The organism is Thermococcus sp., assembly GCF_027063845.1.
In the GTDB taxonomy this organism is placed as follows: Archaea; Methanobacteriota_B; Thermococci; order Thermococcales; family Thermococcaceae; genus Thermococcus.
The window spans coordinates 1-55,131 of record NZ_JAMOQU010000129.1; the positions used below are offsets into that span (position 1 = coordinate 1).

At 53.8% G+C, this 55,131-nt stretch carries 57 protein-coding genes and 3 tRNA genes; 30 read left to right on the top strand and 30 right to left on the bottom strand.

Annotated features, from left to right (window positions below):
* A partial coding sequence (locus tag MVO87_RS10760; RefSeq protein ID WP_297553127.1) for a metallophosphoesterase family protein occupies positions 1–1,250 on the top strand: 1,250 nt, incomplete at its 5' end.
* Here MVO87_RS10760 and MVO87_RS10765 read toward each other — a convergent pair.
* Positions 1,222–2,082 carry a 2-phosphoglycerate kinase gene (locus MVO87_RS10765; protein WP_297513417.1) on the bottom strand — a complete coding sequence of 287 codons (861 nt, stop codon included), beginning with the start codon at positions 2,080–2,082 and terminating at the stop codon, positions 1,222–1,224. The two genes, MVO87_RS10760 and MVO87_RS10765, sit on opposite strands and share 29 nt — an antisense overlap.
* Entirely contained in the window at positions 2,079–3,380 is a 1,302-nt protein-coding gene (locus MVO87_RS10770; protein WP_297553129.1) for a 2,3-diphosphoglycerate synthetase, read from the bottom strand. The genes MVO87_RS10765 and MVO87_RS10770 overlap by 4 nt, the downstream gene beginning before the upstream one ends.
* Positions 3,381–3,516: 136 nt before the next feature.
* Between MVO87_RS10770 and MVO87_RS10775 the strand changes: the two genes are divergently transcribed.
* Positions 3,517–3,696 (top strand): hypothetical protein, encoded by a 180-nt coding sequence (locus MVO87_RS10775; protein WP_050003726.1) that lies wholly within the window; start codon positions 3,517–3,519, stop codon positions 3,694–3,696.
* Between the two features lie 281 nt (positions 3,697–3,977).
* Here MVO87_RS10775 and cas4 read toward each other — a convergent pair whose 3' ends face one another.
* Both cas4 and MVO87_RS10790 read right to left on the bottom strand, forming a co-directional pair.
* Entirely contained in the window at positions 3,978–4,643 is a 666-nt protein-coding gene (gene cas4 / locus MVO87_RS10785; protein ID WP_297515866.1) for a CRISPR-associated protein Cas4, read from the bottom strand.
* 119 nt (positions 4,644–4,762) lie between these two features.
* On the bottom strand, positions 4,763–5,098 hold the full coding sequence (locus MVO87_RS10790) for a hypothetical protein (RefSeq protein ID WP_297515875.1): 336 nt from the start codon (positions 5,096–5,098) through the stop codon (positions 4,763–4,765).
* Between the two features lie 89 nt (positions 5,099–5,187).
* Here MVO87_RS10790 and taw2 point away from each other — a divergent pair, with 89 nt between their 5' ends.
* A complete protein-coding gene (gene taw2, locus MVO87_RS10795) occupies positions 5,188–6,033 on the top strand; it encodes a tRNA(Phe) (4-demethylwyosine(37)-C(7)) aminocarboxypropyltransferase Taw2 (protein ID WP_297515863.1) in 846 nt (281 codons plus the stop codon).
* A 30-nt stretch (positions 6,034–6,063) separates the two neighbouring features.
* On the opposite strand, the gene MVO87_RS10800 is transcribed toward taw2, so the two are convergent.
* From MVO87_RS10800 to MVO87_RS10825, 6 genes are all read right to left on the bottom strand, one after another.
* Positions 6,064–6,246 (bottom strand): hypothetical protein, encoded by a 183-nt coding sequence (locus MVO87_RS10800; protein WP_297515878.1) that lies wholly within the window; start codon positions 6,244–6,246, stop codon positions 6,064–6,066.
* A gap of 39 nt (positions 6,247–6,285) precedes the next feature.
* A complete protein-coding gene (locus MVO87_RS10805; RefSeq protein WP_297515860.1) occupies positions 6,286–6,948 on the bottom strand; it encodes a M48 family metallopeptidase in 663 nt (220 codons plus the stop codon).
* Positions 6,939–9,890: a type I restriction endonuclease subunit R gene (locus MVO87_RS10810; RefSeq protein ID WP_297553131.1), complete on the bottom strand. Its 2,952-nt coding sequence runs from the start codon at positions 9,888–9,890 to the stop codon at positions 6,939–6,941. Before MVO87_RS10810 ends, MVO87_RS10805 begins: the two co-directional genes overlap by 10 nt.
* A 79-nt stretch (positions 9,891–9,969) precedes the next feature.
* Complete coding sequence (locus tag MVO87_RS10815) at positions 9,970–11,181, bottom strand: hypothetical protein (protein ID WP_297513314.1); 1,212 nt, start codon at positions 11,179–11,181, stop codon at positions 9,970–9,972.
* A 305-nt stretch (positions 11,182–11,486) separates the two neighbouring features.
* Complete coding sequence (locus tag MVO87_RS10820) at positions 11,487–12,752, bottom strand: restriction endonuclease subunit S (protein ID WP_297513316.1); 1,266 nt, start codon at positions 12,750–12,752, stop codon at positions 11,487–11,489.
* Positions 12,753–13,457, bottom strand: coding sequence for a hypothetical protein (locus tag MVO87_RS10825; RefSeq protein WP_297513318.1), 705 nt, complete (start codon positions 13,455–13,457; stop codon positions 12,753–12,755). It lies immediately after the preceding gene.
* 43 nt (positions 13,458–13,500) lie between these two features.
* Between MVO87_RS10825 and MVO87_RS10830 the strand changes: the two genes are divergently transcribed.
* Positions 13,501–13,812 carry a hypothetical protein gene (locus MVO87_RS10830; protein WP_297513320.1) on the top strand — a complete coding sequence of 104 codons (312 nt, stop codon included), beginning with the start codon at positions 13,501–13,503 and terminating at the stop codon, positions 13,810–13,812.
* Between the two features lie 8 nt (positions 13,813–13,820).
* Here the strand turns inward: MVO87_RS10830 and MVO87_RS10835 are convergent, their stop codons facing one another.
* The 3 genes from MVO87_RS10835 to MVO87_RS10845 all read right to left on the bottom strand — a co-directional run bounded on the left by MVO87_RS10835 (position 13,821) and on the right by MVO87_RS10845 (position 18,651).
* Complete coding sequence (locus MVO87_RS10835) at positions 13,821–15,371, bottom strand: type I restriction-modification system subunit M (RefSeq protein ID WP_297553133.1); 1,551 nt, start codon at positions 15,369–15,371, stop codon at positions 13,821–13,823.
* A gap of 86 nt (positions 15,372–15,457) precedes the next feature.
* Positions 15,458–17,359 carry an aldehyde ferredoxin oxidoreductase family protein gene (locus MVO87_RS10840; RefSeq protein WP_297513323.1) on the bottom strand — a complete coding sequence of 634 codons (1,902 nt, stop codon included), beginning with the start codon at positions 17,357–17,359 and terminating at the stop codon, positions 15,458–15,460.
* A 449-nt stretch (positions 17,360–17,808) separates the two neighbouring features.
* Positions 17,809–18,651 carry a M55 family metallopeptidase gene (locus MVO87_RS10845; RefSeq protein ID WP_297513331.1) on the bottom strand — a complete coding sequence of 281 codons (843 nt, stop codon included), beginning with the start codon at positions 18,649–18,651 and terminating at the stop codon, positions 17,809–17,811.
* A gap of 142 nt (positions 18,652–18,793) precedes the next feature.
* Here MVO87_RS10845 and MVO87_RS10850 point away from each other — a divergent pair, with 142 nt between their 5' ends.
* Entirely contained in the window at positions 18,794–19,033 is a 240-nt protein-coding gene (locus MVO87_RS10850; RefSeq protein ID WP_342765124.1) for a hypothetical protein, read from the top strand.
* Here the strand turns inward: MVO87_RS10850 and MVO87_RS10855 are convergent.
* Genes MVO87_RS10855 through MVO87_RS10865 form a run of 3 tightly spaced genes read right to left on the bottom strand, consistent with a single transcriptional unit; the run spans position 19,030 to position 20,485 of the window.
* Entirely contained in the window at positions 19,030–19,803 is a 774-nt protein-coding gene (locus MVO87_RS10855) for a phosphoglycerol geranylgeranyltransferase (protein ID WP_297513325.1), read from the bottom strand. The two genes, MVO87_RS10850 and MVO87_RS10855, sit on opposite strands and share 4 nt — an antisense overlap.
* 48 nt (positions 19,804–19,851) lie before the next feature.
* The gene (locus tag MVO87_RS10860) at positions 19,852–20,046 is read right to left on the bottom strand and encodes an antitoxin family protein (RefSeq protein ID WP_297515229.1); all 195 of its coding nucleotides are present in this window, start codon (positions 20,044–20,046) and stop codon (positions 19,852–19,854) included.
* A gap of 4 nt (positions 20,047–20,050) precedes the next feature.
* Entirely contained in the window at positions 20,051–20,485 is a 435-nt protein-coding gene (locus tag MVO87_RS10865; RefSeq protein WP_297515233.1) for a GIY-YIG nuclease family protein, read from the bottom strand.
* 60 nt (positions 20,486–20,545) lie between these two features.
* Between MVO87_RS10865 and MVO87_RS10870 the strand changes: the two genes are divergently transcribed.
* Both MVO87_RS10870 and trmY read left to right on the top strand, forming a co-directional pair.
* Complete coding sequence (locus MVO87_RS10870; RefSeq protein ID WP_297515236.1) at positions 20,546–20,926, top strand: DUF2095 family protein; 381 nt, start codon at positions 20,546–20,548, stop codon at positions 20,924–20,926.
* A 1-nt stretch (position 20,927) separates the two neighbouring features.
* Positions 20,928–21,536, top strand: a complete 609-nt coding sequence (trmY, locus tag MVO87_RS10875) for a tRNA (pseudouridine(54)-N(1))-methyltransferase TrmY (protein WP_297515239.1) — start codon at positions 20,928–20,930, stop codon at positions 21,534–21,536.
* On the opposite strand, the gene MVO87_RS10880 is transcribed toward trmY, so the two are convergent.
* Positions 21,520–21,972: a single- stranded DNA-binding family protein gene (locus MVO87_RS10880; protein ID WP_297515257.1), complete on the bottom strand. Its 453-nt coding sequence runs from the start codon at positions 21,970–21,972 to the stop codon at positions 21,520–21,522. The genes trmY and MVO87_RS10880 overlap by 17 nt on opposite strands.
* Before the next feature lie 51 nt (positions 21,973–22,023).
* Between MVO87_RS10880 and MVO87_RS10885 the strand changes: the two genes are divergently transcribed.
* Complete coding sequence (locus tag MVO87_RS10885) at positions 22,024–22,695, top strand: adenylate kinase (protein ID WP_297515241.1); 672 nt, start codon at positions 22,024–22,026, stop codon at positions 22,693–22,695.
* Here the strand turns inward: MVO87_RS10885 and MVO87_RS10890 are convergent.
* Positions 22,661–23,404 (bottom strand): hypothetical protein, encoded by a 744-nt coding sequence (locus MVO87_RS10890; RefSeq protein WP_297515244.1) that lies wholly within the window; start codon positions 23,402–23,404, stop codon positions 22,661–22,663. The two genes, MVO87_RS10885 and MVO87_RS10890, sit on opposite strands and share 35 nt — an antisense overlap.
* A gap of 72 nt (positions 23,405–23,476) precedes the next feature.
* Between MVO87_RS10890 and MVO87_RS10895 the strand changes: the two genes are divergently transcribed.
* Genes MVO87_RS10895 through MVO87_RS10905 form a run of 3 tightly spaced genes read left to right on the top strand, consistent with a single transcriptional unit; the run spans position 23,477 to position 24,728 of the window.
* Positions 23,477–23,758: a ubiquitin-like small modifier protein 1 gene (locus tag MVO87_RS10895; RefSeq protein WP_297515246.1), complete on the top strand. Its 282-nt coding sequence runs from the start codon at positions 23,477–23,479 to the stop codon at positions 23,756–23,758.
* Positions 23,758–24,039: an MTH1187 family thiamine-binding protein gene (locus tag MVO87_RS10900; RefSeq protein ID WP_297515249.1), complete on the top strand. Its 282-nt coding sequence runs from the start codon at positions 23,758–23,760 to the stop codon at positions 24,037–24,039. Before MVO87_RS10895 ends, MVO87_RS10900 begins: the two co-directional genes overlap by 1 nt.
* Positions 24,039–24,728 carry a class I SAM-dependent methyltransferase gene (locus tag MVO87_RS10905; RefSeq protein WP_297515254.1) on the top strand — a complete coding sequence of 230 codons (690 nt, stop codon included), beginning with the start codon at positions 24,039–24,041 and terminating at the stop codon, positions 24,726–24,728. The genes MVO87_RS10900 and MVO87_RS10905 overlap by 1 nt, the downstream gene beginning before the upstream one ends.
* Here the strand turns inward: MVO87_RS10905 and MVO87_RS10910 are convergent.
* Both MVO87_RS10910 and glmS read right to left on the bottom strand, forming a co-directional pair.
* Positions 24,704–27,691, bottom strand: coding sequence for a peptide transporter (locus MVO87_RS10910; protein WP_297553149.1), 2,988 nt, complete (start codon positions 27,689–27,691; stop codon positions 24,704–24,706). The two genes, MVO87_RS10905 and MVO87_RS10910, sit on opposite strands and share 25 nt — an antisense overlap.
* A 10-nt stretch (positions 27,692–27,701) precedes the next feature.
* Entirely contained in the window at positions 27,702–29,510 is a 1,809-nt protein-coding gene (gene glmS, locus MVO87_RS10915; protein WP_297553136.1) for a glutamine--fructose-6-phosphate transaminase (isomerizing), read from the bottom strand.
* A 116-nt stretch (positions 29,511–29,626) separates the two neighbouring features.
* Between glmS and MVO87_RS10920 the strand changes: the two genes are divergently transcribed.
* Entirely contained in the window at positions 29,627–29,821 is a 195-nt protein-coding gene (locus MVO87_RS10920) for a PCNA-inhibitor (RefSeq protein WP_297515494.1), read from the top strand.
* On the opposite strand, the gene MVO87_RS10925 is transcribed toward MVO87_RS10920, so the two are convergent.
* The gene (locus MVO87_RS10925; protein ID WP_297515491.1) at positions 29,816–30,967 is read right to left on the bottom strand and encodes a methyltransferase domain-containing protein; all 1,152 of its coding nucleotides are present in this window, start codon (positions 30,965–30,967) and stop codon (positions 29,816–29,818) included. The two genes, MVO87_RS10920 and MVO87_RS10925, sit on opposite strands and share 6 nt — an antisense overlap.
* Positions 30,968–31,027: 60 nt before the next feature.
* Here MVO87_RS10925 and MVO87_RS10930 point away from each other — a divergent pair, with 60 nt between their 5' ends.
* Positions 31,028–32,443, top strand: coding sequence for a dolichyl-phosphate-mannose--protein mannosyltransferase (locus tag MVO87_RS10930; protein WP_297553138.1), 1,416 nt, complete (start codon positions 31,028–31,030; stop codon positions 32,441–32,443).
* On the opposite strand, the gene rnhB is transcribed toward MVO87_RS10930, so the two are convergent.
* From rnhB to MVO87_RS10945, 3 genes are read right to left on the bottom strand one after another with little or no spacing between them, the layout of a single operon-like run.
* On the bottom strand, positions 32,415–33,113 hold the full coding sequence (gene rnhB / locus MVO87_RS10935; protein ID WP_297515482.1) for a ribonuclease HII: 699 nt from the start codon (positions 33,111–33,113) through the stop codon (positions 32,415–32,417). The two genes, MVO87_RS10930 and rnhB, sit on opposite strands and share 29 nt — an antisense overlap.
* Positions 33,114–33,117: 4 nt before the next feature.
* Positions 33,118–33,939 carry a metal ABC transporter permease gene (locus MVO87_RS10940; RefSeq protein ID WP_297515478.1) on the bottom strand — a complete coding sequence of 274 codons (822 nt, stop codon included), beginning with the start codon at positions 33,937–33,939 and terminating at the stop codon, positions 33,118–33,120.
* Positions 33,936–34,730: a metal ABC transporter ATP-binding protein gene (locus tag MVO87_RS10945; protein WP_297553140.1), complete on the bottom strand. Its 795-nt coding sequence runs from the start codon at positions 34,728–34,730 to the stop codon at positions 33,936–33,938. Before MVO87_RS10945 ends, MVO87_RS10940 begins: the two co-directional genes overlap by 4 nt.
* 175 nt (positions 34,731–34,905) lie before the next feature.
* Between MVO87_RS10945 and eif1A the strand changes: the two genes are divergently transcribed.
* From eif1A to MVO87_RS11010, 13 genes are all read left to right on the top strand, one after another.
* The gene (eif1A, locus tag MVO87_RS10950; protein WP_297515497.1) at positions 34,906–35,268 is read left to right on the top strand and encodes a translation initiation factor eIF-1A; all 363 of its coding nucleotides are present in this window, start codon (positions 34,906–34,908) and stop codon (positions 35,266–35,268) included.
* 16 nt (positions 35,269–35,284) lie between these two features.
* Positions 35,285–36,061, top strand: coding sequence for a serine protein kinase RIO (locus MVO87_RS10955; protein ID WP_297512311.1), 777 nt, complete (start codon positions 35,285–35,287; stop codon positions 36,059–36,061).
* A 4-nt stretch (positions 36,062–36,065) separates the two neighbouring features.
* Complete coding sequence (locus tag MVO87_RS10960; RefSeq protein WP_297512308.1) at positions 36,066–36,767, top strand: 16S rRNA 3'-interacting factor aDim2p; 702 nt, start codon at positions 36,066–36,068, stop codon at positions 36,765–36,767.
* 2 nt (positions 36,768–36,769) lie between these two features.
* Positions 36,770–38,455: a DNA topoisomerase VI subunit B gene (top6B, locus tag MVO87_RS10965; protein WP_297553151.1), complete on the top strand. Its 1,686-nt coding sequence runs from the start codon at positions 36,770–36,772 to the stop codon at positions 38,453–38,455.
* Entirely contained in the window at positions 38,448–39,608 is a 1,161-nt protein-coding gene (locus MVO87_RS10970) for a DNA topoisomerase IV subunit A (RefSeq protein WP_297513532.1), read from the top strand. Before top6B ends, MVO87_RS10970 begins: the two co-directional genes overlap by 8 nt.
* A complete protein-coding gene (locus MVO87_RS10975; protein ID WP_297553142.1) occupies positions 39,605–40,858 on the top strand; it encodes a DUF530 family protein in 1,254 nt (417 codons plus the stop codon). Before MVO87_RS10970 ends, MVO87_RS10975 begins: the two co-directional genes overlap by 4 nt.
* 4 nt (positions 40,859–40,862) lie before the next feature.
* A complete protein-coding gene (locus tag MVO87_RS10980; protein ID WP_297513622.1) occupies positions 40,863–41,255 on the top strand; it encodes a DUF1699 family protein in 393 nt (130 codons plus the stop codon).
* 41 nt (positions 41,256–41,296) lie between these two features.
* Entirely contained in the window at positions 41,297–42,097 is an 801-nt protein-coding gene (locus tag MVO87_RS10985; RefSeq protein ID WP_297553143.1) for a GTP cyclohydrolase IV, read from the top strand.
* Between the two features lie 11 nt (positions 42,098–42,108).
* The gene (locus MVO87_RS10990) at positions 42,109–43,185 is read left to right on the top strand and encodes an HD domain-containing protein (protein ID WP_297513103.1); all 1,077 of its coding nucleotides are present in this window, start codon (positions 42,109–42,111) and stop codon (positions 43,183–43,185) included.
* A 98-nt stretch (positions 43,186–43,283) separates the two neighbouring features.
* Entirely contained in the window at positions 43,284–45,482 is a 2,199-nt protein-coding gene (locus tag MVO87_RS10995; protein ID WP_297553145.1) for an elongation factor EF-2, read from the top strand.
* Between the two features lie 293 nt (positions 45,483–45,775).
* Positions 45,776–47,062, top strand: a complete 1,287-nt coding sequence (gene tuf / locus MVO87_RS11000) for a translation elongation factor EF-1 subunit alpha (protein WP_297553147.1) — start codon at positions 45,776–45,778, stop codon at positions 47,060–47,062.
* A gap of 50 nt (positions 47,063–47,112) precedes the next feature.
* On the top strand, positions 47,113–47,421 hold the full coding sequence (rpsJ, locus tag MVO87_RS11005) for a 30S ribosomal protein S10 (RefSeq protein ID WP_012571711.1): 309 nt from the start codon (positions 47,113–47,115) through the stop codon (positions 47,419–47,421).
* Positions 47,422–47,433: 12 nt separating this feature from the next.
* A tRNA-Ser gene (locus MVO87_RS11010) sits at positions 47,434–47,520 on the top strand.
* A 163-nt stretch (positions 47,521–47,683) separates the two neighbouring features.
* On the opposite strand, the gene MVO87_RS11015 is transcribed toward MVO87_RS11010, so the two are convergent.
* Together MVO87_RS11015 and MVO87_RS11020 are read right to left on the bottom strand one after the other, a co-directional pair.
* Positions 47,684–48,892: a DEAD/DEAH box helicase gene (locus MVO87_RS11015; RefSeq protein ID WP_297514482.1), complete on the bottom strand. Its 1,209-nt coding sequence runs from the start codon at positions 48,890–48,892 to the stop codon at positions 47,684–47,686.
* 71 nt (positions 48,893–48,963) lie between these two features.
* Positions 48,964–49,041: transfer RNA gene (locus MVO87_RS11020), tRNA-Lys, on the bottom strand.
* 90 nt (positions 49,042–49,131) lie between these two features.
* Here MVO87_RS11020 and MVO87_RS11025 point away from each other — a divergent pair.
* The 3 genes from MVO87_RS11025 (at position 49,132) to MVO87_RS11035 (ending at position 50,658) form a co-directional block, all read left to right on the top strand.
* On the top strand, positions 49,132–49,902 hold the full coding sequence (locus MVO87_RS11025) for a DUF835 domain-containing protein (RefSeq protein WP_297514485.1): 771 nt from the start codon (positions 49,132–49,134) through the stop codon (positions 49,900–49,902).
* Positions 49,903–49,939: 37 nt separating this feature from the next.
* Positions 49,940–50,027 (top strand) — tRNA-Leu (locus tag MVO87_RS11030).
* A gap of 484 nt (positions 50,028–50,511) precedes the next feature.
* Positions 50,512–50,658: a hypothetical protein gene (locus MVO87_RS11035; RefSeq protein ID WP_297514488.1), complete on the top strand. Its 147-nt coding sequence runs from the start codon at positions 50,512–50,514 to the stop codon at positions 50,656–50,658.
* Here the strand turns inward: MVO87_RS11035 and MVO87_RS11040 are convergent.
* Complete coding sequence (locus MVO87_RS11040; protein ID WP_297514491.1) at positions 50,637–53,024, bottom strand: DEAD/DEAH box helicase; 2,388 nt, start codon at positions 53,022–53,024, stop codon at positions 50,637–50,639. The genes MVO87_RS11035 and MVO87_RS11040 overlap by 22 nt on opposite strands.
* Before the next feature lie 58 nt (positions 53,025–53,082).
* On the opposite strand from MVO87_RS11040, the gene MVO87_RS11045 reads away from it, so the two are divergent.
* A complete protein-coding gene (locus tag MVO87_RS11045) occupies positions 53,083–53,520 on the top strand; it encodes a hypothetical protein (RefSeq protein ID WP_297514494.1) in 438 nt (145 codons plus the stop codon).
* Here the strand turns inward: MVO87_RS11045 and MVO87_RS11050 are convergent.
* Genes MVO87_RS11050 through MVO87_RS11060 form a run of 3 tightly spaced genes read right to left on the bottom strand, consistent with a single transcriptional unit; the run spans position 53,517 to position 55,007 of the window.
* Positions 53,517–54,182: a segregation and condensation protein A gene (locus tag MVO87_RS11050; protein WP_297514496.1), complete on the bottom strand. Its 666-nt coding sequence runs from the start codon at positions 54,180–54,182 to the stop codon at positions 53,517–53,519. The genes MVO87_RS11045 and MVO87_RS11050 overlap by 4 nt on opposite strands.
* A 2-nt stretch (positions 54,183–54,184) precedes the next feature.
* Positions 54,185–54,616, bottom strand: coding sequence for a nucleotidyltransferase domain-containing protein (locus MVO87_RS11055; RefSeq protein WP_297514499.1), 432 nt, complete (start codon positions 54,614–54,616; stop codon positions 54,185–54,187).
* The gene (locus MVO87_RS11060) at positions 54,594–55,007 is read right to left on the bottom strand and encodes a HEPN domain-containing protein (protein ID WP_297514502.1); all 414 of its coding nucleotides are present in this window, start codon (positions 55,005–55,007) and stop codon (positions 54,594–54,596) included. The genes MVO87_RS11055 and MVO87_RS11060 overlap by 23 nt, the downstream gene beginning before the upstream one ends.
* Between the last annotated feature and the right edge of the window lie 124 nt (positions 55,008–55,131).

The window sequence follows — 55,131 nt, forward strand, 5'->3', positions numbered from 1 at the left end:
GCCCGCTCAACGGCGTCTACGAGTTCAAGGACGGAGTCCTAATCTGGGTGGACTCGACGATTCCAGATTTAAGCGACGGCAGAATCGGGAAGCACAAGTTCCGCTGGCTGAAAAAGAAGCTTGAGGAGTACTCCGACAGGAGAATCAAGATAGTCGCCGCGCATCACCACCTCGTCCCACTCCCGAACACTGGCAGGGAGAGAAACGTCCTTTTCAACGCTGGAGACGTCCTCGATTTGCTTCTCAGGAACGATGTCACGCTCTACCTCTGCGGTCACAAGCACGTCCCCAACGTCTACCGCGTCGAAGACCTCGTCGTGGACAACGCCGGATGTACCTCCTGCCGGAAGACGAGGCGCGGTGACGTCAACAGCTACAACATCGTTACGATACGCGACGATGGTAGAGTCGAAGTCACGATACGGCGCGTCACCGGCGAGGAAGTTAAAGCGGAGCACAGGCCCGTTAGGCCAAAGCTCTTCGTCCCCAGGGGAAGAAGGCTCCTCAGGATAGTCCAGCTCAGCGAGAGCAAGGTCTCAGACAGGGTTTACTTCAGGAGGAAGGTGCTCGAGAACGTGGTGAACCTGATAAACGAGAAGCTGAAGCCCGACATCGTCGTCCACAACGGGGACATCGTTGACATGGGTATCGAACGGAACTTTGAGAGGGCCAGGGAGTTCTGGGATAGGATTGAGAGGCCAAAGCTCGTCGTCCCCGGCCACAGCGACATGACCTACCTCGGCTACGAGCTCTTCCCCGAGTACTTCGGCGAACCGGAGACGTTTTCCTTCGACGGGTTCACTTTCATCCCCGTCTCAACGCCGCAGTACGAGACAGAGATAGGCGTCGTGGGAAGGTTCGGCCAGAGAAAGCTGGCGGAGGAACTGGAGGGCGCCGAGAACTTCAGGGTTGTCTTCATGCACCACAACGTCGTTCCAATACCAAGGAGCAGGGAGCGCGGGTTCCTTGAGGACGCGGGCGACGTGCTGAAGCTCCTGACCGGAAAGGGAGTTGAACTCGTCCTGACCGGGCACGGAGGCAACGCCTTCGCCGTCAGGGTCGAGAACACAATCGTCATAAACGCCGGCTCGGTCAGCTGGGAGCTCCACAGGAACCCATTTGGAAACAGCTTCAACGTTATAGACGTCTACCCGTGCATGGTGATAGCCTTCGAGGTCCAGGCGACGTGGGGGAGCAGGAGGCTCCTCGGGGTGTGGAAGCTCAAAGGCTCTCGCGGAGGCGCTCCATGAGGTCCTCCATTATTTCGTTCACGGTTTTTTCGAGCTCGACGTTCTCTATGACCCTTACCCCGTGCTCCCTGGCCTTTCTGACTATGTACTCCTGAAGCCAGAGAATCTCGTCGAGGTGCTCGATGTAGTACTCGGCCGGCCTCTTGCTGTAGCGCGAGCGCTCGTAGAAGTGGGCCTCCAAAGCCTTCCTGTCGCTCACCGTAAGGATATACATGAAGGTGTTCTCGTTGGTCTCGATGAAGCCCGGGACGAGGTGAATGCCCTCGATTATAGCGTTGAAGCCTTCGCGCTGAACCCTGTCGAGGACGGCCTTAACGCCCACAGAAACGTGTCTAACCTGGCTCTCGAAGCCCTCAATCAGACTGCTCGCCCCCTTGAGCTCGCGCCATGCTAAAAACGATGAAGCGTGCAAATCTGGGAGCAGTTCCCGCGCGATTATCTTCCTCATGACCTCTCGAACGGTGTCGGTGCCGATTATCGTCCTTATCGAGAGCCTGAAAGCCAATTCCGTCGCTATCGTGGACTTTCCGACGCCGGTAACGCCCCCGAGGAGGACGACGAGCGGAACCTTTTTCCTTCTGAACTCGCGCCAGAAGAGGTAGCGCTCAGCCTCCTTTTTGAGCCCGTGCTCGATGAGCTTCCGGTAGGTGAGCTCCCTTATCTCGTCCGTGCTCACGACGCGCTTCCTCTTCTCCACGAGCTCCCTCTGAACCTCGCTCGCAATTATGTAAGCTATGCCAACATCAACTCCAGCCAGGGTTATAGAGCGTGTGAGGATTCCGCGCGAAAACGGCAGTTGAACCCTCCTCTCGGGGTCCGTGACGATTATCATCTCCCCACCACCCTCTTCGCGAGCTCCAGAACGGCCTTCTTTAAGTCCTTACCGTCCACGTTAACAGGTTCGTTGGCGAGGTAGATTACCTCGATGCCCCTCTCAAGGGCCCACCTCGTCACGACGTCAACGGCGGCCGCCTTCAGTTCAACGAGGACTGTCTCAACCCCCGCTTTTCTCCCGAGTTCCGCGAGGTCCCTCCCGAGTGCGGGCCTCTTTGAGAGGTTTCCACTGGCGAAGACAATCTCGGCACCGAGGCTCTCGATGTCCCCAACGGCCCTTTCAATTGCCTTCCACGATGTTGTGAAGAGCGCAACCCTCTTTCCTGAAACCTCTCCGAGCGGTTTTGGCACGAACCGAACTAAGTGGACATCAGCGTTAGGGTTAACCCCCCTCACGAAATCCCTGAACTCCTTGGCCTTCCGGGGCTCAACGTCCGCCATTGTGATTACCGCTATATCCGCCAGACCAATCCTGAAGGGCCCGAAGAAGCCCTCAACGGTTTCCCTCGGCTGGAGGGCGCTGAGGACGGTGATGTAGCCGTCCGCCAAAACAGGTGGAATTGTTGCCCCGCTTCCTTCGGCCACTATGAGGTCGTGAGGGAGTTTCTCCGCGAGCTTTATTCCCTCGTGGACGACGTGAAAGAACGGAAAGCCTGCCATTCCGCCCCCACAGCGCCGGCATCCGATGGTCGTCACTCCTGCGACGAGAGCATCCTCGTAGTGGTCCGATGCGGCGTGCTTGCCCATCTCCGCGAGTTTTAGGAGGTTCTCTGGGGTCAGCTCTTCCCTCTCGCCGTCTATCAGCTCGGGCCTTTCCGGCCCGCCCCTGCCCATCGTAACAACGACGGGACGGTACCTCTCCTTCAGAACCCTCGCGACGAAACCGCCTACTGTCGTCTTTCCGACGCGCTTTCCGAGGCCGAGGACGCTTAGGGTCGGCTTCTTCGGCCTTGTGAGTTCCCCGGGCCTGAACTCGAAGTCGGCCCCTCTGTATGCAACTCCATTGCGCAGGCAGATGGACGCTATCCGAAACCTTGCGCTGTAATCAACGACTGGCTCGTCGCTCAGGTCAACGACCTCGTCAACATCGTTCTCCAAAAGCGCCAGTTCAAGGGCTTTCATCGGGTCATCGTCAACGTAAAGCCTTACCCCAAGCTCTTCCGCGAGCTTCTCGGGCGAGCCTATCTTCTCACTACCCCCGAGGAAGACCCCACAGCACACATTTCCAAGTCTCTCCAGTGCCCACCGCGTTACGGGTGGATAGTGCTCGCCGTCGATTAGGGCGAGCCTTCTCATCTCTTCACCTCATACTCGATTACCTCGGGTTAATTTAACCTTTTCCGTTTTTCCAAGCACTCTCGGAGGAGAAAAGTTATAAATGGGAACGATGAACTAAGGACGGCCTCAAAGGCCAAGTAAGGAGGTGTGTAAAATGGCTGAGATGCTTGTTAAGTCCAAGGTTAAGGAGCTCGTTAAGAACCTCGACCCCGAGATGAGGGTCAGCCCAGAGTTCTACGACGCCCTTGAGGAGGAGCTCAAGGTTCTCGTCGAGAAGGCCGTCAAGAGGGCCAAGGCCGAGGGCAGGAAGACCCTCTACGCCAGGCACGTTTGATGCCCTTTTCTTTCCTTCCAAAGCCTTTTATTGATTGGTTCTTGGTTTCTGGTATCATAGCATTGAAGGAACCTGGAGATTCCGTTCATCCTTGCCTCAAAAGCCTCAAAAGCTTGCCCTGAACCTCGTGCCCCGTCGGGTCCTCATAGCTGAACTCTACAACCGCGGGCTCGTTGAGGCGGTGGTCGATAACGGGCTCAGGTGGGTTGTGATGGGGGTGTAGCTTTGCGGTCACAAACCTCAAAGATTGGCCAGAAATTTGTGATTACCACCCACAAAATTCACTCTTCTCCGGGATAGCACAGGTAGCGGTAGGGGCAGAACTTACAGGCGTAGCTTCTCCAGCCCTCTGGCGGTTTCCCCTTCTCATAGGCCTTTTTGACCGAATAGAAGTGCCTTAGGGTTTCTTTGAAGAGCTTACCGTCGTAGGGAACCTCAAAGGCCCTGAAGTTCGGGCCCTTTATCACCGGAAAGTTCGACATGTCGAGCTTGCCGATTATCTTCGTCGGCTCGTCGTGGAGTTTGATATAGTATAGGTATCCGTATTCCGCCTCGGCCCACCGCAGGTAGACGTTGAGCTGGGCCAGGTGGTAGTCGTAGGGCACCTTCGGCAGGCTCGTCTTCCCCTTAATCTCGATTGGAAACTCGCGAAACGCATCTATCCTGCCATGAATCTCGAAACCGAGCTTCCTTGAGCGCAGGACGAGGTGCCTCTCCAGCTCGAAGCCGAAACGTTTGCTAAGAATCTGCCCGAGGACCTCGTGGGTTTTAACGCCCTGATTGAGCCTAACCTTGACGTTCTCGGGCCACCTTGGGGGGTAGCCCTTCAGGCGGAAGTATATCCTCCTCGGACAGGTCAGGGCTTCGCTCGCGTAGAACTCTATCAGCCCGTCGTTTTCAGCACTTCCGTTGTTCCCCACTTCTCTTCCCTCCGGTGGGCGGTTCATCGGCCCGCGAACCTCCCCGCCCCTGCGTCAGCTAATACCGACGTCATCACAGTTCAGACTGGGCAAGGGTCGTCATCCGCGAAGGAAGGTAGAAGGGAAGAATTTAAAGCTTCCGTTGGTTAGAGAACCATGCGCCTCTTCCTCTTAATCGAGTAGCTGAGCCCGTAGGCCGGCCAGATGCTCGGGGGTTGCTCGTAGTGGTGAAGGTTCCTCAAAATCTTCTCGGCCGACCTCTTGTCCCGGGCCTTAACCCTCAGGACGCCCTTGTCGAGCTCAACAACCCCGTCCGCGAGGCGAACCGTCAGCTTCGAGCCGTCCACCTCGGGCCTGGCGCGCATGAGAAGCCTGCGGTAGTCCTCATACGCCTCTTCGCTCAGCCTCTGCTCAAGAAGTGCCTCCTCTTTACGGCCAAACAGCCTTGAAAACAGCCCACTATTCGGGGGCTCGTCCTCCATATCGTTCATCGACCTCCGATGGTTCTCACCTTAAATCCGTCCTTTAAGTTTTTAAGGCTTTCCTATCGCTTTTTGACGAAGGGACGAAAATGCGCGCAAGGAGAACCCAGGTCATAAAACCCCGCATACGGGAGATACTCTCGAAGGAGCTTCCGGCAGGACTGGTTAATTTGCTCCCCAAGCACTGGGTCCAGATTGGCGACGTCCTGATTCTGCCCCTCCGGCCGGAGCTTGAGCCCTACAAACACAGGATAGCCGAGGTTTACGCGGAAGTTTTAGGCGTTAAAACCGTCCTCAGGAAGGGCCACATACACGGCGAAACCAGGAAGCCGGACTACGAGGTTCTCTACGGCGGGGACACCGTTACCGTTCACGTTGAGAACGGCGTCAAATACAAGCTCGACGTGGCGAAGGTCATGTTCTCGCCGGCCAACGTCAAGGAGCGCGTCAGAATGGCGGAGGTGGCGAGACCGGGCGAGCTGGTCGTTGACATGTTCGCGGGAATAGGCCATCTAAGCCTTCCTATGGCCGTCCACAAGGGGGCGAGGGTCATAGCGATTGAGAAGGACCCCTACACCTTCCGCTTCCTGGTCGAGAGCATCTGGCTGAACAACGTCCAGGACCTGATGACGCCCTACAACATCGACAACCGCAACTTTCCCGCTGAAAACATAGCCGACAGGGTTTTGATGGGCTACGTCGTGAAGACTGCCGAGTTCATACCGAAGGCCTTAAGCATAGCGAAGGACGAGGCGATTATCCATTACCACAACACCGTTCCCGAGAGGTTGATGCCCGATGAGCCCTTTGCGACCTTCAGGAGGATAGCGAGAGACTATGGCTACGAAGCCGAGAAGCTTAACGAGCTGATTATCAAGCGCTACGCCCCCGGCGTCTGGCACGTGGTCGTTGACGTTAGGGTGTTTAAGCGGTGAATAATTCCCATTAGTATAACCACGGTTATACTACTCTTTTCCTCCCTGTTCTTCCTGCGTCCCCCATAACGGCTCCCAGTCGTCGCAGACGAAGTTCATGTGGACGGTCTTCATGTGCTTCCTGCACATCCCGTAGGTCAGGAAGTAGGAGTCAATCGGCCCGAACCAGCGACAGTTCTTGCAGGCTTTGAGCTTTTCGTCCATTTTGCTCACCAGGGAGAATAAGAAGGGAGGGGATAAAAGGTTAATGCATCAGACTTCTCTCAATCGTTTCCAGATTTGGTTGTATTGTAGCGCGAGCCAGTATCTTCTGAGGTCCCTATGAGCGCGTTCATAATCAGGATAATACTCCCTCACGAGTTCCCAGAACGCGCGGGAATGCCTCTGAGACTTGAGGTGGGCCACCTCATGGACTATAACGTAGTCCCTGAGTTCCTCGGGGAGTGCCATGAGCATCAGATTAAAGCTCAGGTTTCCTTTCTCCGAACAGCTTGCCCACTTGGTCTTCTGGAAGCGAATGTAGATCTTTCTGTACTTTACCCCGAAGACCGATGAGAAGAGTCTAACCTTGAATTCCAGCTCCTCTCTCAGCTGTTCTTTTAGCCAGCCTTTTAGGAGTCTCAAGCCGCCGTTTGGTAAAAGCACGACCCGAAACTTTGGATTGACCGAGAACTCCTCCGAGTCTACGATTTCGTAGAACTCACCGTTGAGCAAAAGCCTGTTTGAACAGGGTAGGAACTTCCGCTTGGCTTCTTCGATTTCCTTGAGCTTTTTCTCTATCCATTCACGCTTTTTGTTCATCAACTTTTTAACGTCCATCCCCGGGGGAGCTACAACCCTTACCCCTCCACTCGGATTAATCTCGATGCGTGGGTACTTGACGTTTCGCCGAACTACCGTGTATTCTATCCCCACCTTTTGAGCACCTCTAAGAGCTCGTTGCGCGTCTTGATGATGTCGTCACACCTTCCCTTATACTTCCTCACGAGGAATAGCATAACCTTCTTTGAGACTTCGCTTACAACTTCTGCCTTTTCTGTCCAACGCGGGAATCTAAGGCCTTCGGTTTCGCGGAGTAGCCTTGTGATGCCTTCGATTAGCTCATGTGTATCTGCTTTAACGTGCTTTTTAAGAATCATCAGGAGTGCGTATTCAAGCTCGCTCAGGCCGAGTTTTCTCTGCTCCTTGGAGCGCTTTTCTATCTCCTCTGCTATTTCCAAAAGTTCCCCGTAGAGCTTTTCGATTTCCTCCCTCTTTTGCCTCCAGGCTTTGATTATCCTTTCAATCTGCTCAACCAAATCTTCCGTTAATGGCCCTTTGTGGGTGTTTACGTAGTGTCTGACCGAGAACAGAAGGTTAGTGAAGGCTTTTCTCCTGTCTTTCTCTCTCATTACCTTTCTGAGAAACTCCTCATCGAGCTCAATTATTGGAAAGTCCCTTCTTATCCCTTCTATGTCCACGGTCTCATGTATGAACCTCAGGGCCTCGTTGAGGAATTCGTCCGCTTTGAGCTCCATTTCAGGAGGTATGCCCTCAACCTTTGATAAATACGCGTAGTAGACCTCGGTGAGCCATTTGAAGGTTTCCCTGAACTCCTCCCTGCCTTCGCGAAGGAGCTTGTAATGGTGCCTTATTTCTCGATACAACCTCTGGAACTCCTCGCCCTTTTTGTTCCTGAACAGTGTCTCGACGGCTTTCATTACCGTGCTCCTGTCTCTCTTCGGCTCGATGCCCTCGAAGTAGCCCATGGCCTTTGAAACCTTCTCCCTGAGCTCCTGGCGTATTTCCTGGATGTTGTAGGTGGCACCCTTAATGTCAACCTCATCGTAGATTTCCAACGCTCTCTTCAACTCCTTGAATATACCTACGTAATCAATAACAAGGCCGAAAGGCTTGATGTTCTCACCGTTCCTGAAGAACGGTCTGTTAGTCCTCGCTATCGCCTGAAGAAGCCTGTGCTCCTTGAGGGGCTTGTCCAGATACATGGTCTGGAGGACTGGCGCGTCAAAGCCCGTGAGGAGCATATCAGTAACTATCAGTATCTTTGGGATTTCCTTGTTCCTGAAATCCTCACGAATCCTTTCGCGGATTTCGGCCATGTCCTTCCCGGGAAAGCGCTCTTCGAGTTCTCTCCGATACTCCTTGATGATGTCACTATCATCCCTGCTGAACGTCATCACGACCTCGGTGTAGTCCTTCGGTAGATACTTGTCGAGGGCGCGTTTGTATAATACGCAGGCCTCCCTGTCAACGGCCACAACCATGGCCTTAAACGGCTCCACGCTCTCCTTGTAGTGCTTTGCTATGTCCTCGGCTATCATCTCGATTCTCCGCGGGTTCTTAAGGAACACCTTTATCGCGTTGAGCCTCCTCTTCAGCTTCTCCTCGATCTTTCCGCGGTACTCTTCGGGAATCTCTTCCAGCTTCGATGAGAGAAACGCCTCAAGGAGCTCCCTCTTTAAGTGAACGTCCTCCTCAAGCCTCGGCTGGTAGGCTATCTTCACGGTAAAGCCGTCCTCTATGGACTGCGTTATGAAGTACCTGTCGAGGTACGGCCTGTCCTTATAGCCGAAGGTTGCGTAGGTGTCGCGCCCCTTCTTAGCTATCGGTGTTCCAGTAAAGGCGAAAAACGACGCATTCCTCAGTATCGAGCGCATAGTCGAAGCGAGCTCGCCGTACTGGGTTCTGTGCCCCTCGTCTATGAGGACAACGACGTCTCTGCGGTTCATTATCGTTCTCTGCCTGCGGCTCTTCCTTTTGAGTTCCCTGAGAACGTCCTCGAGCTCCTCCGGGCGGAACTTGTGGATGAGCGTGATGAACGTTCCTCTCTTCCCGTCGGCGTGGGTTAGGACGTTCTTGAGCTTCTCGATTGAGTCTATCACCTCGAAACTCAGCCCAACAGCCTTGAGCTCGTCGCTCAGCTGTCTCTCAAGTTCCCTCCTGTCAACGACGAAGAAAATCGTGGGGTTGCCGAGCAGGCGTTTGATTTTGTAGGCGGAGAATATCATCGTCAGCGTCTTCCCGCTCCCCTGCCAGTGCCAGATTAAGCCCCTGTTCCTCTCGGTTTCTCCCTTAGCGTAGCCGACGGCGATGTTTACTATCTCCCTGACTGCTCTGTACTGCATATACCTCGGCAGAACCTTCGCGAAGGCCCCACCACTCTCGCGGTAGAAGGTGAAGTACCTGAGGACGTCGAGGAGGGTCTCGGGCTTTAGAAGTTCGACGAGGTCATCCAGGGGGTCGAAGTTGCCCCATTTCCATTCGTATACCTGGACACTGCTCTGCCACGGCACTGTGGGGAAATAAACGGCTTTATTCCCGACCGCGACGCCAACCTGTACGTACTTGAAGAGCTCGGGCATTTCCTTTTCATATTCCTTAATCTGCCCGTAGGCCTTTTTCCAGCTCACGTCGAGCTTTTTGCACTCGATTATAACGAGGGGAATGCCGTTGACGTAGAGGATTATGTCAGGTATCTTGGTCTTAAACGGATAGCCGACCTGATTGGCGACGAGGAACTCGTTGTTTTCGAGATTTTCGTAATCGATGAGCATCAACCTCTTCGGTTGAGAGGTTTCTTCGTCCTTTACGGGGACGCCGTTCTTTAGGTAGTCGAGAACCCTTCTCGACCCTTCAACGCCGAAGGGAGCGGCCTTAAGGAGGTTGATTGCTTCCTCCGCTTCGTTCTCGCCAACCCCGTTTATCCTCACTATCGCGCACTTTAGCCTTGAGAGCAGGAGGGGCTCTTTTTCGTCTTCGAGAACTTCGATTCCCCGCCTGTAAGTCCAGCCTTTGGCCCTGAGCCTCTCGATGAGGGGCTTCTCGCACTGGAGGTATTCGGGGGTTTTAGCGGTCATGGGGAGACACCTGTTTATTTGTAAACAAAGCGAGCACTAGAGAGCTTGAATGTTTATGGATAAACATGTTTTTAAATATTCATGCAAGTAATTCTTTTAGATCGTGTATTAACCCCTGTAAGCGATCTAAGTGGGATTGATATTTAACGATCTCATTGTATACGCCTGAAGGAACACACTGTTTTAAAGATGTCATTAAATCGTTGTATGGATCCGCTCTGGCTAGGAGATCTTTGAGAAATAATCTAGATGTTCCACTTATTTTTTGTTTGATACAATTGTCTTTTTTCTCGATTTCTTTTAATAGCTGTGGGAGAGTCTCAAATCCAGATGCTTCGAATAAGTAGGATATCCTAACTGGGGATACTTCTAATTTTTGATGAAGAAGGTCTCTTATTTCTCCTTCAAACCTCTCTCTTTCATCTTCTGGGAAAATTTGGGGAAAATTCATCAGATCACTCTGGTATGGGACGGAGATTATTATTTTCGGATGATAAGGAGGATTGAATGAATTTATCCATTGCTCGATGTATTGTTTCTCATTGACTTCTAATTGCTTGTACTCCCTGCTATTTTGGAATTCGTTAATTTGCTCTTTCACAAAATCCTTGTATTCATGTATTATCTTCTCTCCGAAGGTTATGATGTCCATATTCTTATCCACTAATACAACAAAAGATGACACTCCCTTAATATCAACCCGATACACCTTTTGGAGTTGAGAGCGAATTTTCAAGTCAACGAATACCTTGAAGAATGATGTTGGAACGTCATCAAGATTATGTCTAGTTTTTATGTAGTTTGCTAATATTTGACTGACATTCTTTTTATATGTCTCAGCATGTTGTCTTGATAATATGCCCTCACCAGATTCCATGACTATTACCGCTCTGGTAATTTGGGAAAGTATCTCTGTCTCAATTTCCTTTAAGGTTTTAACACCATGTCGTTCTAGAACCTCAAAGAATCTCCGGATCCTATCCGAGAATTTAGTTTTGACAAATTCAGCCACCTGCTTTTCAATTTTAAGTTCTTCGTTTTTCAGTTCATATCTCTCCCGTGACATTGTTTTCTCTATCCAAAACACATATGCAGAGTATCCTATAATTAATAACACAAACAAGAGCATGGTTCTAATAGACGCTAATCCAAACCATGCAAAACTACTACCCACGATTAAAGCAAGTATATCTAATGTTATTAAAAGAGAGCGGACATTTCCTTTTGATATCCGGGCCAAATATTCTAGGACTTTAACAATCCAGTCGTTCCAATCTACCATAATCTCCACCAATGTAATAACCATGTGGGCGGAGGCGGGGGAGCGAACCCCCTTAGTCCTCTGGGACTGCGGATTTACGCGAGAGGCCCTCCTACGCTATGGCGACTTCCCCGATTGCCCCCGAGCCCAGAGGGGAAGTCGCTCCCCCTTGATGGCAAATGAAATCACCATTTCTACCACCATAACTGCAAGTCCTGGTAGCACTGCATAAGGGGCTACTGCTGTTGCTGTGATAAGTAGGAGAGCCGCCACCACCGCATATGATAGCAAATAAATATAATTTCTGCGAGTTTATATAATTTACTTCTCGATGCCTAAACCTTTACCCTCCTTCTTCCTGTCAGCAAATCCTTCATCAGCCCGCGCTTAACGCGTTCGAGCTTCTCCCTTCTCTGCCTTAGGAGTTCGAGCTTTTTGTCAACGGTTGAGAGGATTTCGGCGATTTGTTTTTGTTCCTCAAGGGGTGGGAGGGGGAGTTTTATGTTTAGAAGGTCAAATTTCCTTATTCCTGCCTGACCCACATGTCTTATGGCGATTTGCTTGAAATACTGCATCTGCCAAAGCCTGATGAAGTTGTAGACAAGCCATTCAGGTATCGTGACGTCATTTTTAACACGGAGACGAGTTATGTGATTGCTGTATGTACAAAACTCACACTCTCCTCTAAAGACAGCACTCTTACCCAGTAAATCGACACTGTTAGTGTTGTTAAACAGCACATCCCCAGGTCTTAGAAGATAATCGTTAATGTTCTTGGGTATCGGAACTTTCAGATACTGGTCAAGTACAACTCGTCCATCTGTGGTTATGTTGTTCATTCTAAGCTGGATTATGCCATTTTCATCACGTTTTCCACTCGCAAAACCTGGCTTTGCTTCTGTGATAATGTCCTCAACTTTAACAACCTCCCACTCCTCAGGAATCTCGCCCAGCTCGGTCTTCTTGAACCGCTCGTGCTCGATGCCCTTTGTTAAAAGCCTCTGCATGAGGCCCTTCTTCAGGCGCTCCGTCCGCTCGATGGCCTCATCGGTCTTCTCGATTGCGTCATCAACCGTCCTCAGTATCTCGGCGATTTTCTTCTGCTCGGGGAGGGGCGGGAGGGGAAGCGTTGTCATCTTCCATAATTTTGTATTCATGTTTCCTTGGGTTCCTTTTTGGGCTTTTGCATGTAATTCTTCCTTCTTTGCCTCAAAAAAGTAATATAGGAAAATTTTATCAGCTTTGCTAACTGGATTTACTAATATGAAACCGTCATGAATACAGCCACCTTTTCCAGTTCGTATAATTGCAGGCTCTCCGATAGTGCCACTGTTTGAAACGATTAATGTGCCATCAGGGCAGTATACACTTTTCTTTTTACCCTCTTCAGTAACGGTATCGTCTGTTTTTAGCAAATATAATCCCTTCTTGTACTTTGAGATATCAGAGATTTTAATCCAAGGTATATCCCCGCCGAAATATCTTGGATCTCCTTTAGGGCGAGGAGAAGCACCTCTCCTTATTTCGGCAACTTCTCCAAGCCTCACAACCTCCCAATCCTTGGGAATATCGCCGATTGGAGTCTTCCTGAGCTTGTACATTTATTCCACCCCACCTGTAACTTTCTTAGTGAAATATAGCAAAATCTCTCCAACAGAATTAAGCATGTAATCTTTGAATGTAGCAGGATTCTCTTTGGTTGGAGGAATTTCGTATTTGATCTTTGTCATCATCATCCAGATATCATCAACCAGGAATGGATTTAATATGAATACTTCCCGAATGTCACTAACATCCATCTCATTGATTTTTTTCTTTATTTGTTCTATCTTCTGTGTAAAAAACTCTTCATATACCTTCCTTAATTCTTGCTTTTCGTTTTCATCCAATATATTCTCAATGCCCCATATAACAGTGTACTCTTGGGGCAGATATGGAACAATGACATTCCTAACGATTTTTCCTGATTCTCTGTATGTCCTAATCCATTGAGGTAGAAGTCCAAATAGTTCAGCTGACATCTTCTGTCTTATTTTATTGTACAAGTGAGGTTTTTTATTTTCAAGAAACTCTAAAAATGCTTTAGGGGATATTTCATCCACAAATTGCTTAAGATAGTCCCCCACGGCGTCTGAAATTTTCTCAAGAACCTCCTCTCGGTAATATCTAAAATAAAACTGAAACAGACCCGATAGTATTCCAATTGTGGACAGGACCCCAAATAATATGCTGAGATTATTGGAATCCCAATGGACTAGTCCCACCAAAGTAGCTATCCAAAAATAGCCTACCCAAACTATAAGCACCAGAAACATGTAGTTTAGGGTTGTGAAAAACCATGTTCTGGGTATGATTAGAATAGCAATTTTTGGACCATTCCACCTGAGAGAGAATAACGATTTAAGGATGCTATGGTTAGAAACTTTACTTTGGCTTTCTGAGTTTTTAGAGAATGCTAAAAACCAATTTGGTCTAATAAAAACAACTGCAAGAATAAATCCAACAAGTAGAAATGCTGTTTTTTGGAATAAACCTTTATACCTCAAACTGGAAAACTCCAGCAATACCCAAAAAATGACTAAATTTGCCGTTAAAAACGAAATAGATGATAGAATTTTAACAAAATTTGTGAACAAGGTTTCTTTAAACTGTGTCATGTAGTTGTCACCTCAATACCCCAGCTCCCTTAAATACTCCTCAATCTTCTCATCAACCTTCGCGAGCTCCTCGTTAATCTTCCTCAGCTCCTCCCACTCGGCCCTAACGTCAATCTCTTCCTCTTCCTCCATCGGGAAGACGTAGAGGGTGACGTTGAGGTTGTAGTCGTTCTCCTTTATCTCGTCCAGCTCAACGACGCGCGCAAAGCCATCAATATCTTCAAACTTCTCAAATGCATCAACGATTTTCCTGATGTGCTCCTTTCCGAGGCGGTTGAGCTTCCTAATCTCGGGGTGCTTCTCGTATTCTTGGGACGCGTTGATGAAGAGGACTTTTCCCTTTCTCTCGGCGGGCTTGCTCCTGTTGAATATCATTATGGCTCCGGGCGCGCCCGTGTTGTAGAACAGCTTTTCGGGAAGCAAAATGACAGCCTCAAGCAGGTCGTCCTTGAGTATCTTCGCCCTTATCTTCTTTTCAGCCCCGCCCCTGAAGAGCGCGCCGTTGTCTATTACAATCCCGACCCTTCCATCGTCCTTGGCGCTCGCGAGCATGTGCTGTATCCACGCCCAGTCGGCTGAATTGTTGGGCGGATAGCCGTACTTAAAGCGCTCGACAAACTCGGCCTTCTTTAGAGTCTCCTCGCCGTAGCCGTCCTGGTTCCACGGCGGGTTGGCTATGACCACATCGAAGCGCTTGAGTTTGTTTCCCTCCTTGAAGGCGGGCCTGAGGAGTGTATCGCCGACTGCCAGCTTCGGCGACTTAATGCCGTGGAGTATCATGTTCATCTCGGCCAAAGCGTAGGTGGTCGGGTTCACCTCCTGGCCGTAGAGGAAGAGCTTTTTGGCCTCGCTCTCGCCTTTTTTCTCTTTGACGTAGAGGTAAGCGCCTATCAGCATTCCCCCGGAGCCCATAGCAGGGTCATAAACCTCCTCGCCCGGCTCGGGCTTGAGGATTTCAACGAGGAGTCTGATGACCTCCCTCGGAGTGTAAACCTCCCCCTCCTTTGCCTTCTGCGGGGCAAAATACCTTAGAATCCACTCGTAGGCATCGCCGAGAACGTCTGGCGAGGCGTTCTTTAAGTCGAGCCCGCTGAAGAGCTCGAAGAGCTGTCTGAGTATCTCGGCGTTGTCCCTGTGGAGCATGAACTCCATGAAGTCAAAGCGGTCAACCACTCCCCTGAGGTTGGGGTTCAGCTCGGCGAGCTTCTTGAGGGCCTGAGAGAGGTTTTGAGGCAGGTTCTCTATGTCCTTCTCACGGAGCTTCCTCCAGAGGTATTCGGGTGGGTAGTTAATGGTGTACGCTTCTCTGTCCTGGAGGGCGAGTTCCTCGGCGGTTTTTCTGTCCAGTCCCTCCTTCATGAGCTTCTTAACGTACTCCTCGAACTCCTTCTCCCACTCGTCGCTTAGCCTCTTCAGGAAAAGCAGGAGGAGGATGTATTTGTAATCGACCCTCGTCCTGATTAAATCCGCGGCCTTCTTGAGAACCCTCTCAAGCTCCTCGCGGGTTAGAGTCTTACTCTCTTTGGGCGATGAATCGATGAACTCCGTTAGCTTTTTCTCCATGACTCACACCAAGGGCAAAGTACTCGGTCGGATTCTTATATTTAACTCCTTGTGGAAAAAAGAGGTACAAAATAAAGGACGGGAAATCAGATTCCCGCTCCAATGTCGTCCGCGATGTCTGGCAGGTCGAGGGCCATGAGCTTGGCCTTGGTCGGGATTCCGTCCCTGCTCCATCCGCGAGCCTGGTAGTACTCGTCAAGCATCCTGTCGAGCTCCCACGGCGGGACGTGGAGGCCCTTGCTCGGCCCCTCGGGAATCGGCTCCCACATAATCCTGTAAGGTAGGGTGTCATCCTTCCTGCCGAAGCCCTCGCGGACGTTGAATGCCCTTGCGATGTTCATTATCCTCTCGCCGATGACCATCAGCTCGGCCTCGCCGATGTTCATGCCTGTGACAGCCTCGACGAGCTCGGGGAAGCCCTCGAGGAAGTACATGTGCCTTGAGAACTTGCACGTTCCCGTTGCATCGTAGATAGCCATGAGGTTCTCGTGGAAGGCAATCTCGAATCCCTTGTTCTCGCCCTTGGTCCTGTCAACGCCCTCGAACTTCCACCACTTGCCAACGAGCTCGGTTCCGTAGGCACCGCTCGTGAGGTGGTCGGCACCGCGGACGTTGACCGCGAAGGCGAGCGCCATTCCCTTGATTCCCCTGACGTCGTACGCTGGGGGCTCCATGCCCTTGACGTGGAGCGCGAACTTCTCGCTTCCCCTGCCGAGCCTCTCGCTTGCCCTTTTGACACCGTCGGCGAGAAGCTTTCCGAGGTTACCCTCGCGGTAGGCCATCTTCTTGAGCGCCTCCACAGCGGCCTCGCCGTTGCCGAAGGTCAGCTCAAGGCCGTCCGCCTCTTCCTTGGTGAGAAGTCCACGCTCGTAGGCCTCCATGGCCCAGGCGATTGTGACACCCGCTGAAATCGTGTCGAGACCGAGCTCGTCAGCGAGGTAGTTGAGATACGCGACGGTCTCGAAGTCGTCTATCTCAAGGACTCCGCCGAAGGAGTAGAGGGTTTCGTACTCGGGGCCGTCCACCATGAAGGTGCCCCACTTCTCGCTCTCGACTTTGACGTACTGGCTGCACGGCTTGTTACAGAGCGGGCACGGCCTCCTTCCGACGCGGTACTTGGGAGCCCAGTAGTAGGGGTCTATGTAGATGTGCTCCCTGCCCTCCTCCTTGGCCTTCTCGTAGGCCTTCTTGAAGAAGCCCATCTGCCAGTTCCTGGTCGGGAAGGTTCCCCTCTCCCTGTTCATCCAGTCGAGGAACTCACCGCTTCCGTACTCCATGTCCGCCTTGGTCGCGGGGTGGTCCTTGAAGACGAGCGCCCACTTCTTGATGAGCTCGCGGAGCTTCTCAGGCTCGGCAATCGGTATCTTCTTGGTTCCCTTGACGACGATTCCCTTGAGCTTCTTGCTTCCGAGGACGGCACCGGGGCCACCGCGAGCGGCCTGCCTCTCGTCGGTGTCTATGATTGAGATGAGGCTGAGGTTCTCTCCAGCGGGGCCAATGAAAGCGGTGGCGAAGCCCGGATACTCCTCCTTGGCCTTCTTTCTCGCCTCGCCGGTGGTGAGGCCCCAGTACTCGTTTGCCGGAACGAGCTTGACGTTATCATCCTCGATTACGAGAAGAACGGGCTCCTCGCTCTTGCCCTCGATAATGAGGATGTCGTAGCCGGCCTTCTTAAGCTCCTCACCCATCTTGGCACCAGCCATCGAACGGCCGTAACCGCCGGTGAGGGGGCTCTTGAAGTTGAACGCGGTCTTTGAGCCGGTTCCGATTCCGGTGCCAACGAAGAGACCGGGAGTTATAATCATCTTGTTCTCCGGTCCGAGGGGGTCTACCTTTGCGGGAACCTCATCGTAGAGAAGTCTCGTTCCAAAACCAACGCCGCCGAGATACTTCCTCGGGAACTCCTCCGGGAGGGGCTCGACCTTAATCTCTCCTGTCGTCAGGTTGACCCTCAGAATCTTTCCCCAATAGCCACCCTTGGCTTCCATACGATACCACCTCGAAGATTTTTCGGGAAGGGGAATATAAGGGCTTCGAAAAGGGGTACATTTGACAAAACTGGGGGAGTTAAGTCCATTCGTTAACTTGAGCGAACTTTCATGTACATTGTGTTGGGAATTTTGTTTGTCTGAGTTTCATTGGAACCCTGAGCTCACTTTAAAATGCAACCGGTGCGGTGTTAGCTCCACTTTAAAAGTATGCTCTTAAGAGTGAATCTCTGACATCTGCCTAGGAAAAGAATTTTGGGTTTAAAGAAAGAAGTCAAAACTCCCTAAATCTGTCTTTTCAAAAGGAATCACAAACTTTGATGAAACTTTGCGCAGGCGAAGTTTGTGGCTGTGCCCCCGGGGAGCGAAGGGGACTCACGGCTCGCCGAGGCGCTCATCCCCCGCGGTTTCCCGGGGGCAGTTTAAGTTACTGGCTTCTTCTTAAATCGTTAGCGGTTCACTATCGAGCTGACACCAGCGGAAGCAAATATGAGTACCTCAACTGTCTTGTAGGCCTCCTCAACGTTCTTTGCCTCGAAGCGGACGGTCTTTCCGTCGAGCCTCTCGACGAAGGGCAACAGTCCGGCGACTTCCGCGTAGGCGCTGTTGAGGAAGCGGAGCTTGACCTCGACCGGCTTCTCGGTTTCCAGGGACTTAACCTCACCGCGCTCAACGCGCCTGAAGGCCTCAATGGTTCCTTCGCGGAGGAGCTTCTTTATCCCCTCCATTCCAGGGCTCACTGCCGAATACCTGCCGAGGCTCTCCTTCAGCGGAACGCCGACCACCCAGGGAAGGTGAGTCTTCACGTCCGTTTCTATCAGCGCTTTGTCTCCAGCTACCATTGCAACCGGAACGTTCCACTCGCCGAGCAGGTAGGAGTTGAGAAGCGTCTCGCTGACCTCGACGCCGTTTATCTCAAGCCTGTCAACGGTCGCACTGCTGTAGGTGTGGTCAAAGGTTGCCCCGCCGGTTCCGGCCTTGGCGTGGTAGCCGAGGAAGATGGCGAAGTCCGAGCCCTTCGCCCCGGCGACCATGCTCAACGGCCTCGGAAAGCCCCGGACGAGCCTGACGTAGTCGGGAGTTTCGTCTATGAGGATGTTAACCATCGGGCCGTGGCTGTCCGCTATGACAACCTCGTCAACTCCGAGCTCGTGGAGTTCCTCAGCGACGACCCTTACAACTTCGGTCGCTATCTTCCTTGCTTCCGCATAGAGGGCACCCTTCACGAAGAGGTGCTCCCTGCTGACGATATGAGGTAGCCCTTCAAGGTCGAGAGAGATAAATGCTCTCACAGGTATCACCAGAGAAATATAGAAGCGCTGAGATAAAAATCTAACGAAGTTCGATAACTGTCGGGAATATTTTTGACGACGGTCGATAATCCTCGCTCATGAAAAAGGTTTTATAGGACTTCTTTCAAAGAATAAAACGGTGATGGGTATGCAAATCCTTGAAGTTAACATGAGGCTCCCCTACAAGGAAAGGGGGAGCATTCTTGGCTGTCTTCTCTCAAAGGTCGGTGGCAGGATTAGGGACATACACTTCCACCCGCCCGACGCGACCGGCATGTCCGAGGTCAGGATGGAGCTCATCGGGAGTAAAGAACTCATCCAGGAGCTCAAGAAGCTTATAAAGAACGGAAAGGTCTCATTCAAGGTGCTCTCCGAGGCTTAGTGGTTCTTCACTGCTTCTTTAATTCCCGAGTTGAGCTCTTCCAGCTTTTCCCTTGCTTTCTCGATTGAGCCGGCCTTTTCTACCGCAGTTCCGGTAACGATGATGTCAGCCCCCGCTTCAACTGCCCTCCTCGCCTGCTCCCCGGTCCTTATGCCACCCCCAACGATGAGCGGAACGTCTATGACCTTCTTAACGAGGGCAATCATCTCGGGCGGAACCGGCTGTGGGGCACCGCTACCCGCTTCGAGGTAAACGAGGCGCATACCGAGGTACTGGCCGGCTAAGGCGTAAGCGGCGGCAATCTTCGGCTTGTGCCTCGGTATCGGCTTTGCATCTCCAACCCAGCCGACCGTTTCACCGGGCTCGATTATCAGGTAGGCCATCGGAATCGGCTCTATTCCGTAGCGCTTGACGGTAAATGCTCCCAACGCCTGGGAGCCCGTTATGAAGAAGGGGTTCCTCGAGTTGAGGAGGCTCATGAAGAATATCGCGTCAGCGTACCTGCTTATCCCGCCGTGTGAGCCGGGAAAGAGGATTACAGGTAAGCTTGAGGACTCTTTTATTGCCTTAACGACGCTGTCGAGGACCTCTCCCTCGGCCCCGGTTGAACCGCCGACCATTATCGCGTCAACGCCTATAGCCTCGCTCATCTCTGCTATCTTTCCGGCCGTTTCCGGCGAAACGTCGTCCGGGTCGAGGAGAACGAAGTGGAGCTTCTCCTTCTTCAGCTTCTCGTGAATGTAGCGCTCAACCTTTCCAATTTCAAGCATTTTTATCCCTCCAAAAATTCTTTAATCATCACAGTGAACGTTATGAAATCAGAACCGCTTTCGTCCCCTGACATCTTTGAGCACTTCCTCGACGTTTGCATCAACGGGAATTCCCTCAATCTCCTCAAGCAAATCCCATATCGTCTCACCGACGATTACTTTGACCTTCGCCCCCTTTGGGAGGTTTACCTTCCTCAGGGGCCTGAAAGTCTCGCCGTCGTAGACGGCCTCGATGACTGTCATATAATCACCATATTTTCCCTATGTCTTCTTCGCTTTTAACGATTTTCCAGCCCAGTCCGAGCTTATCGAGGATTGCCCTCAGGGCTTCGTCCGGCTCGTTTTCAAAGCGATAGAGGTTCGTGCTCACCTTAACGTCGCCTGCACCGAAGCCAAGAACTGGCTCACCAAAGCGGGAAACCTCGCGCGAGAGTTTTTCCTCAAGCTTCACCTCGCTCGGGATGAGGTAGGCCCGCAGGAGCTTGGCCTCCTTGAGGAGGTAGTCAATGTGCCAGTGCAACCTTTTCTCCCGCCGGAAGTGCCTCGCGACGCGCTTTTCGAGGGAGTTCATTGCCGAACCGACGTAAACGTAGTAACCAGGCTTGAGCTCGAAGGCTTTCCCCTTCGTGCGAATACTTCTCCCTTCCTCGAGCCTGATGACGAGAAAGTACGAGCCCTTCATGCTCTCCCCTTTCGGGGTGGGGTTTATAAGCCCACTGCCGTTAACCCAATCGGTGTGCCTATGGAGCGGAAGAAGAAACCAGTTGACGACTTCGCGTGGCAGGAATATGATAAAGAGGAGTTCGAAAAACGCTTCCCTGCCCTCGCGAAGGAGCTTGGGGAAGGAGGAGTTCCCATAGAGGCCTTTAGGGCCGACGAGGAGGAAGGGGAGTTAGAGGCCGAGCCGAGGAGCTTTGCCGGCTACGAGCCGACGGTCATAGACTTCCTCCGGAGATGTGAGACCGACGATGAAGCTTTGGAGATAATCAACTGGATGGAGAGCAGAGGCGAGATAACGCCTGAGATTGCGAAAGAACTGAGGATAACGCTCGCCAAGAAGGGAGTGAGGGCCTTCGGGCCGAAGAAGGAGTGGGGCTGGTACGAGAGGCACGGGAGGGGGTGAGTTGAGAACCTTTATAATCAAGGCCAACAAGGCCAGAACGAGCCCCGACTTCAAGCTGAGCGATTTACCTGGCACGAGCGGGAGGATAGACGTTCTCTGCCGGTTTCTAAACTCCGCCTTCCTTCTCTCGCACGGCTTTCGAAAGAACGTGCGCGTCTGGCTCCTCCTGTACGGTCCGCCGAACCCGCCGAAGGCGATACGCTTCGAGGGGCCCCAGCTTAAAGTTCGCCTCAACCCTGACGAGAGAAGCACGGCGAAGCTCATAATGAAGGCCCTCAAGGCCGGTGAAGGGCTGAAGGAGCCAGGGAAGGAGGTTGAGGTTTACCCCGGCCTCTACGTCAGCAACAGGACTTTTGAAGACGTCATCAGACTGACGCTCAAGAACTCAAGGCTCTACTACCTCCATGAGGAAGGAAAGCCGATAGAGAAGGTTTCCTTCGGAAGAAACGTCGCCTTCATCCTCGGCGACCACGAGGGACTGAGCCGGGAGGACGAAGCATTCTTGGAGGGGATAGCGGAAAAGGTGAGCGTCGGGAAAAAGAGTTACCTTGCTTCGCACGTCGTTGCCTACGTCAACATATTCCTCGACTCGCTCACTCCTCCGCCCTGAGCTTGAGGGAGGTGTGCTCCTGCTTGAGCTCCTCAATCCTCTCGATTAGCTCGTCCGTGAGCTTCTTGAGGTTGAGGGCGACCTCCTCGATGGCCCTAATCTTCTCCTCCAGTTCTCTCTCGCGCTCCTCCACTTCTTCCATCGCCTTCGCGAGCCTCTCCTCTTCACCCTTCCTGTAGACCTCAATCCTGAGCGAGTCGTAGTCCCAGACTATCGAGCCGTCCTTGATTTGGAATTCGACGGTAATCCTTACAACGTCCTCCTTCGAGACGTTGAGCCTCTGGAACTCCTCGAAAATCCTCTGGTTGAGCTCGGCAGAGGCGCGTATAATCTCCTTCGGCTCGACCTTCTTTCTGGCGAGAGCAAATAGAACGCGCCTTACCTTGTGGGCATAACCGCTCGCGCGGACGTAGCCGGTGCTCAGCTTCACGGCCATCACCAAAAGTTTATTCAACTTATGTGCATAAATGTTTAATGGTGGTGCGCGGTGAACATTCTGATTTTTGGCCCTCCCGGAAGCGGAAAGAGCACGCATTCCCGCAGGATAGTGGAGCGCTACGGTCTGACGTATATTTCTTCGGGCGACCTGATAAGGCGCGAAATAGAGCGCGGAACGCCGATAGGGAAGGAGATGGAAGCCTACTTGAGCAGGGGTGAGCTGATTCCTGATACGATTGTGAACACGCTCATAATATCCAAGCTGAGGCGCCAGAGGGAGAACTTCATCCTCGACGGCTATCCAAGGACTCCGGAGCAGGTCTTGGCCCTTGAGAGCTACCTATACGACCACGGGATAAGGCTTGACCTGGCCCTTGAGATTTTCATAGACCTTGAAACCAGTGTCGAGAGGATAAGCGGAAGGAGAATCTGTCCGAACTGTGGCGCAGTTTACCACGTCAAATACAACCCACCCAAAAAGCCCGGAATCTGCGACGTCTGCGGCTCGGAGCTGATTCAGAGACGGGATGACAGGCGTGAGGTTGTCGAGCGGAGGTACAGAATCTACACGAAGAACATGGAGCCGATAATAAAGTTCTATCGCAACAAGGGGATATACGTGAGGGTTGACGGTGAGGGTAGTGTTGAGGAGGTCTGGAAGAGGATTCAGCCGTTGCTCGACTATATCAGGGCGAGGGAGACTTCCCTAAAGCTTCCATGAGCTTTCTGATTTCTTCGTCCTGCGTTAGCATCTCTATTTCCTTCTCTATATTCTTTACGCGCTTCATGACTTGGGCGATTTTCCTGTCGCTCGGGTCGAGAACCTTGACCTGAACCTCGAGGTTTTCGGGCAGGAGCGCCTTTGCGTAGTTTCTGGCCTTAGCCTCAACGGCGTCCCTAAGGGTATCCTTCTCGACCTCGCTCATTTTCTTGGTGAGCCTGAGGACGATGGAGACAACTTTTGGAGAAACAAGGTCCGTTGTTACGGTTAGGGATGAGATAGGCACTCCCCAGTCCTTCAGGGTTATCATTAAACCCCTCCCGAGCCTGCGAAGGGAATCCTCCAGTTCGGGCGGACCGCTGACCACGAGCTTGACCTCGGTTTTTTCGGTTCCCCTCGGCACGTTTTCCCTGACCTTAAGTGACTCAAGGGCAAACACAACCCCGTAGAGCTTTCCAAAGGATGAGTTGGCTTTTTGAATGAGCTTCTCAACGATTCCCTGGATAACGGTTTCCAGGTCCACTATCCCGGTGAGGCTGTGCTGGACAACCTCAACCTCGAAGCTCAAGAAGAGAACCCTTCCCTCGTGCCTGATTTTAGCGTCAATTCTCTCAACGCTTGCACCGAGTGGTTCGACTGCCTCAACTATCCTCGATGCAAACAGCTTATCAACGATTGAGTAATATTCTCCGGGCTCTACGTTCAGCACTTTCTCGCCACCTTAAAATAGTAAGTGGAAATTGCTTTAAGGGTTTCCATCCATTAACCTTAGGTGTGTCTAATGAGGGTGAGGTTCTACGCTACGTTTCGCGAGCTCATTGGAAAGAAGGAGGTTGAGGTTCACGGCGTGAAAACAGTGAGGGAGCTCATAGACTACCTCGCCGAGCACTACAGCCCCGAGATTAAAAAGGAACTCCTTGAGAGCCCGCGCGTTGGGCCGAACAAGCCGATAGACGGCATGATTTTAGTCAACGGCTATAACATCCTCCACCTGGACGGCCTTGACACCGAACTCAAGGACGATGACGAGGTGCACATCTTCCCGCCGGCGGGTGGTGGCTGATGGCCGTCGCGGAACTCTGCATCTTTCCCCTCGGAACGGGAAGTCCGAGCGTCGGCGAGTACCTTAAACCCGTTATCCAAGTAATCGAGGAGAGCGGGCTCAAATACCAGCTCTGCCCGATGGGGACTGTCGTCGAGGGCTCGATAGACGAAATCCTTGAGCTGGTGAAGAAGTGCCACGAGGCGATTTTGAAGGCTGGAGCAAAGCGCGTAGTCATAAGCTTGAGGATAGACGACAGAACCGACAAGAAGCTGACAATCGAGGGCAAGGTGAAGTTTTGATGGAGTACTTCGACAGGATAGCGAGCAGATACGACGACTGGTACAGAACAAAGACAGGCCAATACGTGGATAGAATAGAAAAGTGGCTCGTCTTCTCGATGCTCAGGACGAAATCCGGCAGAGCTTTGGACCTCGGCTGTGGAACGGGCAACTACACCCTTGAGCTTAAAATGAGGGGCTTTGACGTAATCGGTCTCGACGCGAGCGAGGGAATGCTCAGAATAGCGCGCTCGAAGGGTCTTAACTGCGTCAAAGGAGACGCCTACTCACTTCCCTTTCCCGATGAAAGCTTTGACCTCGTTCTCAGCGTCACGATGTTCGAGTTCATTCACGAGCCTGAGAAGGTTTTAAGGGAAATCCATCGCGTTTTGAAGCCTGGAGGGGAAGTCCTGATAGGAACGATGAACGGGCGGAGCCTCTGGTTTCTATTCAAACGGCTGAAGAGCCTCCTCATCGAGACCGCTTACAGATACGCGCGCTTTTACACGCCAAAGGAGCTTGAAGAACTTCTCAGAAACGCCGGCTTCGAGAAAGTTGAGAGCGCCGGGGTTATATTCTTTCCCTCGTTCTGGCCGTTCCTTGGCCTCGCGGAGAAAGTGGATAAGAAATGTTACAAAAAATGTAAGGGGCTTGGGGCCTTCATAGCGGTTAGAGGGGAGAAAGCTCAGCTCCCCTCCCAGAGGACGTAGGTCTTCTTAGCGATGAATATCGGCTCAATCCTCTTGCTGACGATGACGACCTTGTCGCCGTACTTCTTCTTAAGCTCGTTTATGTAGCTATCAATGAAGTCCTCGGGGACGCTTGCCTTTCCGGTGATTACGTTGTCGCCCTTCTTGACGCTCGGGATGGTCTTCACCGGGATGTAGCCCACGATGTCCATGTGCGGTTCGAGGTAGAAGTCCGGCTTGTATATGTCCGGGCCGTTGGGGGCTACGTAGTAGTAGACGACGCCCCTGAGGGTGAACTCAACGTTAGTGTAGTCCCCCTCAAAGGCCTCGGTGAGCTTAATCGTTCCGCTCTGACCGGGCCCGAGAACCCAGCTTGGATTCGCAAGCTTTCCGTCAACGTAGACCGGGCCGTTCGTAACACCGACCGGGCCGTCCTGGACGAGGAGGAAGCGGTACTTGGTGGCGTTGGGTACGTAGAGGTGAACCTCAACTGGGGTCTCGTTGAGGTGGTTTATGTTGACGTTCTCTGCAACGACCTTCCTCTCGACGAGCTCCGTTCCGTTGTAGGCCTCGAAGATTATGGTGCCGTCCTTGACGTCCCTTCCAAAGGCCGAAATCCAGAGCCTGAGCGTCTGATTGCCGAGGGGGGGCTTTCCTCCGGCCATAGTGCTGTAGAACGGCTTCCAGGTTCCGTTCTGGAGGAAGTCCATCCTGTATATCGCGAAGGGGGTGAACTCGTAGACCCTGACGCTCGGGTCGTAGATTCCCTGCCTCTTGAGGTAGCCGTTGTAGCCGGTGTATACGAGCTTGAAGTTGGCAAAGAGCTTCTGGGCGTCCCACTCGTTAATCGAATACGGGAGGTGAAGTGCAAGCCTCACGTAGTTGCTGAAGGCTATCTTCTCGTAGGCGAGGATTCCGACGGGATAAAGCTGGTTGTTGGAGGTCTTGTAAGGAACGACGTAAAGTACGTAGGGCGAGGCGCTTCCGTTGGCCTTGTAGAAGTGCCCGTTGACGAGGTCAATGGTCATCTTGGGTTTCATGTATTGGTTGTTGCCGAGGTTGACGTAGACGGTGTTGTTCTGGATGAGGATGTTCTGGGCCGGGACGTAGCCAAACATTCCAAAGCTCTCGCCGTGGGTTATTGCACCTCCAAGGTAGGCAATGGCGCCGAACTTGCCGAAGTCGCTCTGGCCGTCAAATGGGTCGAGGAAGGTTATTACGTACCTGTTCTCCCAGGCCTCAAGGTCGACCTCACCCTTCGCACCGTAGTGTGAGAAGAACTTGGCAATTATGTACCTCCTGTCGTAGCCGTGACCACCGTCGCTAACGGCCCTCCTGTGGCTGAGCAGGCTTGACTCCTCCCAGTAGCCGTAGTCCCACCAGCTGAGCACTGTTGAGTATGGGTCGCTGTTGTTCCTGAGCCAGAACAGGGCGTCCGTCCAAGCTTCCGGCACGCTACCGGGCATTTCGGGGTTTATGGTGCGGTAGCTGTTCATCATGAGCTTCTGGTTGGTGTAGGAATAGTCGGCGCTTATGTATGGCATCGGGAAGAGAATCAACACCAGGAAGAGCGCGTAGAGGGTCTTCGTTGTGGTCGTGTCCTTCATGTTCTCCACAAAGATGAAGGCCTCCCCGAGGGCGATGCCCGCGAGGAGTATGACCGCGCCAGAGGCCTGGAAAGAGAACCTGACGGCCTGCTGGAAGAGGTAAAGGACGCCAAAGTAGTAGAATATCGGCATGAAGTCCTTGTAGAGCTCGTAGCTTCCCTCCTTAACGTGTCTGTAGAACCTCCAGAGGAGGACAACGAGGCCGGCTATTGAGAGGAGGAATATTATACTGTCGCCCTTGACGACGATACCGTTCCTGTAAACGGGTTTGAGGCTGAAGGTCTTGATGACCTGGCTCCAGCTGAGACCCTGGAGCTCGGCAACAGTTTGGTAGAGCGGGGTCGAACGCGTCGCCGCTTTGAGGAAGTTGAAGAGGTCCTTTCCGAAGTAGGCGTATATCGCAAGGAATCCCGCTATCGAGACGCCGATAACGGTTCCGAGCCTGTGAGCTAAGTCGGAGTAGTTGAGGCCGACCCTCTCGCCGTAGAGCATAACCAGAGCGAGGGCCACCATCGCGAGGAGAACCTCAAGGGAGAATATTAGGAAGTTCTTTATTCCAACGAACCCAACGTGGGCCCCGATGAGTCCGAGGACTATTGAGACGCCGAGTATCGGGTAATACTCGAAGACGAAGCGCCTGAGCTCTTTTATCTTTCCGAATGCGAAGAACACGACCGGGACAACTGCACCGGTTGCAAGGAAAATCATGACGCCGAGCGGACTACCTGTCCAGACTCCCATGTAAATCGGGCTGAGTATGAGGAACGCCACTGCACCGGCTATTTTCTTCCAGTTCCACTCCTTTTCGTCGAGGTAAACGAGCAGGAAGTAGAACGCGAAGAGGAAGAACATCATGAAGGGCCCTTCACCACGGTTGTTTCCGGAGTAAGTCTTTGTTATTGCTCCGTAGAAGCCCATCATTAAGCCTGCTCCCCAGAAGCCGGCCCAGTTTGAGTGGAGCTTCCTGCCGACGAGGAAGACGGCTATGATTATCATCGCGCCGACGAACGGTGGCCAGACCTTGAAGGCCTGGAGCTCACTCCAGCCAAAGAGGGCGTGGGTTATCTTGTAGAAGAGCGCCTGCATCGTGTAGAGCGCCAGGTAACCGCTGGCCTTTATGCCCATCGGGGGCTCGGCGTAGGCGTAATACTTGGGAATCCACTCGTGGATTGCCAGCTTGTACATCTCAAAGTGGAAGAAGGTGTCCGGGTCGAGGAACGTCTTGTAGCTCGAAGTGACCGCCCTTATCTTGTAGCCAACGTACGCGAAGAGGAGCACTATAATCGGCAACCCGTACTCCCTGAAAAGGACGTAAAACTTGGAGAGCTCTGCTTTGGCCCCCTTACGTTTCCTTTTTTCTTTAACGTCTGTCTTCATTCGCACCACCTCATTCAACCGTAACGGATTTGGCAAGGTTCCTCGGCTTGTCGGGGTCGTTGCCCCTCAGCACGGCAAGGTGATAAGCCAGAAGCTGGAGCGGGAGGATGTAGGGAATCGGGGTGAGGGTCTCATCAAGGTCTGGCATCTCGATAAACGCATCCGAGACCTCGCGCAACCTTTCGGAGGAGCCGAGGGCTATTATGTGTGCCCCCCTCGCCTTGGCCTCCTCGATGTTACCCAGCATTTTGTCAAAGGTCTTCCCGTTCGGTGCTATCGCCACGACCGGGATGCCGTCCTCAATCAACGCCAACGGCCCGTGCTTGAGCTCGCCCGCGCTCAATCCCTCGGCGTGGATGTAACTTATCTCCTTGAGCTTTAGGGCGCCTTCAAGGGCCGTCGGAAGGCCTATGCCCCTTCCTATGTAGAAGAAGTTCTCCCTGTCCTTCAACCCCTCTGCAAGCTCCCTGAGCGGTTCGTTCAGGTTCAAGATGTCCTCGATGAGGTCTGGGACTCTCCTCAAGCCTTCCTCAAGTTCTTTGAGATACTCCTCATCAGCAGTTCCGAGGGTTCTGGCCAGCTCGATGGCGAGCATGGTCAAGACGGCGAGCTGTGTCGTGTAGGTCTTCGTCGCCGCGACGCCTATTTCAGGCCCCGCGTGGGTGTAGAGCGTTAAATCGGCTATCCTCGTCGCCATACTGCCGACCACGTTGACTATGGCCAGAACTTTCGCCCCCTTTCTCTTCGCGAGCTTCATTGCCGCGAGCGTGTCGGCCGTTTCACCGCTCTGTGTTATCGCTATGACGAGGGAGTTTTCATCAATCAGGTCCTCGAACTCGTAGCGGAACTCGCTGGCGTCCTCAACGATTGGAATTTTTTTGGCAAGCCTCTGGAAGAGGTATTTGCCCACGAGGCCCGCGTGATAGGAAGTCCCCATCGCAACGATGAAGATTTTCTCGTAATCCGCTATCTCCTTTGCGACATCTCCGATTACCTTGGCGTTCCCGTGAATGGCATCCCTCAGAACCCTCGGCTGTTCAAATATCTCCTTGAGCATGAAGTGGGAGAAACCTTCTTTCTCAGCCATTTCAAGGGTCCACTCTATCGTCTTGACATCCTTCTCGACTTTCTCGCCGGTTTCGAGCCTCTTCACGACCCACGAGTCTTTCGTAACGACTGCGTACTCCATGTCGTCGAGGAAGACGACCCTGTTGGTGTACTCGAGGAAAGCTGGAACATCACTCGCCGCGAAGTTCTCGCCCTCACCGATTCCAAGGACGAGCGGGCTCTCGTTCCTCACGAAGTAGAGCCTGTCGGGCTCTCCCGTGTAAACGATTCCAAGGGCAAAGGAACCCTTAAGCTTCAGGAGGGCCTTTCTGAGGGCTTCTTCAAAGTTCTCGCTCGATTTCAGCTCCTCCTCTATCAAATGGGCTATAACCTCAGTGTCCGTGTCGCTCTCAAAGGTGTGGCCCTTCTCAACCAGCTCCTTCTTCAGCTCCGCGAAGTTCTCGATTATGCCGTTATGGACGAGCGCTATCTTTCCGGTGCAGTCCTTCTGGGGGTGAGCGTTAATATCGTTCGGAACGCCGTGCGTCGCCCAGCGGGTGTGCCCGACACCGCGCTTTCCGGGCATATCGAGGAGCTTTAACCTCTTCGTGACCTCGTCAACGCTTCCAACTCCCTTCTTGATGTACAGCTTCCCGTTTTCCTCAGTTACAACGCCAACAGAATCGTAACCGCGGTATTCGAGCCTTTTGAGACCCTTGACGATTACTTCACAGGCTTTTCTGTCACCGATGTAGCCTATGATTCCACACATTATCCTCACCCCTTACTCTTTCCCCTGATAAACCCATGAAGTTAAAAGCTTTCCTAAGAAGGTTGAACCGGGGAAAAGCCTTTATACAACGGCTTCAATCTTCGGTGGGTGGGCGGATGAACAGGAAGCTTGACGAGTTCCTCGGGGACGTGAAGCCCAGGATAAAATCCGATGAGAAGCCCAGAAGGAAGAAAAAACGCCTGAAGTCAACGAACCTCGACTCTTTTCTCCCTGAGGAATACGTTAACTATTTCAAAGGGCTGAGAATAGGTTCAAAGAAGATTAGGAACGCGAAGATAGAGGAGCTATAGCGCCTCGGCTATGACCGCTTTCTCCCCGACCTTGAAGACGAAAGCCCTCCTATCGCCCTTCAAGCCTGCCTCTATCTTCCGCCTTATCCGCCAGTACTCCTCCTGCAGGACGCTCATCTTCAGCGTTGCCCTTCCAAAGCCTTCCCTCTTCAGGAGGTCGTTAATCCTGACCGGGTGGAAGGGCAGGACGGCAACGACTGAATAGGTTCTCTTGAGGTAGGGACTCTTAATCGGCTCGTCGCCCGTAGCCAGAACACGCCTCTTTTCGCGAAGGAGCATCTTTGCGTCCCCGTTGAGAACGTGGAACAGCTCATTGAGCAAATCGGCGTAATCCACTGCCTGCGGGATTTCGTAGAGGTACTGGCCGGGCTTTTCAGTCCACTCGACGACCTTCTCAAGGTTCGGGTCGCTCTCAAGCCTGACGCCAGCGGGCAGGATTACGGCGCTCCTCTCGGCTTTCGCGAGAGGTTCGGTGTAGAAAGTCAGCCTGTTGAGGTGGCTGTGCAAATCAATGTACTCGAACTCACCTTTCCAGGGAACCCTCTCACGCCTCATCTGAGGGGGCAAATCGAATATGAACGCGTCGGTCTTCGAGCTGTAGACCCTGTAAATTTCCAGCGGGCTTGGGAGCAGGTCTTCAAGCCTCCTTTCCGGCATCTCCGGAGGCCGGGCAGGGTCGGAAAAGATTACCTCCGCGTCGATTTTCTCCACGGTTTCGGGTGCTAGCGAATCTGCGTTTATGAACTCGATGTTAGTAACTCCATAGCGCTCGGCATTCCTCCTCGCGAACTCTATTTTGAGCGGTTCTATGTCTATTCCATAAGCTTTCTCGACCTTCATCGCGTAGAAGATGAGCTGGATTCCGATTCCGCAGGAGACGTCGGCGATACTTTTAACGCCAAACTCTTTCAGTCGCTCGGCACGGTACTTTGCGACCACCTCGTGGGTGGCGTAGCGGAGGCCTTCAAGGTCCATCCACAGGTCGTCGCGCGAGAACTTATCTTTAGCCCTAATCCTCGCCCTCGCTATCTCTGTTATGAGCTCCCAGTTCTTGCCGAGCCTCGCGCGGAGCTTCTTCTCGTCGAAACCGCGCTTTATGAGCTCCATTGCTTCCCTGACTTTCTCCTCGGTGATTTCCGCCAACATGTTCTCGCCTAAGGAGAGAGGCTTAAAAACGTTGCCTGCTTAGTTTGAGCGGTGTTAATAATGGACTGGAAGAGGGCCGCTTTTACGCTCATCGTTGCCCTAACGATGGTCGGTACCGTGTGGTTCGCCTATCACTTCGCTTCTCAGGAGGGTCTTAATGACTACATCGGCGACGAGGTCTGGTACGTGCCCGCGAGCAGGAACGTCCTTCACCTCCTCGGAGTCAACGTTACCTACGAGCACAACGGCACCTACGGCGTCAACCTCATATTCGCAAACGAGAGCGACAAGTTCAAGTACCTGAGCACGGCCGATGCCATAGCGGCTTTCAGTGGTGTGAGGCTTAGAATCGAGTACTACAACTTTCCCGGGGTCTACTACGAGATTCCCGCGGAGGAGTATCTGGATTTCCTTGAAAAGCTCTCGACCCAGCTGCCCGAGGGGAGCTACTACCTCGTCCCCGGCTTCAGGTATCCTGATAAAGAGAACATACAGAACTACCTCAACACGGAGCACCCATTCCTCGGAAAGGACATCATAATGCTGAGCATGGTTCTGCTCGGGGACAAGCCAATCAACTGGCGCCTCCCGGGTATAATCGAGTTCGCCCTCATAGAGCTCCTCGTCGTTCTGGCCGCTTACAGGATAAGTAAAAGCTACCTTGCGTCGCTCATAGCGCTCGCCTTCGTGGTTGCAGACCCGACGCTTCAGGCAACCTCTGTCGCGGCAATGCTTGACATCCATGTGGCGTTTTTCGTCGCGCTGTTCGTCCTCGCCCTGGCCTACGAAATGGAGCTCGGCTCTTCAATATCCCTGGGCCTCGCCGGGGCAACGAAGCTCAGCGGTGCCTTCGGCTGGCCGGTCCTCCTATGGAGGGCGCTCAAGAGGGAAAAGTCCTTCGTAAGGTTCTTCTCAATTGTCGTCATAATTCCTGGCATCGTTTTCCTGCTCCCGGAGCTCCCCATAATCAAAGTGATAGGCTTCGTTCCCTGGCTCAGGGAGTTCCTTGGAAGCTTCAGGTGGCACCTCAGCTACAAGGGTCCGAACCCGAACACCTCACCCTTCTGGGAGTGGTTTATCAACTACAGGGCCTTTCCCTTCCACTTCAACCCCAACGTCTTCGCGAGCACCGACCCGGTTCTCCTTCTCGGCATGGTCGTTCTAATCTTTGCGATGCCCTGGCTTCACAGGAGAAAGCCCGGAATCCTCGCGCCCTTCATGGTCTTCTGGAGCACCATCGGCCTCTTCGCCCTCCAGTACGCCCTCGGCGGGAAGACGCAGTTCAGCTTCTACGCAACGGTTCTCGTTCCGCCGGCTTCTGTTGTCATTGGCGTCGCCCTGAACGAGCTCCTCAGGTGGGAGGCCTTCAGAAGCTCCTTGGACTTCTACTGGGAGAAACTGAAGGGGTTCAAGGACTGGGCCTTCCAAAAGCTTGGCTCTGAGAAAGCTACCTCCCCAGAAAGTCCTCAAGACTGAGCTGGCCTTTCTTTGACTTTTTGGTTTCCATCTCCACCCTGAGCCTCTCTTCAATCTTCTTCAGCGTCTTCCATCCCCTCCGCACAATCGGTGGGAAGGTACCGTGCTCCCTGTAGTACTCCTCAAGGAAAGCCCTTGTCCTCGGGTCGCTCGGGTAGCCGCTCCCGATTTCGCCGTATTTCTCTTTCAGCCCCTCGATTTCCCTGTCGCGGGTTACTTTTGCGACGATTGAAGCGGCGGAAACCACCGGAAAGAGCGCGTCGGCTCGGTGCTTCGCTATGATTTCGGCTTTAAACCCCAGCCTCTCCTTCAGCTCCCTCCCAAAGCGCTCCTCGTCAACGTCGGCAGCATCGGCATAAATCATGTCGGGCTTCACCTTCAGGGAGTTCAGGGCTTTCGCGAAGTTCTCTACCTCGAATTCGTTGAGCGTCCCCTCGCGGGAGCTTATCTCCTCTGGCGAGAGTATTAGAACGACGTAATCGTCCGCAAGGCTTAGAATCTCGTTGAAAAGCTTCTCGCGCCTCTTCGGCGTCAATTTTTTTGAGTCCTTGACTCCGAGCTCCTCAAGTCCCGGCAGGTTATCCTCGTCAACGACTATAGCCGTGATGACCATAGGGCCTATAACAGGCCCCCTGCCTGCCTCGTCGATGCCCGCTATCTTCCGCCCCAAAGTTTCACCTCCGGAAGAGGAGCGCGCCGTAGATTACGCCCAGCATTATAGTCGCTATACCGCTCGGTGGGATTGCCGTGAAGTAAGCTAAAACAACCGACGAAAGCTGGACAGTGAGGGTGAGTAGGAGGCTAACCGCGAGAACCTTCCTCAAATCCGAGCTCACCATCAGCGCTATCGCGCCGGGCAGAACGGCAACGACCTGGAGTGTTATCAGGCCGACAGTCTGGACGATTAAAGCGCCAATTGCCCCCACGAGGACGTAGAGAATCATGAGGTAAGCCCTTGCGTTCCCGCCGTAGCTCTCAAGCCCCTCCGGGTCGAAGCTGAGGTAGAGGAAGTCGCGGTAGAGGAAGAGGAGGACGAAGAAGATGAGCGCACCGCCGAGGATGAGCACGGCCAAGTCGTTAAGCGTGATGAGGAAGATGTCGCCCGTGAGGTATGACAGGATGTTCTCGGTAAGCGGGAAGTAGGGCCTGCTCGCCATGACCTTGTAGAGGATTCCGAAGCCGAGAACGGTAAGTCCAGCGACGAAGCTCGCCACTATTCCAACCGCTGAATCCGGGGTGAAGCCGAGCTTTTCGAGCTGGGCTATGATTAGGACGATTACAATCGTCACTATGAGCGCGACGAGGGTTACAAGGGCGTAGCTGTTGAAGAGGAGCGCGAGAATCATCCCAAGGACGGCTCCAAGGAGAAGGGCATGAAAGAGAGCGTGCGTGAGGAAAGCCAGGCCCTTGGTGTTTATCAACGGGCTCAGCAGGCCGAGGAGGACGCTGACCATTATACTCGCGAGGATTGCCCTCAGGATGAACTCCGGAATCACAGGCCACCACCCCTGCCCCTGTGGATGTGGAAGTCGCCGGTTATGCAGTAGAGCTTCCCGTTTACCGGGATTACCTTCGCCAGCGGGCCGTAGACGGACTTGATGACTCCATCTGTGAGGACTTCCTCCGGTTTTCCAAAGGCTATCAGCCTTTTGTTAATCAACATCACGAGGTCGCCTATCTCAAGGAGCGGGTTTATGTCGTGGGTCGTTATTATCATCGTGACGTTCTTCTCGGATTTTATCTTGCTGAGGACGTTCGTGACCTCGGCCCTCGCGCTCGGGTCCAACGCTGAGAGAGGCTCGTCGAGGAGGAGAAGCTTGGGGTCGCTCATCAAAGCCCTCGCGAGGAGAACCCTCTGCTTTTGTCCCCCAGAAAGCTCGCGGAAAAGCCTGTTCTTGACGTGTCCGAGGCCGACAAAGGTTAGAACTTCTTCGGCCTTTCTCAGAATCTCCTCAGGAATTTTAAAGTGGACGAAGCCCCTCCTGTAGAGCCCGCCCATCGCGACAACTTCGAGGGCCGTGAGCGGAACGCGCTCGTTGAGGGAACTGCTCTGGGGGACGTAGCCTATCAGATACCTCGCGTCGCAGGGATTCCTCCCGAAGACGAGGAGCTTTCCCCGGTATTCGCGGTGGAAGCAGGCTATCGTTTTCAGCAAAGTAGTCTTTCCCGCACCGTTTGGGCCGAGGAGGAGCAGGGTTTTGCCCTCGTCTAACCTGAACGTCACGTCGCTCAAGGCAGGTTTGCCCTCGTAGAGTATCGTCAGGTTTTCGGCTTCCACCGCGGTCATATCAATCCCACTCCAAGTATTTCGGTCCGTTTTTAAACTTTAATGTTCCTATGATGGGCAAATCTGGGTAATCTCGTTGCAAAAATTTTAAAAGTTTGGGGCCAAAGGGCAGTTGGAGAATTTTTGCAGGGGTAAGCTTATAAGGGCTCACGCAGAGCGGTTGGGGGTGATGCTCATGGCGTACAAGGGTGGAAAAGGTAAAAAGAACAGGCAGGTGGAGGGTGACGAGGTTATTCGTGTTCCTCTCCCTGACAGAAGCAAAGGACAGCTCTTCGGAGTTATAGAGCAGGCCCTCGGAGCGGGCTGGATGGACGTCCGTTGCGAGGACGGCAAGATAAGGAGATGCAGGATTCCGGGCAAGCTCAGGAGAAGGATGTGGATGCGCGTTGGCGACGTCGTCATCGTCCAGCCCTGGCCCGTTCAGACCGACGAGCGCGGCGACATAGTTTACCGCTACACGAGAACCCAGGTGGACTGGCTCCTCAGGAAGGGCAAGATAAGCCAGGATTTCCTCACGGGCGGAGAGCTGTTGTTCTGATTCCGAGTGATGGGAGATGCGCGAGGAAGCCATTGAGCGGGAAGTCGAGGAGATACTGGGCCTCAGGGATAAGCGGGAGAAGGACAGCGAGCTCTACAAGATAGCCAACGAGGTCTTCGACAGGACGACGAAAGAAACCCTTGCCTACCTCCACAGGCGCGGTAAAATAGAGGAGCTCTACGGCGTAATAAGCACTGGCAAGGAAGCAAACGTCTTCGCTGGCGTTGACGCCGAGGGCAACAGGATAGCGGTGAAGATTTACAGGACGTACACCACCGAGTTCAGAAGGATATGGGAGTACCTCGCCGCCGACCCGCGCATCGGCTACCTGCCGAAGGACATGCGGAAGCTCGTCTTCGTTTGGACGCGGAGGGAGTTTAAGAACCTCCAGAGGGCGATAAAGTACGCGGTTCGCGTTCCCGAACCGGTAATCTTCCGCAACAACGTCTTGGTAATGGAGTTCATCGGCGATGAGATGCCCGCTCCGAGGCTGAAGGACGTTGAGAGGGAGCTTGAGAAGAAGGATTTCGAGGAGCTCTACAGCTATTTAATCGGCGTCATTGAGAGGCTCTGGAAGCGCGGTGACATGGTTCACGGCGATTTGAGCGAGTACAACGTCCTGCTCTGGGACGGGCCGGTGGTTATAGACTGGTCGCAGGCCACCGTCAGGAGGAACAGGATGAGCGTCGAGCTTTTAAAGCGCGACCTGAGGAACGTTACCAACTACTTCGCGAGGAAGGGGGTTGATGTTGAAGACTACGAGGTGAAGCTCCGCGAGCTGATTGAGAGGTGAGAGCATGGACGAGTTTGAGAGGCTCCTGAAGAAGTACGAGCGCGTTGATAAGGACGGAAGGCCAATTAAGGAAAAAGAGAGTGAGATTGATTACCTCGCTGAGGGCGAGCAGGAGGAGTTCGTGAGGATTCCCAGGGAGAGGATAGCCGTCCTCATCGGTAAGAAGGGCAAAACGAAGAGGGAAATCGAAGAGCGCACCGGAACCAAGATAGAGGTGGACAGCGAGACGGGAGAGGTTTTCATCACTGCCACGAAGAAGACGAAAGACCCGCTCGCCGTCTGGAAGGCAAGGGATGTGGTTTTGGCCATAGGCAGAGGTTTCTCCCCCGAGAGGGCCTTCAGGCTCTTCAACGAGGGTGAAATCCTCGAGGTTGTAAACCTCACGGATATCGTCGTCGGAAACGAGAAGAACGCCCTGCCCAGGGTAAGGGGTAGAATCATCGGGCGGAAGGGAAGGACGAGGGAGATTATTGAGGAGATGAGTGGCGCCGACGTTAGCGTTTACGGAAAGACCGTCGCGATTATCGGCAACCCGATTCAGGTCGAAGTGGCCAGAACGGCTGTAGAGAAGCTCGCAAGGGGCTCGCCACACGGTGTCGTTTACCGCTACCTCGAAAGGCGCAAGAAGGATTTGGAGCTCGAAAGCTCCGCCTACTACGAGGCCCTTGAGGGCGGGCCCGAGTCTGAGGATTGGGAGGAGGAATGACGATGGCCGAGGCGAGTCAGCTCTTTAAGGAGTTCAAAATCCAGAGCGTCAGCGAGTTCTTCAGGCGAAACGCGGCAATGCTTGGCTACACTGGAAAAGTCCGCTCGCTCACAACGCTCGTCCACGAGGCGGTCACGAACTCGCTCGACGCCTGTGAAGAGGCTGGAATTCCGCCCTACATAAGGGTTGAGATTGAGGAGCTTGGAAGGGAGCACTACAAGGTCGTCGTTGAGGACAACGGTCCTGGAATACCCGAGAAATACATAACCCACGTCTTCGGAAAGATGCTGGCTGGAACCAAAGCGCACAGAAACATACAGAGCCGCGGCCAGCAGGGTATCGGTATAAGCGGCGCTGTCATGTTCGCCCAGATAACGAGCGGAAAGGCGACCCGCGTGATTACTTCAACGGGCGACGAGATTATCGAGGCCTGGGTGAAGATAGACGTTGACAAGAACGAGGGTAAAATCGTCAAGAAGGAGAGGCACCCGAATCCAGACGGCTGGCACGGGACGAGGATAGAGCTCGAGGTAAAGAACGTCAAGTACATGCGCTCCAAACAGGGCGTCTACTGGTACCTCAAGCTCACCGCCATAGCGAACCCCCACGCCCACATAGAGCTCATCGAGCCCGACGGAAGGCTGATAGTCTTCCCGCGCTCGAGTGAAGAGGTTCCCGAGCCACCTGTGGAGATGAAGCCCCACCCGAAGGGTGTCCTGACGGACGACGTCTACAGAATGGCCAAGAAGACTAAACGGCAGAGTGTGAGGCGCTTCCTCATCGGGGAATTCTCAAGGATAAGCGACAAGAAGGTTGACGAGCTCGTCGAGTACATAGCGGCACTGAGGCTCATCAAAACCGTCGAGGACAAGAAGGTCCAGGAACAGCTCTACGAGAGGCTCATGAAGGGTGAAGTCAAAGCCGTTCTCCGCTCCTTCAGGGGCTACACCAAGGTCGTCAAGCAGGTCGCGAAGATGATGGAGAAACCGCCCGAGAAGCTCACCTGGCATGAGGCCGAGGAGATAGTCGAGGCCTTCAAGTACATGAAGTTCCTCGCTCCGCCGACGCACGGCCTCAGGCCCATAGGCGAGGAGAACATTGAGAAGGGTTTGAAGGGAATCCTTAAGCCTGAATTCGTGACGGCCGTAACGAGACCCCCCAAGGTGTACTCAGGTGGAATCCCCTTCCAGGTTGAAGTTGGCCTTGCCTACGGCGGAGAGATACCGAGCGGTTTTGAGCTCCTCCGCTACGCGAACCGCGTCCCACTGTTGTTTGACGCGGGCTCGTGCGTAACCACCCAGGCGGCGCGCTCTATAGACTGGAAGAGGTATAAAGTTGACGACCTCGACAGAACGCCCCTCGTGCTCATGATTAACGTGGTTTCAGTCCACGTCCCCTACACTGGAACTGGAAAGCAGAGCATAGCGAGCGTTGACGAGATATACAACGAGATTCGCCTGGCCATAATGGACGCGGCGAGAAGACTGCAGACCTACCTCAGCGGAAAGCACAGGCGCCTCTACCAGGTAAAGAGAAAGAAGACCTTCGAGAAGTACGTGCCCGAGATAGCGAGGGCTCTGAGCGTTCTGACGGGCGAGCCCGAGGAGAAGATTAGGGAGTACTTCCTAAACTTCATTGAGAGTCACTTCGCCTCGAAGGAGGCTGTGGAGGTGAGCGAGAATGCCTAAACGCAAGGTCATACACCGCGAGAAGCCCAAGGAGAAGTTCTCCTACGACCCAAAAAAGGTGCTCAGCAAGCTCGAAGAGTACGGAAGGAGCGTCCTTGAGGCCATCAAGTCGGGTAAGAACCCCTATTTTGACATCCCGATGCGCGGACTCAACAACGTTTACTTCGACGAGAAGAGCAGGCTAATCAAGATGGGCGACAAGCTCTCAAGGCGTTACTTCCTCAACGTTGCTCATGCCAGAAAGTTCATGCAAACCTTACTCATAATGGCCTACGTGAAAAGGCTCGTGAGTGAGGGCAAGCACGCGAGCCTTCGTGAAGCCTACTACGCCAACAAGCACACGATTCCCGGAACGAGGGAGAACACCTTCGAGGACCAGCGCGAGAGCGACCCGATTATCGAGGATTTGGAGAGGATGCTCGGCGTTTTGAGGGAGGAGATGCACATAACTGCCGACAGGCGCGGTTACATCTACGGCGACATAGTGATTAGGGACGGCGAGGACGAGTTCAACGCGAGCAAGCTCGGAAGCGGCGGTTGGGCGGTTCCTGGAACGGTGGAGCACATTCAGTTCCCAGAGATAAACGTTGATTACGCCCTCGTTGTCGAGACTGCCGCTATGGCCGACCGTCTCATCGAGGAAAAGTTCCCGAAGAAGGAAAATGCCCTAATCATAGCCACCCAGGGACAGGCCTCGCGCGGCGTCAGGCGTTTAATCCACAGGCTCCACTATGAGGAAGGCCTGCCAATCATCGTCTTCACCGATGGCGACCCCTACGGTTGGTACATCTACTCCACCATAAAGCAGGGCTCGATTAACCTCGCTTACCTCAGCGACAAGCTGGCGACGCCCGAGGCGAGGTTCGTAGGCATGACGATGGACGACATAAAACGCTACGGCCTTGAGAACGTCACCGAGAAGCTCAAGGGAATCCCGCCCAACAAGAAAGGTGGCCCAACGGGCGACTACAAGCGCATTTTGGAGGAGATGGAGTACCCCTGGTTCCAGAACAGGGAGTGGCAGAGACAGCTCAAGTTAGCGCTCAAATGGGGCGTCAGGATTGAACAGCAGGCCTTGGCAAACAAGAGCCTTGAGTTCGTCGCCAAGGAGTACCTGCCAGAAAAGATAAACAACGGTGATTTGCTACCATGACGACGACTGAAGAGCTCGTCGCCCAGGTCAACAAGATACTCGACGACATAGGGATAGACCTGGGCGAGCTCTTCGAGAACTTCGAGCCCGCTAAGTTAGCATACACCCTCTCCCGCAACGTTTCCCTTCTGAGCGACCTTCAGGACGAGCTTGAAAGGCGCGTTGGGGAAACGGCTCCGTCAGTCCGCTTCATGGACAAGAAGAACAAGGACCCCCACCTCCAGTGGATTTACAGGAAGAAGCACAACAGGGCCCTGGCCCTTGAGAGGCTCCGTTCGGCGATAACCGCCCACAAGATGGCTTTGGCTCTGCTCTCGGCCAACTACACCTTCAAGCTCGGCAGGAAAGAGATTCCGATAGACGCCATAACCAAGGAGAACTTTGAGAAGGTAAAGGCCGTTGAGAAGCCCGTGAAGCTCGGCAGGCTTGAAGTCCTCCCACACCTCGCCTACTCTGGCGACGTGCTCAGGCTTCTGGCCAGGGAGAGCATCGAGGTCAGGGAAACTTTCAAGTTCATCAAGGGCAAGCTCCGCGAGAAGGGAACCGTCAGGACGAAGAGCATAAGGATTGAGGTTGAGTACTTCGAGAACAACAGGCTGAAGAAGGCCCGCCTCGACCTTCCGGCCGATGCCGACATCGAGATGGAGCTCAGGAAACGCTTCGGAAGAAGGTTCCGCTGGCGCGTTTTGACGTTCGTGAAGACGAGGGGGGTCCTCATAAACAACCACTACACCGTTGACAACCTCGCCCTGGCCTACGCTTCCCTCGACCCTGAGAAGGGGGCCGAAAAGCTCGGCCTGGATATCTTTCGCTACTACTTCCTCACCTCCTCGACAGAGCGCGAGACCCTGGGCATCTTCCCGGGGATAAAGCTCTGCGTCGACTGCCACTACTCAATCCTTGATTTGCCCTTCAGGCACGAGAAGGACTTCAAGACCGGGCAGGGGAGCATCTACGTCATGAGGAAGTGTGAGATGGAAGGCCAGCTGACGGGGAAGAGGAAGGACATAACCACGATTCCCAACTACCTCCTCGGTGGGGTTCTGCTCTACGGCATGAGCCCCTACGACGAAGGAAAAGTCGCGGAGCTCCTCGGGATTGACGAGACCGAGCTGGAGGAGGCCATAAAGAAGTTCGTGATTTCCGGCCTGCACAAGGTTCTGTTCAGCGAGAGCGAGCTGAAGAAGTTTGAAAAGTTCATGCCAAAGAGCGACAAGGCCAAGCGCTTCCTCGACCTCCTGCAGGGGTGAGGGCATGAAGGTTCGGGTGAGTGCCAAAACCTACGACGAGCTCCTGCGGAAGCTTTCCGAGCTCGACGAGGACGTCACCGAGGTTTATGTCAGCCTCAGGCCCACCAAGGAGGTCGTCGTTAAAATCCTCGAGAACGCGCCCAACGTGAAGAGGATAAGCTGTCCGCCGAGCCTCTATCCAAAGGTCTCCAAGAGGGTCATCTACGCCCTCGGTCAGCTTGGTATAGAGCTCGTCCCCGAGAACAGGCCGAGGGGAAGGCCGAGGAAGTACGACGAAAAAACGGTGAAGCTCGTCCGCGAGCTGGCCAAGAAAGGCGTCCCGATGCGGGAAATCAGCGAGCGCCTCGGCATTCCCCTTAGGACTGTTTACTACATGGTGAACGAGCTCCGGGCTTAACTTTAAAAGACCTTTTCTCAAGCCAACCCCGGGTGAGAGAAGTGATTGAGACTCAGGAAGAAGTTCCGGAGATTAGAGAACCCCTCAGGCGAGTTGGCATAACCAACCTCAGGAGCGTCGCCAAGATTAACTGGAAGGGAAAGGTCTACACGTTCCTCCCGCTCTTCGAGGTCACGATAGACGTCCCGGCCGAGAAAAAGGGAATCCACATGAGTCGTCTCGTGGAGAGCATCACCGAGGCCATGAGCGAGGCCGTCGAGGAGGAGGTTAGAGAGGCCCACAGCTCGCTTGAGGAGCTTGGAAGGGCCGTCATAAGGCGCCTTGAGAGCAAGCATCCGCACAGAAGGGCTGAGGTCTGGATTAAGACCCACCTCATAATCCCACGGGAGACCCCCGCCAGCAAAAAAATCAGCTACGAGCCCTACGACGTCGAGGTCGGCGTCATAAAGAACGAGGACGGCACCTTTGAGAAGGTTCTCCGCGTCAAGGTGATTGGGAACACGGTCTGCCCCCACGCGATGGCCAACAACAACGGAAAGACCCACATACAGCGCGCCATCGGAGAGCTTGAGGTCAGGACGGCCTTCGACGAGGAGATAGCGCTCGAGGACATGATTGACGTCGTCGAGAGCTCCTTCAGCCACCCGACCTATACGCTCCTGAAGACGGTTGACGAAAACGCCGTCGTCCAGGGCATGTTCGCAAATCCCAAGTTCGTCGAGGACGTCGCGCGCGAGATTTTCGCCAAGGCGAAGGAGCGCTTCAACGGAAAAATTCACGTGAGGGTTATAAGCAACGAGAGCATCCACAAGCACGACGTCATCGCCGAGACGTGGAGCTAAAGGCGGTTAACATGAAGCTCGTCCACGACCCAATACACGGCGGAATAGAGCTCGACGACTTCGCGGTAAAGCTGGTTGACACGCCGGAGTTCCAGAGGCTCAGGAGGATTACCCAGCTCGGCTTAGCTTTTCTCGTCTATCCCTCTGCCAGACACACACGCTTCGAGCACTCCCTCGGGACCTTCCACATAGCGAGGCTTATAAGGGAGCGGAATCCCGAGATTAATGCGGGGGCGGTTTACGCGGCCCTGCTCCATGACCTCGGACACTACCCGTTCAGCCATACCCTTGAATGCCTCTTTCCAAGGCACGAGGACAACACGAGATGGCTGATAAAGCACGGGGAAATCGGCGACGTTCTGATGGAGCGCTTCTCGCTCAAGGAGTTCCTCGGCCTTCTCAAGCACCCGCTCGTGAGCGGTGACATAGACGCCGATAGAATGGACTACCTCGTGCGCGATGCCTACTACACCGGGGTCGCCTACGGACTCGTTGACCTTGAGCGCCTTATACGAAACCTCCGCTGGGACGGCGAGAGGCTAATCCTCGGCGAGAAGGGGATAATGGCTGGCCAGAACCTCCTGATATCGAGGAGCATGATGTACCCAACGGTTTACCAGCACCACACCGTTAGAATAGCGAGCGCGATGCTGTGCAAGGCCGTTGAGCTCGAAGGGGTTGGGCTTGAGGAGCTCCGGAAAATGGACGAGGTTGACCTCGTTGCCCGGCTGAGGGGGAGCGAGAGATGGGAAGTCCGCGAGCTCATCGGTGCAATCGAGAACAGAAAACTCTACAAGCGCGTTCTCTGGAGCGGGAAGAAGCTCGATGAGGAGACAATCAAGGAGTTGAGAAAAGAGCTGGAGAGTGAGTTCGGCCATCTTGCGTTGCTCGACTACCCTGAGAAGCCGAGGTTCGAGGAGAGGAACGCCTTCGTGGAGTTCAATGGGGAAATTAAACGGCTCAGTGAGGTCTCGCCAGTCGTGAGAGCACTCGTCGAGGCAAAAGAGAGCAACTGGCGCTGGGGAATCTACGCGAGGGAAGATAAAGTTGAAGAGGTCAGAACCTTCGTCTCCAAAAGGCTTAAGTAGTTTTGAATTCCTCGTCCCGTTCCATTTTCCCATCGGGAAAAGCTTTATAACCGAGCCTTTTAAGTTAAGCCGACAAGCTCATCCAAAGGTGGTGCGTTATGGGAAGAAGGGAAGAGATGATTGCGAAGATTAAGGAGCTCATGACCCAGCCTGAGAGAATCAGGAACATGGGTATCGCCGCTCACATTGACCACGGTAAGACTACTTTGAGCGATAACCTGCTCGCCGGAGCGGGAATGATTAGCGAGGAGCTTGCTGGAAAGCAACTCGTCCTTGACTTCGACGAGCAGGAGCAGGCGAGAGGTATCACCATCAACGCGGCCAACGTTTCGATGGTTCACAACTACGAGGGCCAGGACTACCTCATCAACCTCATTGACACCCCGGGTCACGTTGACTTCGGTGGTGATGTTACCAGGGCCATGCGTGCCATCGACGGTGCGATTATAGTTGTCGACGCCGTCGAGGGTGTCATGCCCCAGACCGAGACCGTCCTCAGACAGGCCCTTCGCGAGTACGTCAAGCCCGTTCTCTTCATCAACAAGGTTGACCGTCTCATCAAGGAGCTCAAACTCGGCCCGAACGAGATACTCAACCGCTTCGCCAAGATAATCACCGACGTGAACAGGCTCATCAAGCGCTACGCCCCCGAGGAGTTCAAGAACGAGTGGCTCGTCAAGGTGGAAGACGGTAGCGTTGCCTTCGGTTCAGCCTACTACAACTGGGCCCTCAGCGTCCCGTACATGAAGAAGACCGGAGTTACCTTCAAGGACATCGTCGAGCTCACCAACGCCGGTGACCTCAAGACCCTCAGGCAGAAGGCCCCGCTCCACGTCGTCGTCCTCGACATGGTCGTCAGGCATCTCCCGAACCCGCTTGAGGCCCAGAAGTACAGGATTCCGCACCTCTGGCAGGGCGACATAAACAGCGACGTTGGTCAGGCCATGCTCAAGTGCGACCCGAAGGGCAAGATGGTCATGGTCGTTACGAAGATAATCATCGACAAGCACGCCGGTGAGGTTGCTACCGGCCGTGTCTGGAGCGGTACAGTCAAGAGCGGTAAGGAGGTCTACCTCATCAACAGCAAGAGGAAGGCCAGAATCCAGCAGGTCGGTATCTACATGGGTCCCGAGAGGATTAACATGGAGGCCGTTCCGGCTGGAAACATCGTCGCCGTCACCGGTCTGAGGGACGCCATGGCAGGTGAGACCGTCGCCGAGGAGCCGATTGAGCCGTTCGAGGCCCTCCACTACGTCAGCGAGCCGGTCGTTACCGTTGCCATCGAGGCCAAGAACGTCAAGGACCTCCCGAGGCTCATTGAGGCCCTCCGCCAGCTTGCCAAGGAGGACCCGACGCTCCACGTTAAGATTGACGAGGAGACCGGCCAGCACCTCCTCAGCGGTATGGGTGAGCTCCACCTCGAGGTCAAGCTCGTCAAGCTCAAGGAAGACTGGAAGATTGACGTCGACGTTTCCCCTCCGATAGTCGTCTACCGTGAGAGCGTCACCAAGAAGAGCCCAATCGTCGAAGGAAAGTCCCCGAACAAGCACAACAGGTTCTACATCACCGTCGAGCCGATGCCCGACGAGATTTACGAGGCCATCAAAGAAGGCATCATCCCCGAGGGCAGGCCGAAGGACCCGAAGGCGGTCGCCAAGAAGCTCGCCGAGCTCGGCATGGACTACGAGATGGCCAAGGGCATCGTTGACGTCTACAACGGCAACATGTTCTTCGACAACACCAAGGGTATCCAGTACCTCAACGAGGTCATGGACCTCCTCGTTGACGGATTCCACATGGCGATGGACGAAGGACCGCTCGCCAAGGAGCCGGTCATGAAGGTCATCGTCAGGCTCCACGATGCCAAGATACACGAGGACAACGTCCACCGCGGTCCGGCTCAGATTTACCCGGCCATCAGGACTGCCATCCACTGCGCCATGATGAAGGCCGGTCCGGTTCTCTACGAGCCGTACCAGAAGGTCATCATCAACGTTCCCTACGAGTACATGGGTGCCGTCAGCAGGGAAATCAACCAGAGGCGCGGTCAGCTCATCGACATGAGGCAGGAAGGCGAGGTCATGATTATCATCGCAGAGGCCCCGGTCGCCGAGATGTTCGGATTCGCTGGAGCCATCCGTGGAGCCACCAGCGGAAGGGCCCTCTGGAGCACCGAGCACGCGGGCTTCAAGCGCGTCCCGAACGAGCTGGCAGTCAACATTATCAGGCAGATACGCCAGAGGAAGGGCCTCGACCCGAACCCGCCGACCGAGAAGGACGTCTGCCCGCAGCAGTGAAGCCGTCCCTGGCTTCTCGTTTCTTCACCTTTCTTGAATTTTGACTTTCGGTTCACATTTCAGTCCGTTCTTTAGTCCAATCCCTTCGCTTCGAGAATAGAAGGCCTGATTTTGACAGATACGCGTTTAAGGGCGATTAGTTAACTTTTTAAACTTGCCCCGCAAGTTAGGGTCGGAACTCATGAGGTCCCCCCGTAAACGGCGGGTTCCCCGCCTGAGGGGACCGAGGTTCGAAAGATTTAAAAAGCCATCCTACTCAGCCCGAGTAGACCAAAATATGGAGGTGTTTGAAAATGGCTAAGGAGAAGCCGCACGTTAACATCGTCTTTATAGGCCACGTCGACCACGGAAAGAGCACCACCATCGGAAGACTGCTCTTCGACACCGCGAACATTCCGGAGAACATCATCAAGAAGTTCGAGGAGATGGGTGAGAAGGGTAAGTCCTTCAAGTTCGCTTGGGTCATGGACAGGCTCAAGGAGGAGCGCGAGCGCGGTATTACCATTGATGTTGCCCACACCAAGTTCGAGACCCCGCACAGGTACATCACCATCATCGACGCTCCGGGCCACAGGGACTTCGTTAAGAACATGATTACCGGTGCCAGCCAGGCTGACGCCGCCGTTCTCGTCGTCGCCGCCACCGACGGTGTCATGCCACAGACCAAGGAGCACGCCTTCCTTGCCAGGACCCTCGGTATCAACCACATCATAGTCGCCATCAACAAGATGGACATGGTCAACTACGACCAGAAGGCCTTTGAGAAGGTCAAGGCTCAGGTTGAGAAGCTCCTCAAGATGCTCGGCTACAAGGACTTCCCGGTCATCCCGATTAGCGCTTGGGAGGGCGACAACGTCGTTAAGAGGAGCGACAAGATGCCCTGGTACAAGGGTCCGACCCTCATCGAGGCCCTCGACCAGATACCCGAGCCGCCGAAGCCGACCGACAAGCCGCTCCGCATCCCGATTCAGGACGTCTACTCCATCAAGGGTGTCGGTACCGTTCCGGTCGGCCGTGTCGAGACCGGTATCCTCCGCGTCGGCGACGTCGTCATCTTCGAGCCGGCCAGCACTATCTTCCACAAGCCCATCCAGGGTGAGGTTAAATCCATCGAGATGCACCACGAGCCTCTCCAGGAGGCTTACCCGGGTGACAACATCGGATTCAACGTCCGTGGCGTTGGTAAGAACGACATAAAGCGCGGTGACGTTGCTGGACACACCAACAACCCGCCGACCGTCGTCAGGCCGAAGGACACCTTCAAGGCCCAGATAATCGTCCTCAACCACCCGACCGCCATCACCGTCGGATACACCCCGGTGCTTCACGCCCACACCACCCAGGTCGCCGTCAGGTTCGAGCAGCTCCTCGCTAAGCTTGACCCGAGGACCGGTAACGTCCTCGAGGAGAACCCGCAGTTCATCAAGACCGGTGACTCCGCCATCGTCATCCTTAGGCCGACCAAGGCCATGGTCATCGAGCCAGTCAAGGAGATTCCACAGCTCGGTAGGTTCGCCATCCGTGACATGGGCCAGACCGTCGCCGCTGGTATGGTTATCTCCATCCAGAAGGCCGAGTGAAGGCCTTCTCTGATCTTTCCTTTACTTCCTAAACTTTAGGAGGGACGGAAATGCAGAAGGCGAGGATTAAGCTTGCGAGCACCAACATTAAGGCCCTCAACGAAGTCACCGACCAGATTAAGCAGATTGCAGAGAGAACCGGCGTTAGGATGAGCGGACCCATCCCGCTCCCGACCAAGAGGATAAGGATCACCACCAGGAAGAGCCCGGACGGAGAGGGCACCGCCACCTTTGACAGGTTCGAGCTCCGCGTTCACAAGAGGCTCGTTGACATTGAGGCCGACGAAAGGGCCATGCGCCAGATTATGCGCATCCGCGTCCCTGAGGACGTCACCATCGAGATCGAACTCATCTCCTGATTTCCTTTATGCGCCGGGGTAGCCTAGCCTGGGAAGGCGCGGGCCTGGAGAGTCCGTGGGCGTTAGCCCGCCAGGGTTCAAATCCCTGCCCCGGCGCCAAACTCCTTTTGTCATCTCTTCTCATTGGGGCTGTTCTAGTGTGATGATTTACTGAGCAAATACCAAACACAGAAAAGCACGTTCTCGGATTCAACCTTCTAAAAAAATTCCTCAGAAGGTTTAACCTGCAGGGAAGATAAAAGAACAGAGACCAAGTGAGGACTCAGTAGCGCCTTCTCCTCTGTCTTGGTCTGTTCCTACCCCACCTGTGCCTGTACTCGTTCTCAAGCTCGTCGCGCCGAACCATTTCCCTGTACTCCTTCGGGAGTTCCTCGCTCAGCTCCGACTTCCTGACGTCAACTCCCGCCTGCCTCGCTATGTACCTGAGTCTCCTGAGCTCACCGGGCGCGATGAAGGTTATGGCCTTCCCCTTCTTCCCCATTCTACCTGTTCTGCCAATTCTGTGGATGTACTGCTCTGCGTTCATGGGGATTGAGTAGTTGACAACGTGACTTATCTCCGGAACGTCAAGGCCCCTCGCGGCAACGTCCGTCGCCACAAGAATCTCGGTCTTCCCGTGCTTGAACCTTCCGAAGGTTCTCTCCCTTGAGGGCTGGCTCATGTCCCCGTTGAGGGCCTCGGCCCTAAACCCGTCCTTCCTGAGCCTCTCCGCCAGCTCCCGTGTTTCCACCTTCGTCTGGCAGAAAATTATGCCGTAGAAGTCCCCACTCAGGATTTTCTTGAGGATTCCATAGCGCCTTGCTGGGACGGCCTCTATAAACTCCTGCTCAACCTCGCCTGGAACCAGCTCGTCCCTGCTCACGATGACAACTTCGGGGTTCTTCATGTACTTCTTGGCGAGCAACAGAACGTCCATTGGCATCGTCGCCGAGAACATCATCACGCGCTTTTCCTCAGGAGTTGCCCTAAAGATGGCCTCGATGTCCTCCTGAAAGCCCATGTCAAGCATTCTGTCGGCCTCGTCGAGGACGAAGAAGCGGAGCGAGTCGAGCCTGAGCGTCCCACGCCTTATGTGGTCGAGCACCCTGCCGGGCGTCCCAACGACGATTTGAGCCCTCTCAAGGGCCCTTATCTGGGGCCCTATAGGCTGACCTCCGTAGATTGCGTAGATGTCTATCTTCCGCTTTCCGCGTAGCGAGCGGAGCTCCTCACTCACCTGTATTGCCAGCTCCCTCGTTGGCGTTAGAATGAGTGCTTGGACTTCCTTTCTGCTCTCCTCCACAAGGTCGAGGATTGGAAGACCAAAGGCCACGGTTTTACCGCTTCCGGTCTTTGACTGGCCAACGACGTCGCTCTTTCCGTCGAGAATGAGCGGTATAACTTCCCTCTGAACGTCTGTGGGTTCCGAGAAACCCTTTCTCTCAACGGCCTCAACGGAGGCCTTCGATAAGCCAAGCTCCTTAAAACTCATTTTTCAAGTCTCCTTAATGTTGAAGTCTCAAACACGCTCCTTCTCAGAACGCGCCGAGGAGAAACGCGTTTTGGCGGGCCGGGGGGGATTCGAACCCCCGACCTGCGGATTAAGAGTCCGCCGCTCTAACCAGGCTAAGCTACCGGCCCACGACCCGAAACCATAGAGGGGAAGTGTATTTATAAATTTTTCGGTCCTGTCTGTTCGCAACTGTTATTAGGTTCGGGGGCCAAAGTATTATGGGGGCACTGGAATTGGCCGGAGAATTTCAGACTATAAAACTTCTCGCCGAGATTGTTGCCTTCGCTACCCTTACATCTGCCATTGTGTTAGCGTACTCGCTCCGTGATATTCTAGCGGGCTACGTCAATAGGAGAACCTTGAAGGAAGTTTTTCTGGGAATATTTATCTTCTGGCTCGGCTATCTTGAGAACGTTTTTAATGACCTATACAAGACGGAGCTCACAAAGGTTCTTGATGATATCTTGGTTGCCGTTGGCATGACAATAATTGTCGTGACGGCGTTTCAAATGAGAAAGCAAATCAGGGCAGTGAAACCAAAGGTTGTGACCAAAGGACCGAGCTTTTTAAAACCTGGGGCATACATAACCGGGCTTGTGGCGCCTTCTATGATACTTCCCCTTCTTCAGGGAAGACAGCTACTAGCAATCACGAGACATCCAAAACCGTACGAGGAGCATGGTATTCCCTATATCTGGGTTAGCAACGTTCCGGCTGAAAATGCCGTAAGACCCACGGAACTTGCCCCTCTTCTTCACAAAGTGCTCTCAAGTGCCGAGGGGAATACTTTCATAATCGTGGACGGACTTGAGTACTTAATCCTGAACAACGGTTTTGAGCCCGTTATGAAGTTCCTCATGAACCTAAAGGACAACCTTCTCATGAGGAACGCGGGGATGGTGGTGATAGTTGACCCAAAGACCCTCGATGACCGGCAGATTAACCTGCTGATGAGGGAGTTCGAGAGGTTGCCCCTCCAGAAACCGTAAAATTTATAAAGGCCCCAACGCCCTTATATCTGGCAACGCGGGGGTTGCCGAGCCTGGTCAAAGGCGCGGGATTGAGGGTCCCGTCCCGTAGGGGTTCCGGGGTTCAAATCCCCGCCCCCGCACCATTACAAACTTCGCCTGCGCGAAGTTTGACCAAGGTTTGTGATTCTTCTTCAAAAATGCTATTCTAAGAAGTTTGCACTCTCAAATTGCAGTGCTTTCAAGGAATTCTCTTCGAGGAACCCCTGGGAGGGGTTTCTCTAAGAGGCGCTCCTGCGGAGCGCGAGAAAAAAGCAAACCCAAATTCAAACGTTTTTAAAATCAGAAAATTCCACAGCTCACGGGAGCTGTTGAAAGCGCAAACGCTTTTGAAGAAGCCCTTGTTAGAGGAATCACAAACTTTGATGAAACTTTGCCGGGCAAAGTTTCCTTGGTCAAGCTTTTCCCCAAAAGCTTGCTTGTGAGTATTTCACTCCCTAAACTTCTCTTGCCTAGTCCAAAAAGACGGGAATTCCAACGCGGGTCGGTGCGTGGAAGCCATTCTGGTTTTCAAAGAAGGACGAGAGCATTCAGCGCCCGATTCAGGCCAGCGTGGATTCCGGGAAGGTCATGGCGTCAGCCCTCTGGAACGCCGGAATCCCCTACGACATCAACGCTGACGTCTGGTTTTTCAACATTGAAAACCTTACGTGGTATCAGGACATCGGCGGGCTCCCGGTTCTGAAGGCCGTCCTTCACTCCTCGTCCTCAACGTAGGGGGCTGTTATGACCTTCCGTATCTCCCGCGCCTTCTTTGGTCCTATTCCCTCGACTTCCTTGAGTTCCTCCTCCGTTGCTGTGAAAACCCGTTCAACGTTGCCGAAGTGCCTCAAAAGCCTCTTGGCAAGGGTCGAGGAGACGTTGGGAAGGCCCTCCACGATTAGGCGCTGTCTCTCAGCTAAGGTTAGGGCCTTCTTCTCGCTCCTAAGCCTTACCTCTTTCTTCCGCTCCTCCTGCTCGCGCTTGGCGAGGAGGTAGATGAAGCTCGCCGTTTCCTCCTTCCCCGAGGAAAAGAGTACTGGAACACCCCAGTCAACGGTTACAGAGGCTATGGCCCCCCTAATCGCGTTGGGGTGGACGTTCCTGATGCCGTAAAGCTCGCCCTCGATGATTATCACGGGCTTCTCGTAGGCCCTCTTGAGCCTCTCCACCTGGTCGAAGAGCCTGCCGTCTATGATTGACTGTATAAAGTCGTTGGCGCTCTTCCTCTCTATTCCCACCTCCTCGCTGACAACGTAATCGGCGACGTCCAGCGTTTTGACCTCAATCTCTGCCCCGAGCTCCTTCAGAATCTTCGGCACTCCGCTCCTCAGCTCGCGCGAGTCAACGTAAACCACTATCCCCTTCGGCTTCCTCACGAATATCGGCTTAACCGGGATTTTCCCGCTCTTGCTTTCCTCTTTTTTCTCATCTTGAATCCGCGGGGCTTTTGATTCGCCCTTTTTCTTCGATTCCTCAGCCTTCTCCTCGCTTCCGGCCTTCTTGCTCCTGCCAACCTTCAGGAACGCGTCAAGGGAGGTTATCTTGCCCTTTCCCACCTCAATCCTCTCCCGGCCTTTGGATTCTTTTTCAAACTTTGATTCAAGCTCCCTCGCGACTTTCCTTATCGCCTCGAACATGCCCTTCTCCTTCCTCCGGGAGCTCCAGTAGTAGGCCTCGTCGCGCGTTCCCTTGGCCATGAGAATTACCACCTTTCCAGGCCTGTGACGGCCAGTCCTTCCACGGCGCTGAATGCTCCTTATTGCCGAGGGCACAGGTTCGTAGAAGACGACCAAATCAACCTCGGGAACGTCCAAACCTTCCTCCCCGACGCTCGTGGCAACTAAAACGTTGAACTCACCGCGCGAGAACCTGTCTAGGACTTCTTTCTGCTCCCTCTGGCTCATTCCCCTGTCCGTCCCCCTGCTCGCCTGCCCTATGAAGCGCTCCGCCGAGATGCCCATCCCCCTGAGCTCCTCAACTATCTTCCTTCCAGTGTCGCGGTAGTTTGTGAAAACGATTATCTTCGAGTCCGGCTTCTTCTCAAGCTGTTTTCGGATAAGCTCCTTCAGCTTCTCCATCTTCGGGTGGTCGAGGCCAAGCTCCTTCGCCTGAACGAGGAGGTAGGTAACCTTCCTCATGCGTGGGTCTTCCATGAGTTCTCTACCAGACTTTGAGCGGTCCTCGCGAAGCTTCTTAAGGTAGCTCCTGAGCGCCGTTAGTCCCTGGGTCTCCAAAAGTTCAATTGCGTGGTGGAGCTTCATGGCCTTCGCTTGATGCTTCTTGAGGTAGCCGATGGAGTAGTCGCCCTTGGCCATCGCCTGGTTTATCTTTGAGCCCGCTTGAAGGACTTCCCTCTTCGAGATGTCCGGTGAGGAGGAACTCACAAGCCCGGCATCGGCGAGGGGCTTTAGGGAATCCTTGAGCATCTCGCGCAGGATTTTCCTGACATCCTTGTAGATTCCCGGAATCTCGACCTTAACCCAGTCGAAGGCTATCCTCTGGACGTAGGGCTTAACGTCCGGTGAGCTCTCGGTTCTGATTTCTATGCGCTCTATCCCGAGGTTCTCAACTATCTCGCGTATCTTCTCCTCGTCACTGCCCGGCGATGCCGTCAGGCCGAGGACGAGCGGGTGCTTTGCAGTTTTGAGGTACTCCCTCGCTATGAAGACGTAGGCGTAGTTGCCAACCGCCCTGTGGGCCTCATCAACGACGAGCAGAACGACATCCTCAAGCGAAATCCTGCCCGTTAGGATGTCGTTTTCAACGGTCTGGGGCGTCGCGGTAATGACAACGCTCTTCCTCCAGAGTTCAGCGCGCTTCTCCGGTGAAAGCTCGCCAGTGAGGACGTTAATCTTCTCGGGCGGAAGGTTGAAGAGTCGCCTGAAGCTCTCGGCGTGTTGCATCGCCAGAGGTTTGGTCGGAGCTAAGAAGAGGACTTTTCCCCCGTACTTCGAGAGCCTGTAGTCCGCTATGAGCATCGCTATGAGCGTCTTTCCTAAACCCGTCGGCAGGACGACGAGGCAGTTCCGCTCCTTACAGCGGGCGTAGATGACCTCTTGGTAAACGCGGGGCTCGATTATATCACGGCGGAGATAAGACATGTTGAGCCCTTCGGCGGGGAACCATAAAAGCTTTTTTGGATTTAATCGAGCCTATTGTATGCTCCTGACGAGGCACGCAGAGGAGAGACTTGTGAAGAGACTGGCAAAGAGAAAGAAGCTTGAGCGGGTCTACTCGGAACTCTGGGCATTCCTCGACCGCTCGCGGAGGATTGACATTAACGAACGCGTTGTAATTTTCACCGACGGGAGAAAGAGCCTCGTATGTGCCAGGCTCGACTGTGAGAGGCTTCGCCTCGATGAAATCCATGAGCGCGTGAAGGACTTGAAAGGAACCTATAGGTGCGTCTTTCCGGATATGAGGCTCGCGAGGGAAACCTCTCCAGTCAAGTTCCTTTCTGAGATTCCAGACGGTGTTTACTGCTTTTACTTCAACAGGGAAAAGCGGAGCCTCTACATCGGGAGCGAGGAGCCCTTACTCGCGATAACGCTGAGACCCGCGAAAAGACAGGAGCGGGGAAATATTGGAGGGGCCTAATTGGCATCGTCAACCATCGGCACGACCAGTATCTCCCCAAAGGGCTCCTCCTGAACGAGGTCGACCTTGCCCATATTGGCTAAAAACAGGAGGTAGAGGAAGGTCCTCGCGATGACCTTGGGCGTGTTGTCAAAAACCAAATCCCAGAACTTTATGGGCTTCCTCGTTTCCTCGTAGAGCTTTCTGACTATCTCGTAGAGCCTGTTGACGTGCTTCTCGATGTCAACGCGGAAGTCGTCAACTACGAAAACCTCTTCCTCAATCTCCTCGCGCTTCCTCCTCCTCGGCTTCCTCCGCTCGGCCTCCTCAAGCGCGTCCATCAGCGCCTCAAGAAGGTCGTCGAAGGTGTAGTAGCGCTCCACCCTTCTGAGCGGGGGCGCTAAAGGCTCGACCTCAACTCGAATCTTTTCTTCCTTCTCTTCCTCCTCGCTCTCCTCTTCCTCGTAGAGCAAAGCCTCGCTCTTCATTCTGACGAGGATTGAAGCCGCTAAGATTGCCCTCGCCGAAACGCGGAGGTCAAGCTCCTTCATCTCCCTGAGCCTTTGGATGTACTTCTCGGTCAAATCAACGATGTCGATGTTCCACGGGTCAACGCGCCCCATCTGGACGAGCTGGAGCAGTATGTCAATCGGGGTGATTTCCTCTTCCCTTCTCGATTCCATCTTCAGCCCTCCACCCTAATCCAGCCCCTATCAAAGCGCCTGTATTTTCCCTTTGCGGACTGGAACGTCTTCATGAGTTCGCGAAGGTAGCTCTCGTCCGCATGAAGGACTATCCCATCTTCCATTGCGTCCATAATGAGTGGATGCCCCTTCCTGAGCATCTTTAGAACCTCTGTAGGGGTGTATGCCTTCGGGTCGAGGGGTGCTCTCGTTCTGTCGAGGGAGTAAAGGAGTTTGAGACGCTCGTTGGGATTTTTGGGAAGGCTTTCAGCAACTATGAGGATGTCAACATCGCTTCCGATTCCGAAAGTTCCCCTCGCAATTGAGCCGTGGAGAAGGATTAGCTTTGGGTTAAGTGCCCTAACGATGTCTTGGACGTACTGCTGGATTTCTTCCCAGTATGGGATTCCCTCAGGATTTTTCAATCTTCTCATTGGCAAGCCTCCTGATGAACTCTACTATTTCCCTTGCGGAGTTTATTGCCTCTCTGGCGTCATTCTCGCCGTAGTACTCGTAGGGAGAGCCCTCAATATACGCATCGGGGTATCGTGGGGGTATATAATGCCTGTCGAGTAGCCTTGCCCTGTTGAACAGTTCGCTGGGAACGTCTATTCTCTGCGATAACACATCGAGGAGCTTTTTTATCGAGTGTCCATAGGCCATTATTCCCATCCCATACAGGAGAGCCTTAACGGCGTATTCTCCAGCCTGTTGGGCTTTAAAGCATGCCCACGAGTAAAATCCTGCCCTCATATCGCTCTCTGCACTCTTAAGTGTGTACTCTGCTTGGTCTATCCATCTTTTGTACTCTCCACTGTCGAACATCTTCAGCCCTCCAGACGGCCGAACATCTCCCTGTGCTCCTCGTCGCTTCTCCGCCTGATTTCCTCGAGGATTTTCCTGGCCTTCTCAAGGCTGAGCGAGACGACCTTTGAGACGCCGTTCCTCA

Bases quoted from the DNA above. Each gene is read 5' to 3' on its own strand.
- MVO87_RS10765 (WP_297513417.1), bottom strand. From the start codon at position 2,082: ATGATAATCGTCACGGACCCCGAGAGGAGGGTTCAACTGCCGTTTTCG.
- MVO87_RS10770 (WP_297553129.1), bottom strand. From the start codon at position 3,380: ATGAGAAGGCTCGCCCTAATCGACGGCGAGCACTATCCACCCGTAACG.
- MVO87_RS10775 (WP_050003726.1), top strand. From the start codon at position 3,517: ATGGCTGAGATGCTTGTTAAGTCCAAGGTTAAGGAGCTCGTTAAGAAC.
- cas4 (WP_297515866.1), bottom strand. From the start codon at position 4,643: ATGAACCGCCCACCGGAGGGAAGAGAAGTGGGGAACAACGGAAGTGCT.
- MVO87_RS10790 (WP_297515875.1), bottom strand. From the start codon at position 5,098: ATGGAGGACGAGCCCCCGAATAGTGGGCTGTTTTCAAGGCTGTTTGGC.
- taw2 (WP_297515863.1), top strand. From the start codon at position 5,188: ATGCGCGCAAGGAGAACCCAGGTCATAAAACCCCGCATACGGGAGATA.
- MVO87_RS10810 (WP_297553131.1), bottom strand. From the start codon at position 9,890: ATGACCGCTAAAACCCCCGAATACCTCCAGTGCGAGAAGCCCCTCATC.
- MVO87_RS10820 (WP_297513316.1), bottom strand. From the start codon at position 12,752: ATGTACAAGCTCAGGAAGACTCCAATCGGCGATATTCCCAAGGATTGG.
- MVO87_RS10830 (WP_297513320.1), top strand. From the start codon at position 13,501: ATGATTAGAATAGCAATTTTTGGACCATTCCACCTGAGAGAGAATAAC.
- MVO87_RS10835 (WP_297553133.1), bottom strand. From the start codon at position 15,371: ATGGAGAAAAAGCTAACGGAGTTCATCGATTCATCGCCCAAAGAGAGT.
- MVO87_RS10840 (WP_297513323.1), bottom strand. From the start codon at position 17,359: ATGGAAGCCAAGGGTGGCTATTGGGGAAAGATTCTGAGGGTCAACCTG.
- MVO87_RS10850 (WP_342765124.1), top strand. From the start codon at position 18,794: ATGGGTATGCAAATCCTTGAAGTTAACATGAGGCTCCCCTACAAGGAA.
- MVO87_RS10855 (WP_297513325.1), bottom strand. From the start codon at position 19,803: ATGCTTGAAATTGGAAAGGTTGAGCGCTACATTCACGAGAAGCTGAAG.
- MVO87_RS10860 (WP_297515229.1), bottom strand. From the start codon at position 20,046: ATGACAGTCATCGAGGCCGTCTACGACGGCGAGACTTTCAGGCCCCTG.
- MVO87_RS10865 (WP_297515233.1), bottom strand. From the start codon at position 20,485: ATGAAGGGCTCGTACTTTCTCGTCATCAGGCTCGAGGAAGGGAGAAGT.
- MVO87_RS10870 (WP_297515236.1), top strand. From the start codon at position 20,546: ATGGAGCGGAAGAAGAAACCAGTTGACGACTTCGCGTGGCAGGAATAT.
- MVO87_RS10880 (WP_297515257.1), bottom strand. From the start codon at position 21,972: ATGGCCGTGAAGCTGAGCACCGGCTACGTCCGCGCGAGCGGTTATGCC.
- MVO87_RS10895 (WP_297515246.1), top strand. From the start codon at position 23,477: ATGAGGGTGAGGTTCTACGCTACGTTTCGCGAGCTCATTGGAAAGAAG.
- MVO87_RS10900 (WP_297515249.1), top strand. From the start codon at position 23,758: ATGGCCGTCGCGGAACTCTGCATCTTTCCCCTCGGAACGGGAAGTCCG.
- MVO87_RS10905 (WP_297515254.1), top strand. From the start codon at position 24,039: ATGGAGTACTTCGACAGGATAGCGAGCAGATACGACGACTGGTACAGA.
- MVO87_RS10910 (WP_297553149.1), bottom strand. From the start codon at position 27,691: ATGAAGACAGACGTTAAAGAAAAAAGGAAACGTAAGGGGGCCAAAGCA.
- glmS (WP_297553136.1), bottom strand. From the start codon at position 29,510: ATGTGTGGAATCATAGGCTACATCGGTGACAGAAAAGCCTGTGAAGTA.
- MVO87_RS10920 (WP_297515494.1), top strand. From the start codon at position 29,627: ATGAACAGGAAGCTTGACGAGTTCCTCGGGGACGTGAAGCCCAGGATA.
- MVO87_RS10925 (WP_297515491.1), bottom strand. From the start codon at position 30,967: ATGTTGGCGGAAATCACCGAGGAGAAAGTCAGGGAAGCAATGGAGCTC.
- MVO87_RS10930 (WP_297553138.1), top strand. From the start codon at position 31,028: ATGGACTGGAAGAGGGCCGCTTTTACGCTCATCGTTGCCCTAACGATG.
- MVO87_RS10945 (WP_297553140.1), bottom strand. From the start codon at position 34,730: ATGACCGCGGTGGAAGCCGAAAACCTGACGATACTCTACGAGGGCAAA.
- eif1A (WP_297515497.1), top strand. From the start codon at position 34,906: ATGGCGTACAAGGGTGGAAAAGGTAAAAAGAACAGGCAGGTGGAGGGT.
- MVO87_RS10955 (WP_297512311.1), top strand. From the start codon at position 35,285: ATGCGCGAGGAAGCCATTGAGCGGGAAGTCGAGGAGATACTGGGCCTC.
- MVO87_RS10960 (WP_297512308.1), top strand. From the start codon at position 36,066: ATGGACGAGTTTGAGAGGCTCCTGAAGAAGTACGAGCGCGTTGATAAG.
- top6B (WP_297553151.1), top strand. From the start codon at position 36,770: ATGGCCGAGGCGAGTCAGCTCTTTAAGGAGTTCAAAATCCAGAGCGTC.
- MVO87_RS10970 (WP_297513532.1), top strand. From the start codon at position 38,448: ATGCCTAAACGCAAGGTCATACACCGCGAGAAGCCCAAGGAGAAGTTC.
- MVO87_RS10975 (WP_297553142.1), top strand. From the start codon at position 39,605: ATGACGACGACTGAAGAGCTCGTCGCCCAGGTCAACAAGATACTCGAC.
- MVO87_RS10980 (WP_297513622.1), top strand. From the start codon at position 40,863: ATGAAGGTTCGGGTGAGTGCCAAAACCTACGACGAGCTCCTGCGGAAG.
- MVO87_RS10990 (WP_297513103.1), top strand. From the start codon at position 42,109: ATGAAGCTCGTCCACGACCCAATACACGGCGGAATAGAGCTCGACGAC.
- MVO87_RS10995 (WP_297553145.1), top strand. From the start codon at position 43,284: ATGGGAAGAAGGGAAGAGATGATTGCGAAGATTAAGGAGCTCATGACC.
- tuf (WP_297553147.1), top strand. From the start codon at position 45,776: ATGGCTAAGGAGAAGCCGCACGTTAACATCGTCTTTATAGGCCACGTC.
- rpsJ (WP_012571711.1), top strand. From the start codon at position 47,113: ATGCAGAAGGCGAGGATTAAGCTTGCGAGCACCAACATTAAGGCCCTC.
- MVO87_RS11015 (WP_297514482.1), bottom strand. From the start codon at position 48,892: ATGAGTTTTAAGGAGCTTGGCTTATCGAAGGCCTCCGTTGAGGCCGTT.
- MVO87_RS11025 (WP_297514485.1), top strand. From the start codon at position 49,132: ATGGGGGCACTGGAATTGGCCGGAGAATTTCAGACTATAAAACTTCTC.
- MVO87_RS11035 (WP_297514488.1), top strand. From the start codon at position 50,512: ATGGCGTCAGCCCTCTGGAACGCCGGAATCCCCTACGACATCAACGCT.
- MVO87_RS11040 (WP_297514491.1), bottom strand. From the start codon at position 53,024: ATGTCTTATCTCCGCCGTGATATAATCGAGCCCCGCGTTTACCAAGAG.
- MVO87_RS11045 (WP_297514494.1), top strand. From the start codon at position 53,083: ATGCTCCTGACGAGGCACGCAGAGGAGAGACTTGTGAAGAGACTGGCA.
- MVO87_RS11050 (WP_297514496.1), bottom strand. From the start codon at position 54,182: ATGGAATCGAGAAGGGAAGAGGAAATCACCCCGATTGACATACTGCTC.
- MVO87_RS11055 (WP_297514499.1), bottom strand. From the start codon at position 54,616: ATGAGAAGATTGAAAAATCCTGAGGGAATCCCATACTGGGAAGAAATC.
- MVO87_RS11060 (WP_297514502.1), bottom strand. From the start codon at position 55,007: ATGTTCGACAGTGGAGAGTACAAAAGATGGATAGACCAAGCAGAGTAC.